The following is a 57,671-nucleotide window of genomic DNA, read 5'->3' on the forward strand; positions in this document are numbered from 1 at the left end:
CTCACGGATTCCGGCCATCCTGGACGCCCTCGAAGTAACTAAAGAAAACGGCCAGAAAGTTATACTGGAATGCCAGCAACACCTGGGTGAAGATCGTGTGCGGGCAATCGCCATGGACTCTACCGAAGGTTTGCGTCGGGGCATGGATGTAATTGACCTTGGTGGCCAGATTAAAATGCCAACAGGCGAAGGCATCAAAGGTCGTCTGTTCAACGTCGTCGGTGAAGCGATTGACGGTATTCCTCAGCCAAAGAGCACAGGGGGTATGTCGATTCACCGTGCGGCTCCTAAATTTGAAGATCTTGCTACGTCAACCGAAGTACTGTTTACCGGTATCAAGGTAATTGACTTGCTCGAACCGTATGCAAAAGGTGGTAAGATTGGTCTGTTCGGTGGTGCCGGTGTGGGTAAAACCGTATTGATTCAGGAGCTGATCAACAATATCGCGAAAGCGTATGCCGGTCTGTCGGTATTTGCCGGTGTGGGTGAGCGTACCCGCGAAGGAAATGACCTGTTGCGCGAGATGATCGAAGCCGGTATCATCAAGTACGGCGAAGAGTTTAAACATTCCATGGAAGAAGGCGGCTGGGACTTGTCGAAAGTAGACATGGGTCAGCTGGAGCAAAGCCAGGCAACGTTTATCTTCGGTCAGATGAACGAACCTCCGGGAGCCCGTGCACGGGTAGCCCTGTCGGGTCTGACCATTGCCGAGCACTTCCGCGATGGCGACGGTACCGGTCAGGGTCGTGATATCCTGTTCTTTATCGACAACATCTTCCGCTTTACACAGGCAGGTTCTGAAGTATCCGCTCTCTTAGGCCGTATGCCATCCGCCGTAGGTTACCAGCCAACACTGGCTACGGAAATGGGTGCCATGCAGGAGCGTATTACATCAACCAAGCGTGGTTCAATCACATCCGTACAGGCCGTTTACGTACCTGCCGATGACTTGACTGACCCTGCGCCGGCAACAACGTTTGCCCACCTTGACGCCACAACCGTATTGAGCCGGAAAATTTCCGAGCTGGGTATCTACCCTGCGGTGGATCCGCTGGACTCAACATCACGGATTCTGACGGCTGAGGTTGTTGGTGATGAGCACTATGACACCGCTCAGCGGGTAAAACTGATTCTGCAGCGCTACAAAGAACTGCAGGATATCATCGCTATCCTTGGTCTGGAAGAATTGTCGGAAGAAGACAAACTGATCGTATCGCGGGCGCGTCGTGTACAGCGCTTCCTGTCGCAGCCGTTCCACGTTGCCGAGCAGTTTACCGGTCTGAAAGGCGTACTGGTACCAATCGAAGATACCATCAAAGGGTTCAACGAAATCATCGACGGTAAGTGGGATCACCTGCCGGAAGCTGCTTTCAACCTTGTTGGTACAATCGAAGACGCCGCTGCTAAAGGTGAGCGTCTGATGAAAGAAGCCGGACAATAATACAAATGGATAATGGGTGTGCAGACACGGTTAATCATCCAGACTACATAGTTCATTATCCATTCCTCATTTATACGATATGACGCTCGAAATCATAACGCCTGACCGGAAAGTATTCTCGGGAGAGGCAACGGCCGTTACCTTTCCGGGTAGCGAAGGTCAGTTTCAGGTACTGAACGACCACGCTCCTCTGGTAAGCACACTGGCCCGCGGACCGGTTACGATTCAGACAGCCTCTGGCCAACAAACATTTACCGTTGATGGTGGTGTGGTTGAAGTATTGCGCAACAAAGTGTTGGTGCTTGCCGAAGCGGTTGTCAGCTAATACCATATAAAAGCGGCCCAAACTGCCGTTTTTCGGAAGGACAAGTCGAAAGGCTTGTCCTTTTTTTATAGCTTCGGGGCTGTAACTGATGAACCTGATCCAATGAAACGCTCCGAAATCCCCTTCATGCCCGAGTTCTTCGACCGCTACATCAACCGCGTGGCCGATATCGAACTCCTGGACGCCCTGTCGGCCTTTGACCGCTTCGAAAAAATTGTCCCTGCCGAAACGCTGACCGCGCTGGGTGACTCGATCTACGCGCCGGGCAAATGGACGATGAAAGACATCGTACAGCACCTGATTGACACGGAACGCATTATGAGCTACCGCGCACTCCGGTTTGCCCGCAATGATCAGACGATACTGCCCGGTTTTGACGAAGATCTGTTCAGTACCTCGGCGCATGCTACGACGCGCCACCTGGAAGACTTGCTCGATGAATTTGCCGTGGTGCGTCAGGCGAGCATCGCTCTCTTCAACAGCTTTGATGAGGAAATGCTGCTGCGGACGGGGATCTGTTTTAACAAAAGCGTCTCGGTGGCAGCGATTGGTTTTATCCTCGCCGGCCATCCGATTCACCACGGACACGTTATTCAGGAGCGTTATCTGCCTCTGCTCAGCGCGACAGGATTGATATGATTATAGGATTAACAGCGATAGGTGTTAACATCCTGTGCATCCTGAAATCCTGTCAGCATAAAAGGAGATTGTTTCGTATTTTCGTCCTTCAAGACCCGATCAACATGCTGAAACAAACCTTTGTGATCGTCGCTCTAACGGTTCAGGTGGCCTATGCGCAAACCAAACAGAAAATCGTGGCGACGGATTTAACCCGCATTAAGCAAGTCGGGGGCATTCAGGTAGCCCCGAACGGTCAGCAGGCGATTTATACGCTGACGACCATCGAACCCAACCCCGACCAGCGGGACGAATACGAATACAAAACCCATCTCTACGTTACAGACCTGAAACCCGGCACGGCCAAAGCACTGACCCGTGGTGCGGAAAGCGTTCGCGGGGCGGTGTGGTCACCCGATGGCAAGTCACTTGCTTTTGCCCGGACTGTCCGGGGCAAGTCTCAGATTTTTGTGATGCCGCTGGATGGCGGCGAAGCCTGGCAGCTGACCAACAGCCAATACGGAGCCTCGAATCCACGGTGGTCGCCCGACGGGTCGAAGATCGTTTTCTCAACGGGCGTGACCTTCGCCCAGATGCTGGCCGACTCGGTCCTGAATCCCGGCAAACGGACACCGGCGTGGTCGCTCGAAAAACCGGGCTTTACCAGCAACGACTACATCAAACCCGATAAAAAAACCAAACCAAATCCCGATGGCTCACTGGCCGAAATCCGTGCGTATCTGAATAAGGACGTTGAGGATAAAAAGGCGAAGGTGATCAACCGGCTGAATTTTCAGGGTGAGTTTACGACCGAGCCCGATATGTCGTTTACGCACCTGTATGTCACGGATGTACGGGATGGCGCACTTGCCAAAGCACTGACCCACGGCTTTTATTCGTTTCAGGGCGCTACCTGGATGCCCGACGGGAAAAACATCCTGGCCGTGACCGACCGCGATACCTTGCAGCATCCGGACCGCGAGAATGCGAATGCCATCATTGCTCTGCCGATCGACGGATCGGGCCGCCGGACGGTGTTGCTCGAAGAAAAAGGACGCAGTTATTCGGCGCCCGAACTCTCGCCCGACGGCCGCTTGCTGGCGTTCCTGACCAGCCCGTCGGAAGGCGTAAACTTCGGTCAGCTGGGTGTGGCTACGCTGAACGGACTGTCGGTCACCGGTAAGGATCTGGTAACCTTTGACCGCGCAGCCGGTGGCCTGAAATGGGTCAGCGCAACGACAACCAGCGGAAAGAGCAAAAAGGCCACAACGCTGCTGCTGTACTTCACGGCTCCGTCGAACGGCGGGGTGCCGCTGTACCGCCTTGATCCGGCGACGAAACAAATCAGCCAGCTGACGGATTTTGAGAGCGGGGTTACCGGCTTCGACGCATCGGGCGAAAAGGTGGTGTTTGCTAAAACGGAAGTAGCCAACCCGTCGGAATTATTTGTAGCCGATGCCGTCGCTAAGAACGCACAGAAGCTGACTACCCACAATGATTGGGTAGACGGAAAACTACTGAGCAAACCCGAAAAACGGATTTATAAAAACTCGCTGGGGCAATCGGTTGAGTACTGGATCATGAAACCGGCGGCGCTGGCGGGTGGTCAGGCGGCGGGTGAGCAGAAATATCCGTTGTTGTTGCAGATGCACGGCGGCCCGACGGCCATGTGGGGGCCGGGTGAGGCATCGATGTGGCACGAGCTGCAATATTTCTGTGCGCAGGGCTATGGCGTTGTCTACGCTAATCCGCGCGGATCGGGTGGCTATGGTATTGCATTCCAGCGTGCCAACATTAAGGATTGGGGCACTGGCCCCGCCGAAGATGTGCTGGCTGCCGCGACCGATGCGGCGAAGGAAAACTGGGTTGATACCAGCCGTCAGGTGATCACCGGCGGATCGTATGCGGGTTATCTGACGGCCTGGATTGTTGGGCACGATAACCGGTTTAAGGCTGCTTTTGCGCAGCGGGGCGTATATGAACTGACGACGTTTATGGGCGAGGCCAACGCCTGGCGGCTGGTGCCAAACTACTTCGCGTATCCGTGGGTAGCCGGTGCACAGGCTATTCTGGATGCCAACTCGCCGTATACCTTCGTAGATAAGATCAAAACGCCGCTGCTGATCAAACACGGCGAAAATGACCTGCGGACGGGCGTTTCGCAAAGCGAAATGCTGTACAAGAGCCTGAAGATTCTGGGCCGTCCGGTGGAATATGTCCGGATGCCGGGCGCCACGCACGAGCTGAGCCGCACGGGCAACGTACGCCAGCGGATCGACCGGATTCTGCGGATTTATGAATTCTTCGAACGGTATGTCGGCCACGGCGCGACGGGGTTAACGCAAAAATAAACGACAGGTATCCCGATCTATTTACTTTCTTACGGCGCGGAGTAACCCTCCGCGCTACTTTTATGGAAAAACTGGAAGACGCACCAAAGTTCCGTTTCTGGAAGCAGAATGCCGAAGCAAACGGGTTGACGATCAACAAGATCGATGATTTTTATATCCGCCGCCGCCACAACGGCGAAGTCCTGTTTGCAATGCTTGAAATCGACGCCGATACCCCCGAGGGCGATAAAATTCCGCCTGCCTTATTTCTGAAGGGGCATGCGGTATCGGTACTGGTTGCGCTGATCGACAAGGAGACGCGGGAGAAGTTTGTGGTGCTGGTCCGGCAGCGGCGGATCTGCGACGGTTCGCATTCGTATGAGCACCCCGCCGGTATGGTGGATGCCGACGACGATGCGGCCGATGTGGCGGCCCGCGAGCTGGGTGAAGAAATCGGTCTGACGGCCACCGCCGCCGAGCTCACGCGCCTGAACCCGCGGCTGTGGTTCCCAAGCACCGGCACCAGCGACGAGGGCATGCATTTTTACTTTATCGAGAAGGAACTGACGCGGGCGGAGATTATGGCGTTCCATCACCGCGACATGGGCAATCAGTCGGAGTTTGAGCGGATTACGACGGCGGTCGAGACCTTGCCGGCCTCACACAAGCTGATCAACAACGTAAACGGGTTGCTGTTAAACTTCCTGTACCTGCAGCACGTCGGCGATTATGAGACGATGAAATTGTTGTAAATATATTTTTTTTGTATATTTGCACTCCCAAATAGGGAAACTGCTCCCGTAGTTCAATGGATAGAATTATGGTTTCCGGTACCATCGATAGGGGTTCGAATCCCTTCGGGAGCACAATCTTACAATTTAGGCTAATCAGTTTGAGAGCGAAAAATCTCAAAATCAACTGATTAGCCTTTTTTTGTTGCCCCCCTCACAACTCCTGCACCCTTACCTCCACCCGCGACTGTACGTTAATCAGCGTCTGAATGCCATCGGGGCGGACAGCAACGCGCTGGGGCACAAACCGGAAATATGGAATCGTCAAATCGGTTTTCTGGCCGGCGTTTGATTGCTCAAAGGCTTGACTAATCTTGCGCGGCAAAGCCTCAATCTGATCGTGGAGCGGGAAGGTGAGGACGTGTTGCAGGGAGTCGAGCAGGTGGTCATGAATGAGTGTGGCCGCACTGCTCACCAGCGCCTGCTCGGTGTTGACGTCGAAACCGAGTTTTTCGATCCGCAGGGTATTGGTCAGCGTGTCATATACGGGTCGGCCACGGAAGTACAGCGTTCCGCGTACCATGCCGCGCACATCGGCTTTCACAATAATTGCCTGTTGACCACCGTATACCGAGGCTTCTTTAATAGTCAGCATGCCGCTGGCCAGCGAAAATTTTTTCTTATGTAAGGTCTGGGCTAACAGCTGATTGAGGGCTTCGTAACGGACAAAACTCATGAGGTGCAGGTCGGAGCGCTCCGGTACGTCAGGGCGCTTTTGCAGGTTTGGTAAGACCGAATCCGGGACTACTTCGGGGCGTTCACCAAGGGCGGTTCGCGTCCGGAAGGCAATCCGGAGCGGAATGGTAATCGATTCGCTGTCGCCCTGGATAGTCGCCGTTGCTACGCTGATCGGTTTGGGCAATAGCCACAGTCCGTACTCCTTGCTCAGGCGCAGGGGCTTTTGTAAATCCTTCCAGATAGGTTTCACCATTTTGTCGAGCCGGAGTTCCTGATACACCGCTGAGTCGATGGCACTTTCGATGCGGGCCTGCTGGCTTTTCAGTAGATCATCGGCCAATTTGGTCAGTTCAATTTCTTTACCGAATAACTTAATACCTGGTTTTTTGATCCATTGATAATCGGCAAATTTAGCTTTGGTGAGCAACCGCCAGTTTGGTGTTACGGCCAGTGTGCTGTTAAAATTGACGTGCAGCTGGCAAAAGGCTTTTTCGGTCTGCTTTTGTTCGGACTTCAGCGGATTAATCAGCCACACCTGTATCGGGGCCGAAAAGCTCACGCGCTCACCGACATACCTGATCTTTACCGACCCCATGCGTTCGACACGTAACGGCAGCAAACCGCCCTTTTTCCCTTTCTTCGACTCCTGACTGATCAGTACAGGGTCCAGCGATTCATTTATTTTTTTTTCCAGTTCAGACAGGCGAAATGATATTGGCCCGGCCAGATACGAGATCTGATCGGGAATGGCCGGGTCGAAACCTTCTGCCTTCGGGGGCTGCGGTTTCACTTTTTTACAACCAATGGCCAGAAATAGTAGTGTAAAGCAGGTTAATAAACCAAAAATCCGTTGCATTTTCATTGCCTGATAAACAGACAAATGATGTAAAAGTTAGAGAAAATTAGCTACGTAACGACTTTTAGTCATAGGCCGGATTATTCGTACGACAGACCGTATATTTTAGGAAATAAAACTATACCTGTCACGATTTCGTTTTATTTTTGCTTTATAACATACAAAAGCCCACAGACATGGAGTCACAAACTTCGGCAAAAAACTACCCTTGGCTACGCTTTTACCCTGAGGGGGTTCCTTATGAAATCAATCCCGATGCCTATCCATCGCTGATTGGCCTGATCGAAGACGGATGCCAGCGTTTCCGCGATCAGCCTGCATATGCTTGCATGGGCAAAAAAATTACGTTCGGGGAATTAGATACCTTATCGAAAAATTTTGCTTCGTTTCTGCAAAACGACCTTGGCCTGAAAAAAGGTGATCGCCTGGCTATTCAGATGCCGAACCTGCTGCAGTATCCGATTGCCATGTTTGGTGCTTTGCGGGCGGGGCTGGTTGTGGTAAACACAAACCCGCTCTATACGCCCCGCGAGATGCAGCATCAGTTCAAAGACTCGGGCGCAACGGCTATTGTGATCCTGGCCAACTTCGGCAGCAACCTGGAGAAAATTCTGGCTCAGACGGATATTAAACACGTAATTATTACCGAGATCGGTGACCGGCTCGGCTTCCCGAAAAAGCTGATTGTCAATGCGGTGGTGAAATACGTGAAAAAGATGGTGCCCGCTTTTAACCTGCCGGGGGCTGTTTCGTTCAACGACGCGCTCGCCAAAGGCAGCAGCCGGCCCATGAAACCGGTAGCGGTAAATGGCCAGGATCTGGCGTTTATCCAGTACACGGGTGGTACGACCGGGGTGTCGAAAGGCGCGATGCTGACCCACCGGAATATTATTGCCAACGTCGAAGCGCAGGATGCCTGGATGAAACCGGCTACGGTGGCAGGCACGTGTGAGGTACTGGTAGCAGCCTTGCCGCTGTATCACGTCTATGCGTTGACGGTGAATGCCTTAGCGGCGTTGAAGTCGGGGGCGATGAACCTGCTGATTACCAACCCGCGCGACCTGAATGCGTTCATTGATGATCTGAAGAAATACGAAATTACGACCATGACCGGGGTGAATACCCTCTATAACGGGCTGCTGAATCATCCGCGGATCAAGGAGGTTGATTTCAGCCACCTGAAAATCACGTCGGCGGGTGGAATGGCCCTGCAAACGGCGGTGGCTGAACGTTGGGAAGCCCTGACCGGCTGTAAACCGGCAGAGGGTTACGGACTCTCGGAAACGTCGCCGGTCCTGTCATCAAACCCGGTTGATGGGAATGCGCGGATCGGGACAATCGGTATCCCGTGGCCAAGTACGCAACTAAAGCTGGTAAAGGACGACGGCACCGAAGCAGCCCTGGGCGAACCCGGCGAGATCTGGGCCCGTGGTCCGCAGGTATTTAAAGGCTACTATAACCGCCCTGATGAAACGGCAAAGGTCATGGAAGGCGACTGGTTTAAAACCGGTGATATCGGCGTGGTAGATGCCGATGGCTATTTCCGGATCGTGGATCGTAAAAAGGACATGATTCTGGTGTCCGGCTTCAACGTGTACCCGAACGAGATCGAAGATGTGGTCGCTAAGTGCCCGGGTGTGCTGGAAGTTGCCTGTATCGGAGTGCCGGATGCCCGGTCAAATGAGGTGGTGAAGGTGTTCGTCGTGAAAAAAGACGACAGCCTGAACGAAGACCAGATCAAAGCCTATTGCCGCGAAAATCTGACGGCCTATAAAGTGCCGAAACAGATTGAGTTCCGGACCGAATTGCCAAAGTCGAACGTGGGTAAAATCCTGCGCCGGCCGCTACGGGAGGAGGAGCTGGCAAAGCTGAAGAAATAACCATCTTCTGCAGGGTGGGTAACCATAAAAAAGGAGTTTGACAACTGACGGTGGGTGTTCGTTTGCGGAAGTTTCATGAATTTTGAACTTCTGAAACCGGACCGGCTGTTCAAGTTATCAAACTCCTTTTTTGATTATGGCTACACTCTTAGACCTTGTAGGTAATACGCCCCTCGTCGAACTCAACCGCATGGCCGCAGATGCGGGTATCAGTCCCAATGTCAAAATACTGGCAAAACTGGAAGGAAATAATCCCGGCGGTAGTGTGAAAGACCGTGCCGCTTATAGCATGATCCGTGGCGCACTGGATCGTGGTGATCTGAAGCCAGGCATGAAACTGATTGAGGCAACGAGTGGCAATACCGGCATTGCACTGGCCATGATTGCGCGTTTGTTCGGGGTGGATATTGAGCTGGCCATGCCTAAAAACTCAACCCGTGAACGTGTTTTAACGATGGAAGCCTTCGGGGCAACCGTAACCCTCACCGAAACGATTGAAAGTGCGCGCGACTATGCGGAAGAGCAGGTGCAAAAAGGCGGATTTCTGATGCTGAATCAGTTTGCCAACCCTGACAACTACCTGGCACACTACCGGACAACAGGCCCTGAAATCTGGCGGGATACGGCCGGTCAGGTGACGCACTTTGTCTCATCAATGGGAACAACCGGTACAATCATGGGGACGTCGCGTTTCCTGAAAGAGCAAAATCCGGATATTCAGATTGTGGGCTGCCAGCCGACTGATGGTTCGTCGATTCCGGGTATCCGGAAATGGCCGCAGGAATACTTGCCGAAAATCTTTGATCCGCAGCGTGTTGACCGTGTCATTGAGGTGTCGCAGGAAGAGGCTACCCGGACGACCCGGTTACTGGCGAAAGTTGAAGGGGTGTTTGCCGGTATGAGTAGCGGTGGTGCGACATGGGCCGCGCTGCGCCTGGCCAGCGAGCTGGAATCCGGCGTGATTGTCTGCATTATCTGCGACCGCGGCGACCGCTACCTGTCGTCGGAGTTGTTTGGATAGTAAGTGGAGGTACCTTCCCGGAAGCACAAAACTTCCGGGAAGGTACCTCCACTTTACAAAACCCTACTTCGTTGCGATGCGCCAGACCATGGCGGCAAGCCCGGCAAACGATAGCGCTCCCAGCAGCATATAGCCTTGTTCGCCCAGCATGCCGGTAAGTCCGTGTTCCAGCGAGATGCTGGCCAGGGCGTTAAACACAGTGTCATTGACCGAGAGCAGGGCCACAGCCACACCGGCCAGCGCGCCACCGGCTACCAGCCCCGTCGAAAACAGATTACCACGGCTCAGGTCAGCATCTTCTTCGGCCTGCGGGTTGTTTTTGTCTTTGCGTTCCACAATAGCTTTGACCAGCCCACCGGCAAAAATCGGCAGGGTTGTCGATAGCGGCAGGTAGAGCCCTACGGCAAAAGCCAGCGCACTAACGCCACACAGCTCAAATACAAAGGCAAAGAAGGCGCCAACCAGCACAAACTGCCAGTCGAGGTTAAACGACAGTAACCCTTTAATCAGCGTAGCCATCAGGGTACCCTGCGGTGCCGGAAATTTATCGCTGCCGATGGCATGGGTAATGCCCTGGGCCACTAAGTCAGGGGTTGGCGTATCCAGAATCTTTACGGTCGCACCGATCACCAGCGACGAAACAATGACCCCGATAAACAAGGCCATCTGCTGGTATTTTGGGGTAGCACCGACCAGATAACCGGTTTTCAGGTCCTGCGAGGTGGCTCCCGACGTCGCCGCAGCAATGCAGATCATCCCGCCCACAACGAGTACGGCCGGTTCGAATGCTTTGCCGGTCAGGCCGAAGGCGATGAAAATCAGCGCCGTGCCCATGATCGTCGCAATGGTCATCCCCGACACCGGCGACGACGACGAACCAATCAGGCCTACAATCCGGCTGGCAACGGTAACGAAAAAGAAACCGAACACGATTACCAGAATGCCCAGCAGGAGTTTGGTCAGGATGGTATCGCCCGGAATCTGGGGCATAACGACCATCAGTAACACCAGCGCCAGGCTACCGGCCGCCACAACTTTAAACGACAAATCCTGCTCTGTCCGTTTGGCCGAAGAGGCGTCTGCGCCCAGCGAGCGGTTGCCGCCCAGACTTTGCTTAAACGAGGCCACAATGGTCGGAATAGTTTTCAGGAGGGTCATAAAACCGCCCGCTGTCACGGCTCCGGCTCCGATCTGCCGGATGTAGGCGCGGTAAATAGCAGCGGCCGTATCGCCGAACGCATGTGTTTCGGGATTCCAGTTGCCGGGGCCACCGGCCGTGGTCAGGTTGGTCAGGTAGCCGAGCTTCACGAGTTGGGCGGCAATAATATCGCCCGGCACCAGCGTGGCCAGCAGCGGAATGAGGCCCAGCCATGCCAGAATGCCGCCACCTACCAGAACGGCAGAGATGCGGAAACCGATGATGTAGCCCACACCCAGGTACTCCGGTGTAATCTCGCCCGAAACCTGGGCCGACGGAAAATAGCGGTTGGCTTGTTTGGTGGCCCAGACCGGTACTTCAGCAATGACGTGCAACACCTTTTGCAGAAAAGCATAGAGCAGCGCCACTCCCAAACCCTGATAGGCCGTTTTGGCAAAATCACCGCCGCGCTCACCTGCAATCAGTACCGAGCCGCAGGCGGTACCTTCGGGGTAGGGCAGCTTGCCGTGTTCGTCGACGATCAGCGATTTGCGGAGCGGAATCATCATCAGCGTGCCCAGCAAACCGCCCAGAATAGCGAGTGTCAGGATCGTCCAGTAGTTGAAAAAATCAGCACCGATGCTTTGCCCCGCCTCGGTCTGACTCAGAAACAAAAAGCCCGGTAAGGTGAATACCACACCCGAGGCAATACTTTCGCCGGCCGAGCCTGTGGTCTGGATGATGTTGTTTTCGAGAATGGTCGTGCCCAGATAGCGGCGGCCCAGCGAAATGGCCAGTACGGCAATCGGGATGGAAGCCGACACGGAAAGGCCGGCTTTCAGCGACAGGTATACGGTAGCGGCTCCAAACAGAACGCCGAAGAGGGCTCCGGTCAGAATGGCTTTCAGGGTAAATTCTGCCGGAGACTGGTCGGCCGGAATAAAGGGTTTAAACTCAGACATAGGAAAGGATGAAGGGTAGCCGGTGAAAAATAAGCATCAAGTTAGGATTAATCCTGAAAACGTGTGTGGTCCGCGTTTTGGCAGGGCACAAAAAAGCCGGAGCGATCAGGCTCCGGCTCAGGAAAAAAGAAGGCTTGTTGCTTAAAAATCCTCGTCAACCGAAAATTTAGCTGCGTCCCGTTCTTTGGCTCCGGCCATTACACCGGCTTTCTGATATTCGCCCACACGCTTCTCAAAGAAGTTGGTTTTGCCTTGCAGCGAAATCATATCCATGAAATCAAACGGGTTGGTTACGTTATAGAGCTTTTTCAGGCCCAATGACACCAGCAGGTGATCCGCTACGAACTCGATATACTGTTTCATCAGGTCGGCATTCATCCCGATGAGCGATACCGGCAGGGCATCGCTTACAAACTCCTGCTCAATCGCAACGGCATCCTTAATCAGATCATAGATCGATGATTCCGGCAATTTATTGCGGATGTGATCGGTGTAAAGCATACACGCGAAATCACGGTGCAGCCCTTCGTCGCGTGAGATCAGCTCGTTTGAGAACGCCAGACCCGGCATCAGTCCCCGCTTTTTCAGCCAGAAAATCGAGCAGAAGGAACCCGAGAAGAAAATCCCTTCAACGGCCGCGAACGCAATCAGGCGCTCAACAAAAGACCCGTTGTCGATCCAGCGCAGGGCCCATTCGGCTTTTCTCTGCACGCAGGGGATCGTGTCGATCGCGTTCAGCATCCGGTCTTTTTCTACCGGATCCTTGATGTAGGTGTCAATCAGTAACGAATAGGTTTCTGAGTGGATGTTTTCCATCATTACCTGGAAACCATAGAAGCATTTGGCTTCGGCATACTGTACTTCCGACAAAAAGTTAACGGCAAGGTTTTCGTTAACAATCCCATCAGAGGCGGCGAAGAAAGCTAAGACGTGGGAGATAAAATGCCGCTCGCCATCAGTCATCGTTTCCCAGTCTTTCAAATCCTGCGACAGGTCGATTTCTTCAGCGGTCCAGAAAGAAGCCTCGTGCTTTTTGTACATCTGCCAGATGTCATCGTGCTTAATCGGAAAAAGCACAAACCGGCTTTTGTCCTCTTCGAGGATTGGCTCAACCACAGCGTTCTGTATCATGTATCTGTTAATTATTGTGACGGGCTACCCGAACCGGGTAGCGGTAAGAAGCATTCAAATCGCTAACAAAGTTAACCCATTCCGGTGCATTCACAAGGCAAAATGCGGGAATCATATTAACCAGTAAATGATGAAAATTGATAACCTCAACGCTTTCAGCTACTTGCTTAAAAGAGCATTAATTATTTCTTAGAAATATTCTAATTTGATGAATTATCTTTGATAATCAGGATATTGTGAGCCAAATGTCTGTTCTGGTAACAATTGATTGTATCCGTATGGCTACTTATATTTGTTGGATCTAATCTTATCAGGCAAGTTTAAAAGATCCGTAACGTATGTTTATGCATAAAACGACTGCGATCAGTGCAGTTATGATTACCTACAACTCTGAGCGGGTACTGAAAGAGGTGTTGGCGGCACTTTCATGGTGTGATGAAATTGTGGTCGTTGATTCAGGCAGTACAGATCGGACAATTGCCATCGCCGAATCATTTGGCTGCCGGGTAATGCACCGCGATTTTGATGGCTTCGGTACCCAAAAAGGATTTGCCGTACGGCAGGCACACAACGACTGGGTTTTTGTCGTGGACTGTGATGAAGTAGTAACCCCGGAATTGCGTGACGAGATTCTGGCGCGGGTCGGCAACGAACCGGGCATTGCCGGTTACCGGGTTCCGATTTCGCTTGTCTTTCTGAACCAGCTGATGCGGTATGGCGGTGAATACAAAATGCGCCATCTGCGCTTGTTTAACCGGCGGCAGGGCACCTACAATGTTAGCCGGGTACACGAAGATGTGTTGCTGAACGGACAGGTCGCTACTCTGAAACACCATTGCCTGCATTATAGCTACGCGTCGATTCATGACTATTTTGAGAAGTTTAACCGCTATACAACGGCTGGTGCTCAGGATCTGGCAGCGCGTGGAAAACAAGTCTCCGTCGCCAAAATAGCGTTCCGGATGCCGTTTTCGTTTGTACGGGAATATATTGTAAAACGGAACGTGCTGAACGGCTATCCCGGGTTTGTGTGGTCGCTTTTTTCGGCGATGTACCCGGTGGTTAAATACGCCAAACTTCGGGAAATGAACAGGCCGGCACCGGTCCTGAGCAAGCTGCCCAGGGTGTCAGAAGTAGAGACATGTTCCTGATTCGTATAAATAACAGCGTTACCCGGCCCGCGCGACATCGTGCGGGCATTTATTTGCCGTGGCATACCGGAATATCATCCGCAGCTCCGAACGGATGGCTGAACGAAACATGCTGAAACCCGCGGGTCAGCAGAATCATGGATACCAGCAACAGGCCGATTGGGGCCCACTGCCGGATACGGGCCGAAAACAACCGCTCAATCTGCGGACGGATGACCTGCATCAGCAGCAGGGCCGGTAATGTTCCGGCACCGAATAACGCCATAAACAGGGCCCCGTCCTGAGCCGTTCCGGTGGCACTCGCACCGGCCAGGGCACCATATACCAGGCCACAGGGCAGCAGCCCGTTAAGCGCTCCGACGGCCAGACGGGCCAGCGGATGCTGCTTACCCGCAAAAAGACGGTGTCCTTTATGCAGCCAGCTGCTCATTCGTGACGACGCGATATGCGGCAACCGCCCGACAGCACCCAGCAGCATCAGCATACCGGCAAAAATGGCCAGGTAGCTTTGCCAGCCCGCCCAGCTGACCAGATGGCCGAGGCTTCCGGCAGCCACTCCTAACAGGCTGTAAACACCGATGCGGCCAATGTGATAGGCGGTTACTGATGGCCACGTCCGGGAACCGAACCGCCCTCCCTGAGCGGTGAGGGCCCAAACGAGGGGCCCACACATACCCAGACAGTGGAGGCTGTTCAGTAAACCAAGGGTGAAACCAAGGTAAATCATAGCGGTTGGTTGTTAGTGCCTGTTTACGACGCCCTCATTCCAGTATTCCTGCTCACCGGCTTTCCAGCTGATCTGGAGTTTGTAATGTCCTTTGGGCACGTTTTCCAGGTCAACAATCTGATGGTGGTCTGTGATGGTTATGGTCCGGTCGTTTTTGCTGTTGGCAGGGCAGTAAAAATGAATAGTACCGGTGGGTTTGCCTAATCCGCCGGGAAAATCGACGAGCAGCTTCCTGTTGATCAGATGCCACTGTGCGGGTGTTTTCAGGGCCCGTGTGCGGTTTATGCGGTCTATTTTCTGTTGGTACTGAATTTCCTCGTCGTAGTACTTTTCGGTTACCAGATCAATTTTTTGGTTTATACTCAGGCTAACCAATACGCCGATCATGGCCACGAATCCGCCATACAACAATCCGATTCCCCAACCCCAATGCAGTTTCATGATGTTATCAGCTATATGAAGAATATATAATGCATAATGTGTAATGGGTAATGGTATTCTGACGATGAAAAATGCTGATTGGTGGCATAAGGAGCCGTACATTATTCATTGTTCATTTTCCATTATTCATTTCTACTGCTCCGGTGCTATAAATGTTGTTGTCACCGTTTCCGGTTTGGTACCGGCAGTGGAAACGGTTAACGTAAGTTCTGTTTTCCGTTTATGCAGGGCGCTGGCCGGCAGGATAATGAAAACCGAGCCTTCGCATGACTGGCCTTTCGGAACCGCAGCCGGTGGATTACCGATAAACTGGAGTTTACCGTTCACCCCTTCCAGCCGGATTTCGGGCTGGAGCACCTCATTGGTACGGTTGAAAATTTTGTAGGTATACAAGTTCTGAACCGTACCGTTGGGCAGTTCCTGATAGGGAGAACCGGGTGCCCGCAGGATATTCGTGCGGGTATCCGTGCGGGTGACGAGGGCAAAGCCAAGGACACCCCACAAAATGGCCAGAATTGCACTGTAGCCGATTGCCCGCATCGGGAAACGCTGCGGCTTCCCGGTCTGGATCGACTCTTCGGTGGTGTACCGGATCAGGCCGGTTGGCATGTTCACCGTTTCCATGATCGAGTCGCAGGCGTCGATGCAGGCGGTACATTGTACACATTCCAGCTGAGTGCCGTTCCGGATGTCGATGCCGGTCGGGCAGACAAAGACGCATTGTTTGCAGTCGATGCAGTCGCCGATTTGCCGGTCGGTATTTTTGCGCAGCTTGCCTCGTGGTTCGCCCCGGCGGTAATCATAAGCGACAGTCAGCGATTTCTTATCGGTCAGCACGCTTTGCAGGCGTCCATAGGGACATACGATGGTGCAGGCCTGTTCGCGCAGCCACGTAAACGAAAAGAAAAACAGGGCTGTGAAAACCAGAATGGCGATAAACAGGCTCCAGTTATGGGCTGGCGTATCGGTAATGACCTTCAATAGATCATCAGTACCGATCAGGTACGACAGCATCAGGTTGGCCACAAAAAACGAGATGGCCAGAAAAACTGTGTATTTCAGCACCCGCTTCGCCAGTTTCTGACCTGTCCAGGGAGCGGCGGCCAGCGCTTTTTGTTTCGCTCCGTCACCGTCGATGATGTATTCGATCCGGCGGAAGACCATTTCCATGAATAACGTTTGCGGACAGGCCCAGCCACACCACAAACGACCATATACACTGGAGAATAGCGCCACAAAAACCACGAACGATACCATCGCCAGACCGAACATCCAGAAGTCGGGAGGCCAGAAGGTAATGCCGAAGACAATGAACCGGCGTTCGAAGAAGTTAAAAAGAACGAGCGGCTCGCCGTTGATCCGCAGGAATGGTACCACGACCAGCACCGCCAACAGTACGGCAGTAAAAACGGAGCGGTAGCGGTACCATTTTCCCTTTGGTTTCTTTGGGTGGAGCCAAATCCGGTGGCCTGCCTCATCAACGATCGAAATGTGATCGCGGAAGGAATCCTCTGGCTGAGTACCTCCGGGCAGGTTATTAGTTGATGGTTCGGCAATCATGGAAGATCCTCGTTACTGCCATCGTCGGGTGGCAGTGTGATTGGCAAACCGGCAGACACACGAGGCTGTGGGGTGTGCCTGCCGGCCGCAGAATTATTTAAGCGCTACCTCTTTGGCAGCTCCTTCTTTATAGGCTTCTCCTTGCGGAGCTTTCGCATTCGGCGGGTTTGTGCCTTTAATGGTCAGTACATAGCTGGCAATCTTCTGAATATCCAGCGGCGTCATTTGGTTCTGCCACGCGATCATTCCTTTGTCCGGCACACCATACTTGATGGTTTTGAAGACGTTATGGATTCCTCCGCCATGCAGCCAGTACTCGTCAGTCAGGTTGGGACCAACACCACCCTGGCCCTGTGCGCCGTGGCAGGCCGCACATTTCTGTTCGAACAAGGTTTTGGCTTCGGCCAGCTGCCCTTTGTCGGTCACGGGGGTTACCGTGTTTTCGTTTATTTTGGCGGCTACCTTTTTCAGGTATTCCTCTTTTTCGGCGCTGGCTACCTGCATCGTTTTGTCCAGCTCGGCGAGTTGCAGATCACCGGTTTGGGCAATGTGGTAATGAACCAGGTAAATCAGGGCAAATATGATGGTGGTCGAGAACAGAAACTGCAGCCATGGCGGCATCCGGTTGTCGAGCTCCATGATGCCGTCATATTCGTGATCCTGCATCATCAGCTTATGCTCTTCCGAGATGGCATAGTTGACACCTCCGAAGCGTTTCCACCAGCGGCTCAGACCATTGCCTTCCGGTTCGGCAAACGCAGTGGCTGTATCGGCCGTAGGCTCGTTTACGCCGATGATTTTACGCATCAGGGCGACAATCGCCACCAGCAGGCCGATGACAAACAAGGCTACGATCAGCAACAGCGCCAGCAACATATACTGCACAAACTCTTCGGTGCCGGGGGCTTCTGCGGTTAAGAGCAGCAACGGCAGCAGGTTGGCCTGGAACGGAATGTTTTTCATCCCGTTTACTTCCCGGCGCGTCATCCGGAAAACCATCCACAACAGGATCATGAAGAAGGCAACGAACAGCAGGAGCGAGAACATCGGGTACACACTCACGCCGGTAATCGTTTCTAGATAGTGACGGAATTTCATAATCGGGTCAATGTTTATTTCGTCTCAGGATTCTCTGGGTTTGCTTTGATATCAGTACCCAACCGTTGCAGGTAAGCAATCAGGGCAATGATTTCTTTGTTTGGATTGGCCTTAATGCCCGCCCCTTTCAGGTTCGCTACAATTTTGTCTGCCTGTTTTTTCAGGTCATCGTTGGCGTATTTTTCGTAGCCGTCGTAGTAAGGGACTCCCAGCGTACGCATGGCCTTGATTTTATCCCCTGTGTTCGAAATGTCCAGATCGTTGTCGAGCAACCAGCCGTATGTTGGCATGATCGAGCCCGGCGACATACTGGTTGGGTCTTCCATGTGGTTGTAGTGCCATGAATCAGGGTACTTACCACCCACACGGTGCAAATCCGGACCGGTCCGTTTAGAGCCCCACTGGAACGGGTGATCATACACAAACTCACCGGCTTTTGAGTATTCACCGTAGCGTTCCAGTTCATCGCGGAACGGCCGGACCATCTGCGAGTGGCAGGTATAACAGCCTTCGCGGATGTACAGGTCTCGACCATGTAACTCAAGCGGCGTGTACGGCTGTACGCTGGCAATCGTCGGTACGTTTGATTCTACCATAAACGTCGGGATGATTTCGACCAGACCACCGATCAGGACAATCACCAGCGACAGCACCATGAACTGAATCGGACGGCGTTCGAGGGCACGGTGCCAGAACTCCCCTTTTTCGTGAGTGGCGTGGAACAGACGGGCTGCCTGTGTTGACTCTTCAGGAATCAGTTTACCCGAAAGGGCTGTTTTGGCCAGGTTATAGCAACCAACCACGAAGCCACCCAGGTAGAGTACCCCGCCAATGCCGCGGAGGGCATACAGTGGTTTCAGAGCCGTTACGGTCTCCAGGAAGTTAGGGTATTTCAGGAAGCCTTCATCCGTAAAGGCTTTCCACATCGAGCTCTGCATGAAACCGGCCCAATACATCGGAACGGCATAGAACAGGATACCCAGTGTGCCGGCCCAGAAGTGGAAATTGGCCATTTTAGTCGAAAACAGCGGTTTCCCGTACAGGCGGGGGAACAGCCAGTAAAGCATACCAAAGGTCAGAAAGCCGTTCCAGCCGAGAGCGCCTACGTGTACGTGGGCGACGGTCCAGTCGGTAAAGTGGCTGATGGCGTTTACGTTTTTCAGCGACAGCATCGGGCCTTCGAACGTGGCCATCCCGTAAGCCGTTACCGCGACTACCATGAATTTCAGTACGACATCATCGCGGACTTTGTCCCAGGCACCACGCAGGGTCATCAGACCGTTTACCATACCACCCCATGATGGCGCAATCAGCATGATCGAGAACACAACCCCCAGCGACTGTGCCCAGTCGGGCAGCGACGTATACAGTAAGTGGTGCGGGCCGGCCCAGATATAGAGGAAGATCAGCGACCAGAAGTGAACGATAGACAGGCGGTATGAGTACACCGGCCGGCCGGCTGCTTTGGGCAGGAAGTAGTACATCAGGCCCAGATACGGCGTGGTCAGGAAGAAGGCCACCGCATTGTGGCCATACCACCACTGCACCAGCGCATCCTGTACACCGGCATACCAGGAGTAGCTTTTTGTGAGGCTGATCGGCAGCTCAACAGAGTTAACGATGTGCAGCACGGCAACCGTTACAAGGGTAGCAATGTAGAACCAGATCCCAACGTAGATGTGTTCAATCCGGCGTTTGATGATGGTACCGAACATGTTGATACCGAATACCACCCAGATCAGGGTAATGGCAATGTCAATTGGCCATTCCAGTTCGGCATATTCCTTACCGGTTGTCAGACCCAGCGGCAGCGACAGCGCAGCCGCCAGAATAATCAGTTGCCAGCCCCAGAAGTGAATCTTGCTGAGGGTATCGCTGAACATCCGCGCTTTCAGCAGGCGTTGCATGGAATAATACACACCGGTAAAAATACCGTTACCGACGAAGGCAAAAATGACGGCATTGGTGTGCAGCGGCCGGATCCGGCCGAAGGTTGTGTACGGAATACCGAAGTTCAGGCTTGGGTACGCCAGCTGGAAAGCGGCCAGGACCCCTACCAGCATACCGATAAAGCCAAAGATCAGGGTAGCAACAGCGAAGTTCCGGACAATGGTGTTATCGTAGGAAAATTGCTCCAGATCCACCGGGCGTGCGTGCGCCGGATCCCGGTGGCCGGGTGCCGGTGGCAGGTCTGTTGCAACACCCCCGCCGGCGGTTTCTTTCAACAAGTCTTTTTGAATCATGGCACTGAGTAATTATAGGACGGAAGAAGGATTTTCGTTATCGTCGAACAGGATCCGGACCGAAGGCGTATAGTCGTCGTCGAATTGCCCCCGCCGGACCGACCAGACGAAAGCACCCAGGAATCCCCCGGCTACAATCAGACTAAAGGTGATAAGTACATAGATAGCAGCCATAGCTTTGTCATTTTGGATACACAAAGCTACCGCCTGCCCATCTGCGGGTACATGATGGGTATCAGCGGCGAAATATGATATTAATCAGATAAGTAAGCGCCGTAGGGCGATTAGGTTACGCGAGGTTATTCTGGTTGTATTTGCTGACCCAGAAACTGCCGGTCGCGAAGAGGCAGAGCAGGATGTAAAGAATCTGGTTGGTTTTCCAGTAAAAGTCGAAGCGTTCGGCTTCGTGTTCGGTGAAGGCGTACTGGCTGAAGAGGTAAATAAAAAACGTGCCTGTGCTGTAGAGCAGCAGACCGGCACTGAGCCAGAAGAGGGGATAGACCAGCAGATTGCGGACCCTGAGCTGAGTCATCCACCAGGAGAAGGTAATGAGGATAATCACAATGATCATCAGCCGGAAAATGGCGTGGCCGAAGGCGGAAAATTCATTGGCTTTCAGGTCAATCCAGAAGCTGACCGCGACAGATGCAAAGGCAAGACCTGTCAGCAGGCGAATCCAGAAGCGCTGGGTCGGGAATGAAGCCGCCTGATCATAAATACCACCCAGCAGCAGGATGTCGATCAGGATAGAGCCATTGTAGATGTGGAGGTTATGCCAGCCGTTAAGCGCATACCAGATCGTCAGGTTGATCTTCAGGAAAGACAATAAAAAATAGATTACTGCCAGCCGGATTGCCTTTTCTTCGTGTTGCCAACGATAAAAGCCAATCACGACCGGCAGTAATACCAGTAAATCTTCAATGTAATCGAGGGGATATTTTTGGGCACTCTCTAAAATTGTATCCCACATAAACGCATGTTTATTGACCTCCTGAACAATGTGTCGGGCATGGCATACCATCGCCGTAAGTACCGGAATCATCATCGCCCGGCATATCCTTTAATCCGTCGGGTACACGGTGGATGTCGTTTCCGTGTTTATCGATGCCTACCAGAATCAGACTTGGTTTACCTTCATTACGGCCGTAATAGATACGGATACCCCTACAGCTTTCATTGCTGAAAATCTGATCGAATACCTCCTTACTGAAGGCTTCGGCGTTGATACGGGTGGCACGGTCCGGAAACTCTTTCTGGTATTGGTCAATGCGGGGACGCACTTCGCTTATCTTGAATTGCCGGCCGGCACGATCGAACGGGAATGGCTCATTTATGTCTTTCACTGTTTGAAGGAATTTAGTCGTAACTTCTTTCAAATATGTAGCATAAAAGTGCCATATGGGCCATTATATGAATAAATGCCGTAATTTTCCCGAGCGGAATGCGTAGTTTTACGCAGTCTGCCTACCCGAAAAATACCGGAATTTATAATTGCGTAGTTATGCGCTAAAACATGGCCTTTGCTGGCATTACTTTTGCAAAGAACTTACAGAAAAGACTATAAACTATAATTTCTCATCTCATAGGTTAGGTGAAAAGAGCCGGAGCATTGCACCGGCTTTTTTTTATCGTTTCACCTGAACCGGCAGGTCTTCCAGCTGCGCATAACTCAGCTTCCAGGTGTTATCATCTCCCTTTTTCCAGAGCAGGATAAAATTACCTTCGCCAATGCCGTGAGGCTGGTCAGGGGTTTCGGGTAAGACATCAACCGAGAAAGTACCGGCTTCGTAAGCCGTTTTCTCGTCAACTGTTGAACTGATGACGTTTGTTTTCAGGTCATTAAGGGTCGGTAAGGTCTCCCGTACCCATTTGCTGCCTACTTCGGATTTTCCTTTATAGTGAGCGTTACCCTGCACAAACTGAACGTCTTCGGCCAGAAAGCCAATGATTTTATCCGGCTCCTTGTTGTTCCAGGCCGAAATAAACTGCTGATTCAGATCCTGTATGTTGACGGAGTCGCCCGATTTTGAACAGGCGGTTAAGAAGGCTGTTGCGAAAACAAGCCAAAGAAATGATTTCATGATGTTGAGCTTTTTGTGAATGATGAAAAGCGGCATCCGGCCCCTCGCCGGATGCCGGATGAATTACCAGCTTTTCCGCCGGAATTCCGACGACGCGTAAGGTGCCGACTGATCGCCGACCGAGTTGTTGGGCAGATAAACCGCCGTATTGACATAGGCAGCCGGGCTGGCTACGGCACTGTAAACCGGTGCCTGAGCCGCTGCATTGACCGCCGCGTTAGCCGGGGTTACCGGCAACGGTTTTTTTGCTGCCTCAGCGCGGGCAAGGGCGGCCCGCTCAGCGGCAGCGCGCTCTGCGGCGGCGCGGGCGCGGGCTTTGTTCTTATTATCCTGATGTTTACCGATGGCGTAACCGGCTGCACCGCCTACTACACCGCCGATAACACCGCCTACCACGCGGTTCCGTTTATTGATAATGGCACCGGCTGCCCCACCGGCAGCTGCTCCGATCACTGTACCACGAGCCTGCGGACTCCATTTACGGCGCTGTGCAAAGCTCGACACGTCGAATGTTAACACAAGGGCCAGTGTAAGTATGAATAAATTGCGGATCGTTTTCATTGTTTTGTCGTTTAAAATGCTGACTTGCTTACGGTTTTTGTTCAAACTGAAGGACTTATATGAAGGTTTCGGATTTTTATTTTCCTGCCCTCCGTTTAGTAGCTCCCGGCTTTTCAGTAGCTGAACAAGATGTTAGACAGCCGGAAGGCCGTTGTTGTTTAAACAGCCATTCCGGAAAATCGATGAAATCCGGTATCCGGTCGACAGATCCGGCCTCCGGATGGATGAGGGGTGCGGTTGCCGGCCCATGAAAAAAATCAGCATCAGTGGCCCCATCCGGTAACCTTCCGGAGCAACTGGATCAGCAGCACGGGGAGCAAACCCGCTGCCAGAATCAGTTCCAGAGGGGCGGCGGTCAGTTCCTGAATTGAGAGGACGCTCCGCAGGAACGGCACAAAATAGGTGAGCAACAGGATGCCCGTACAGAGCAGAATGGCCCACCAGATATATTTATTCCGCGTGATCTCATTTTTAAATAACCGGCCGAACGTGACATCACCGGAGTACAGATTAAACACGTGAAAGAGTTGGGCCACCGACAGGCTGTAAAACGTCACCGTGTTGGCTTCAGCCTGTGTAAAACCCAGTTCATGGATACCGATCCAGAAAATACCCAGCACCGAAAGGGTCATGGCCAGCGCATAGGCAACCACCAGCCGCCAGTCAGCGGCGATCAGGATGGGTTGCTTCGGGTCGCGGGGCGGTTCGTGCATCAGTTGCCGGTTTTCGCGCCCGACGCCCAGTGCCAGCGCCGGAAATACGTCGGTGACGATGTTGATGAACAAAATCTGGAGCGGCAGCAGCGGATTGCCGACATTCAGAAAACCGGCAAACGTGACGACAAAGATCTCGCTGAGGTTACACGACAACAGAAAAAGGACAAATTTGCGGATGTTCTCAAAAATAACCCGTCCCTGCCCGATGGCTTTCACAATCGAGGCAAAGGAGTCGTCTTTCAGGACCATATCGGCAGTTTCGGCGGCTACCTGAGTTCCCCGAAGCCCCATCGCAATCCCAATATCCGACTTCTTGAGCGCCGGCGCATCATTGACACCGTCGCCAGTCATCCCGACAATGTCGCCGTGCTGCTGGTACAGGTCAATCATGTCGAGTTTCTGGGCCGGATTCACCCGCGCAAACACGCGGCTTTCCATAATGCGGGCCTTTTCGGCATCCGATAGCTCGCCAATGGGTTTCAGGTCTTTGCCGGTAAGCACCAGCGTTTCATCCTCATCCACCAGTTTCACCTGTCTGGCAATGGTCAGGGCGGTGGCCGGATGGTCGCCGGTAACCATGATGACCTTAATACCGGCTTTGCGGCATTCTTCCAGCGCCGGTGTTACTTCTGTGCGTGGCGGGTCGAGAAAACCGATCAGGCCCAGATAGGTCAGGTCGCTGCCGGCAAAGTCATCGCCGGGTCTGGTATCTGTGGTGCGACAGGCAAACCCCAGTGTCCGTAGCCCGTCGGCGGCCATTTGCTCCGACACGTCCTGTTGCGCCTGGCGGGTTTTCTCATCAAGGCCGGTACACCGCTCCATGACTTCCTCAATCGCCCCTTTCACCGCAACGAAGTATTTCCCGCCGGGGGCGGGCATCTCGGCCAGCTGCCCGGCGTTTACCTCGTGCAGCGTTCCCATGATACGGGTGTCGGAACTGAACGCCTTTTCCGCCTGCCGTGGCCACTGACTTTTAAGCGTGTCAATATCCTTGCCGGTGCTGTAGGCCCATTTCAGCAGAGCTACCTCAACCGGATCGCCGATTTCTTTGTGGGGTTCCTGATCCGTGTCATAGTCCGCATTATTACACAGGATACCGGTCAGCATCAGCAACTGGCTGTTGTCTGTTGCCGGTAAAGCCTGATCCCCTGCCGAAACGCGCTGTGTTTTTGCAGCGGCATCAATTTGAAGCTCAGCATAGCCCTCCGGTGTCTGGATGGCGTGTACTTCAATCCGGTTCTGGGTGAGGGTGCCGGTCTTGTCGGTGAAAATAACGTTGGTACTGCCCAGGGTTTCCACCGCCGATAACCGTTTTACGATTACCTTTTTACGGGCCAGCCGCAGCATGCCATACGCCAGGGCGATGGTCGAAACGACTGACATACCCTCAGGGATAGCGGCAATAGCCAGCGCAACCGACGTTTTGATGAGCGATTCCGGCTCTTCGCCCCGGAGCAGGCCCACGCCCAGAAACAGGATGGCCAGCCCGAGCGTCACCCAGATCAGGACCCTGGCCAGCGAGTCGAGCTTTTCTTCGAGCGGCGTAGCGGTCCGTTCGGCTTCTTCGACCATAGTGGCAATTTTGCCCAGTTCGGTCTCCTGTCCGATGCCGGTGACGACGGCCTTACCGTTGCCGGCCGTCACGGCTGTACCTTTAAACAGGCGGTTATACTGGTCGCCCAGCGGCGCATCGGCTTCGGGCGTGTCAGTCTGCTTGGCAACGGGCAACGACTCGCCGGTCAGCGACGACTCGTTGACTTCGAGCTGATTGACGTCGAACAGGTTGGCATCAGCTGCCACCACATCACCGGCTTCGACGATCAGCACGTCGCCGATGGTCAGTTCTTCCGATGATATTTCGTGGACGCGGCCGTTGCGCAGCACGCGGGCGGGAGCCGTATCCATTTGCCGGAGCGCATCCATCGACTGTTGAGCGTTCCATTCCAGCACAAATCCGGTTATGGCGTTGATCAGTACAACAGCAATGATGGCCCAGCCCTCAACCGTATCCTCCAGGACAAAGGAAATGACAGCGGCGGCGGCCAGAATCCAGACAATGATGCTGTTAAACTGTCGGACTGCTATCTGAAAAGCTGATTCCCGTTTGGCTTCCTGAAGTGCATTCGGACCATGCTCGTCAAAACGCTGTTTTGCCTCAGCGTCAGTCAATCCGCGTTGCAGATCGACCTTGAATTGGTCGGGTAATCCGGCTACCGGAATTTGATGCGGTAGCATAGGGGGATTCGAAGCCTTGGTTGTCATAACGCGTGTATAGAAGTAGTACTAAGCTAACGGGATTCGGTATATGAAAGTTAGTAATGTGTCTTTAAATATACTTTTGTCACTCGTTGCTACTATATAGTGCATATCGTGTTAAGTTTTAGTAGTTTTATTCGTTCATGTAATTCCTCAATCCGACAATACCCATTATGAACCCTGCAATACCTTTCTCCATGCATACCGATGGAAGCAGGCCTGCTGAAGCCATCATTCCTACCTATGTCTATGCCGTCGTTTTTTCGTCGCTCTGCATCGTCTGGGGGTTACTCTGGGACATTATGTGGCACACCAGCATTGGCCGCGACGGCCTGCTATCGCCCCCGCACCTGCTGATCTATGTCGGTGCGATTGTCTCCGGTCTCTTTTCGGGCTACAAAATCCTGGACCTTACCTTCCGGCGGAACCATCCGGAGCGGGCAGGAGCGGTGCGTTTCTGGGGAATTTTCTACGGATCGCTGGGAGCGTTGTACTGCGTTTGGGGAGCCATTGCCATGCTGACGTCGGCACCGTTCGACGACTGGTGGCACAACACCTACGGGCTGGATGTCCAGATTCTGACTCCGCCGCATACGGTGCTGGTGCTGGGGATGATGTTTGTTCAGTTCGGGGCCATGATTGGTGTCTTGGCCATTCAGAACAAATTCCGCGACCGTGCGCCGGAAACCGATGATCAGCAAAGGCAGGCACAACGCCTGAAACTGCTGTTCGGCATTTCGGCCGGTCTGCTGCTGGCGGTGTGGTTTACGCTGCTGTCGGAGCAGATGGGGCGTTACGATGCCCACAGCTCCTCGTATTACCAAACGGCGGCTATTTTCTTCCCGATTTACCTGCTGGCGGTCAGCCGTGCGTCGCTGCTGCGTTATCCGCTTACGACGATTACGGCCGTTTACATGCTGGCCATGCTGATTCCGAGCTGGATTCTGCCTTTTTTCCCGGCAACCCCGAAGCTGGGGCCGGTCCTCAATCCGATTACGCACTATCAGGCGTTTGTGTTTCCGCAGTTGCTCATCATTCCCGGTTTCCTGCTCGATAAACTGATGCATCGTTATAACGGTAAGCTGAATGACTGGCTGCTGGCACTCATCGCCGGTATTTTGTTCGTCGCGGTATTATCAGTGGTGCAGTGGCACATGGGAACGTTTCTGCTGGAATCGCCGCTGTCGCGCAACCGCCTTTTTCTGTCAACGTCCTGGTATTACGGCAGTGACCCGACCTGGGAGTACCGGTATAAGTTCTACCCGAATAACGAAGACACATTGCCGGTATTTCTCAAGGGCATTGCCATGGCCATGGTTTATGCCGTCGCGTCGGCCCGTATCGGTTTGTGGTGGGGCAACTGGATGAAGCGGGTTCAGCGTTGATCTGTTGTTTCTTTTTTGTCATGCTGAGCTTGCCATCTCATTGGCTTCCGTTTGCAAAAGATCAAAGATGCTTCCTGCGTCAGCATGACAAATTCATTAACAAAAGCATGTACATCAAATGAAGCGATACATAAAACTATTCCTCTTCCTGATTTGCCTGATGCCGGTTGCGGTATGGGGGCATGTCGGCAGTTCTGGTGTGATTGTTCAGAAGCAGGCCGGTAAATACCAGCTGCTGATTAGCGTAAATCCGCCGGATGTAGTACCGGGAACCGCTAAAGTTACCGTCATCGTCGAGAGCGGCAACGTCCAGTCGATCATGGCGCGGCCGGTCTACTTCTGGTCGGGAGATGAAGGCGCTCCGTCGCACGACGAACTGACGCCGGTAAAAGGTATGCCCGGTCGTTTTGAAGGCGTGGTCTGGCTGATGGACTCCGGATCATCGAGCATCCAGCTTGAGTTGCTGGGTCCTGATGGTAAGGAAATGGTCGTTGCGCCGGTTGTATCGATGGCAACGGCGCAGCGCGATATGCCTGCGGGAACTGGTGTGGTGCTGGCTATTCTGGGGGTCTTGCTGGTGATTCTGATGGTGACCATCATTGGCGCCAGTAGCGCCGATAGCGTCATTAAGCCAGGGGTAGCCGCACCGGCCCGGTTGGGGCGTAAGCGGCTGATCGGCATGGGTATCGGCGGGCTGGTGCTGGTCCTGATGCTGACCGGTGGCCGTTTCTGGTGGAATAGCTGGGCCGCAAACTACCAGAACCATCAGCTCTATAAACGCACGAAAATAAAGACAACCGTTGCCGTAAAAGAGGCACAACCGGTGCTGACGGTGCAGATTGACTCCAGCGAATTCAGTAAGCGGGGCCGTCGCCGGATGGTGAGCTTTATCCTGCCTGACCACGGTAAGCTGATGCACGTTTTTCTGGTCCGGACACCCGGCCTCGATGCCTTTGCGCACCTGCACCCCGACCGGCGCGATACGCTGAACTACGAAAGCAAACTGCCGAACCTGCCGGGCGGAAAATACCTGGTCTATGCCGATGTGGTCTACCGCAGCGGGTTTGCCGAAACCATGGTCGATACGGTAGAGGTGCCGTCGGTAAAAGTATCGGCGGCACAGGCGGCAGCCCGCACCCAAACCGACCCCGACGACAGCTGGCTGGTGACCGAACCGATGGGTGTTAAATCAAATGCAATCGGTAAGCTGCATCTTGATGACGATATGGTTGCCTGCGGCAAGCCGTCGGCCAGTGTGAAGCTCGACGATGGTTCGACGATGTTCTGGAACGATAAGCCGGGGCCCGTCCTGGAAGCCAATCAGTTGTATACACTCCGGTTTGCCGTTGCCGATGAAGCCGGCAAACCAGCGAAGCTGGAGCCGTATCTCGGTATGCAGGGACATGCCGCCATTGTGCGTTCGGACGGGACGGTCTATATTCACCTGCACCCCGTTGGTACGTATTCGATGGCGGCAGAAGAAACGCTGTTAAGCCGCATTGCCGACACTACCCGTTCGTTTAAATACCCCAATGCAAAACAATTCCGGGATAGCATTGATGCCTATGTCGCGAAAGTGAAAACACTGCCCGAAGCCGAAAAAAACAAACTGCTGATGAGCAGTATGCCGGCTATGAACCACACAATGAAGACCAATAACATGGTTGAATTCCCGTATGCGTTCCCACGGGCAGGACATTACCGCATCTGGGTGCAGGTGAAGCGTAACGGTAAGGTGCTGACGGGCGTGTTTGATACCCAGGTGAAAGAGACCCTGATGTAAAAAATCCGGTTTGGCCTGAACCGTTTCGGGCTAAACCGGATTTTTTATGCATATGAAATATGGTTTAGTTCTCTGCCTGTCGCTGCTGAGCCTGACGGTTTCGGGACAGGTGCTGCGGAAGCGGACAGTAAAGCTGATGGGCAGCCGCTTCGACATTACCATTGTCGACCGTGATTCGCTCACTGCCGAAAAACGCATTGATGAGGTGATCGCGGAGGTGACCCGCATCGAATACCTGATTTCGGACTGGAAAGCCGAAACGCAGGTTTCGGAAGTAAACCGGCAGGCGGGGATCAGGCCGGTGCGGGTAGACGCTGAAGTCTTTGCGCTTGCCGAACGGGCCATTGCGCTGTCGGAACTGACAAACGGCGCGTTCGATATCAGCTTCGCAGCCATGGACCGTATCTGGAAATTTGATGGCTCAATGACCGCCATGCCGACGCCGGCAGCTATCCGGAAATCAGTCGAAAAAGTGGGCTACCGAAAAATTGTGCTGGACAAAAAGGCCTCGACTATCTTCCTGACCCAGAAAGGGATGAAGATTGGTTTCGGGGCCCTCGGCGAAGGCTATGCCACCGACCGGTGCCGGGATATGATGCTGGCGAAAGGCGTTCAGGCGGGTATTGTCAACGGCTCGGGCGATATGAGTACGTGGGGCAAACAGCCGGACGGCTCCGACTGGCAGATCGGCATCACCAACCCTTTTCGGCAGGATACCCTGTTTGCCGTTATTCCGCTGAAAGAAGGATCGGTCGTGACGTCGGGGAGTTATGAAAAGTATGTGGTGTTCAACGGCAGGCGCTACGCCCATATCATCAATCCGGCAACGGGTTATCCGGCCACCGGTCTGTGCAGTGTTACGGTATTGGGCCCGAGTGCCGAACGCGCAAACGGTTTCAGTACGTCGCTGATGGTCCTAGGCAGGGAAGCGGGCCTCCGGCTGATTAACCGCTATCCTGCTTATCGCTGCATCATGATCACCGACGATGGCCGCGTCTTCACCTCCCGGAATCTGAAGTTGTAATGCGACCCGGTCCGTGATACAGAGCTTGTGATACAGGTTTAATAACAATCCGTCCGGATTTGATTCCGTGACTGGTAATAGCTGACTGCCTGGCCGGTCCGTGCCTGGCTGATGGTGTCGAGAATCGCCAGGACATCCTTCTGCATCGCCAGCGAGCCGCAGAGCATCAACACACCGCCTTCGGCTAACACCCGGCCAATTAGGGTATGGTCTCTCGTAATCAGATCACTGACATACTGTTTTTCTCCTTCACGCGAGAGCGCAACCGAAAGCGTATCCAGACGCTGTGTAGCGAGCTGCTGGTCCAGAAACGGCTGGTAGAGGTCAAGTGATGCCTGATTCCGGAAACCACAATACAGGTAACAAGGCGTCTGGGCTATATTCTGGCTGATCATGCCGAGAAACGGCGCAATCCCCGTACCGTTCGAAATCATGACAACGGCCGGTGTGTTGACCGGAAAATGAAAATGCGGATTGCTCACAATGCGGGCGCGGATGGTTTCGCCGGTCGTTAACCGGTGCAGGAACCCTGACCCCAGCCCTCCCGGATGCAACCGGACACTGAGCTGTATCGCATCGCCCAGGACGCCAATCGAATACAGGCGCTCCCGATGGTCGCCGGCGGGGTAAATAGCCAGTAAATCGCCCGAGGTAACAGGAACCGCCGATGTGGTCTTCAGCCGGATCAGGAAGGTATCGTCGTTGGCGTCTGCCGCAGAATGGGCCGTTACCTGTAGGGTGTCGAGGGTGGCAGGATCAAGCGTCAATGTTTCGGTGGCTACCTCAATCGGGATGCCTGCCTGCTGTGCCCACGCTTTGGTCCACAGACTGAACTCCGCCAGTGATTTGTCATTAACGGTATGTACGTCGACCAGCGGAGTGGCCCGGGGCTGTTGTTCCAGCCGGTTGTGTATGTCGAACGCAAATTTACAGAAGTCCGGATAGGCCGTTGACCCGAAACCAACGACCGAGTACCGCAGTGGATTCGGTTGGGAAACCGTAGCAAGCAGCGACTCAAATTTAGCGGCATTAGTCGGGGCATCGCCCAGCCCGTAGGTCGACGTCAGTATGATCAGGTGCTCCGCTTTGGGGTAGGTGCGGTAGCTGTTAAGCTCAGCAAGCCAGGCTTTTTCGCCCCGTTGCACCAGTTGCTGATGCACGAGCTGAGCAAACCGGTAGGTGCTGCCGTTTTCCGACCCCACCAGAATAATAAACCGGCTTTCATCGGCGGTATACTGGTTTTTCACACGTTTGCCCCGGCGTTTCAGCGTAATGGCGAAGCCGGAGTAGATGAAAAACAGGATGTTGGCCGAGGCAATGGCCAGTATCAGTGCCCAGACGGTATTGGTCCGGCCGGTGTGCAGATTGAGGCTTAACTGGCTTACAACCAGAGCGGTCGGATAAAGCGATTCGGTCAGAATATCGCCGGTTACCTGGTTAACGGTAATCTCCCGGTCGTTTAGTTTAAGGGTGTAATAGTCTTCCGCATCTTCGGAGAACGGGAAGGCAATGGTTTGTACGTCGGCGAGGCGGGTGTTTTTGAAGACCGGCAGGTCGGATAGCGAAAGAGCCGGTTTGGTTCGGATGGCGTCCGGGTCGACGTCCGGCGACAGCACCTTTGTTGGCAGCAACTCAAAGCGTATGACCGAAAGATACGTACCGGTCAGCGCAATGATCAGGATAATAATCAGGGATAGACGCCCGAGCGTAACGTGGTAATACTGTGCCGAATTCTCCTTAACGATGCGGGTAAAAAAGCGTTTGAGACCGCGTTGCCGCTGGATAATCAGAATGGTTCCGGATACCGCAATCAGAAACAGCAGAAAGGCCGTTAACCCCATCAGAAAACGACCGGCCTCGTGGTAGAACAGGGAGCGGTGCAGGGTAGTAACGGTCTGGAAAAACTCGCTCTGGCCCGATGGCTTACCCAGCACGTTACCGGTTTTCGGATCAATATAGGCTGTCAGGTTTTTGCCCTCCTCATCACTGGCCTTAGTGACAACAAACTGGTTATGGTCGACGGAAAGCTCACTGATGTCGGGAAAGCTTTTTTTCAGCACCGGCAAGGCGTCTGCCAGGGTAATCTGTTCGAAGTCAGCAGGACGGTAGGGCTGCTGTTTTTCCAGAACGGGCTCAAATGCCAGGATGATGCCGGTGACAGAAGCCAGTACCAGCAATAACGAAGAAGATACAGCCAGTAGTAAATGGCTGTATCTCCAGATTGAAATAGTCATTGAGTAAATCAGTTGTTTGCACTAAAGCGCACGTAGCGGATATAGCCCGTTCCTTCGCTTTTGGCCGCGAGGCTTTCGGTCGTCAGCGGAATTTCCAGATCGTTTACGTAGTACTTCTTATCCTCCACGGCGCTTTCGAACCGCAGCTTATACCCCGCATTTACTTTCGCATTATCAATGTCGATAATGCTGACGGTGCGGTCGCCGCCCGCTACCGACGCACCGGTAATGGCGCTGATGTTAGCTGGCTTTTTGGCAAAGGCCTTGTGCCACTCCTTTATGTCCGGATACCATTTTTTGTCGGAGCCCAGCACGTAGAGCGTCTTGTCGTATTTACCTTTCGGATCAATGATCGAGATGACCATATAGGCCCCTTCGCCCATGTAGTTCGTCATCTGAATCATGCACTTATACTTTGTCGTTTGCGCCGATGACGTCGCGGGTTTTACGAGCAGTAAACCCAGCATGAGCACAAAAATGCGGCAGATCGCAGCCATATAGTTATTTCAGGAAGTTAACGGATACTTTGTTTTTTGTCAGCGATTCGTTTTCGCTGGCCAGGTCGAAGGCGGTTTCGTTGAAGCTGGTCTGTGCTTCTTTTTTGGCACCGATCGACAGCAGATACTTCAGCATGTTATCGTCCTGCGACACCATGGCGGCTTTGTGCAGGGCGGTCAAGCCTTCTTTATTTTTAGCGTTGATATCAATCTGAAGGGCTTCCAGTTTTTTCAGCAGCTTAATGTCGTTTTTCGTAACGGCTAAATGATAAAGCGTGTTGCCGTTTTTCTGCGGTGCCGCCAGCGAAACGCCTTTGTCCTGCAACAGTTTCAGCTTCGCGTCGAAATCGGCAGCCTGCCGCGGGGTATATGACTGAATCAGGTGCGCCGCCAGATTGTCGCCGCTCTGATCAACTACCGCCACCGAGGCACCCTTACGGATCAGGTACTGCACCACCTCCGGCGAGTTGCTGCGTACTGCCATGGTCAGGGCCGTAAGTCCCTTCTGATTGGCCTGATTGATGTTTTTCACCTGCGGCAGCAACAGGGCGATGGTGGCTGTATCGCGGTTTGTTGCCGCTGCGTTCATGAATGCCGTATTCCCCTCGGCATCTGCTTTGTTTACGTCAACGCCTTTGCCGATAAAATAGGTAATAATCTCTTGCTGACCCGGACGGCGGACAATGGCATGCAGAACCGTTTCACCTTCCTTGCCGGTTGCCGTTGGCTTGAGGCCGAGGCTTTCCAGATATTGATATACCTCCAGATTGGCTGAGCTGCCGCGTCCGCCCTGACTGGCCATCAGCAGCGCATCGTTGGTGGCCGGTACGCCACGTTGCAGCAAGGTTTTGAGCACCGTGATGTTGCCGCCACGGGCCGCATAGGCGAAGGCATTGCGGCCGGCCGCATCTTTGCTTTTAATATCCAGCCCTTTAGCCGTGAAATAGTCCGTTAGTTTGAGCTCCTTGTCGTTGGCAACGGCTACCAGCAAGGCATTGGCACCGTCGTGGTTCAGGTCTTTTTTGAGATCGGCCCCTGCTTTCAGGCAAAGGTCATAAACAGCGGTATTTTGCTGGCCACCGGCGGCGGCAAAGTTCAGGGGCGTCATGCCGTGGCTGTCACCAACATTGGCTTTTGCTCCTTTGGCAATCAGAACCTCCATGATCGCGGTGTTCCCCCGGCTTGCGGCCCAGTGCAGGTACGTCCGGCTGTCGTGCGTGATCTTGTCAACGGCGTTGCCGGGCTGTTCGAGAAGGTATTTGATGGTTTCGTCGGGAGCGCCTGCATTGATGGCCATCACGACCGGATCAAACGAGGACGGGTTCAGCTGCGATGGGCTGTTGCCTTTTTCCACCTCGGCTTTCACCTGACCGACATCCGGTTTGTTGCGCCAGAATGCCTGATCCAGTAATGTATTGGTCTGAGCCTGTGCCGATAAGGTAAAGATCGCTGCAATCGCAACAAGTAGCTTTTTCATGATCGTAAGCCGGTGAAATGCCCGTTTATATATGCTTGTTATTTAGACTAATTATAATGTGTTGCAAATATAGGGGCTCCGGCTGAGAAAAAAAGCAAATACTGACAGAAATCAGGGAAAAGGGGAGGAATGAATGGTGGCGTGCGGGCGCTGTTTGCTGACAGAGCCCGCTAAAATGAATAGACCACAAAAACGAATGCACCACATAGGCACATAGAAAACAAAGATTTATGAAACGCTTATGTGCTCTATGTGCCTGTGTGGTATGATACCATGTAATGCCTGCTGAGGGCTTTCCGTAAGATTATAAAATGGTGGTAGCTGACAGGAAGATATCGCTTCCCGTATGTTCAGCACCCTTACTGCCGCCCGGGCTCGATGATGCGTTTGGCGCGGAGGAAGCGCTTTAGCTCATACTCATCAAAATTCGGGGCCGACGGGCTCATGCTGCTGATCCGGACTTTGCCCGACGCATGGATAAACTCGTTGTTACCGATCCACATACCTACGTGTACGACACGCTCCGGTTTTGCCTGAGTGGCCTGTTCACCGAAAAACAGCAGATCGCCGGGGCGCATTTGCGAAAAGTCGCCGTTTGGCGTCTCAACGGGTGCGCCCTCGTGTACCTGCTGCGAAGCGTCGCGCGAGAGTTCAAGGCCGTTGAGGCGGTAAATAGTTTTGGTAAAGCCGCTGCAATCCATGCCTTTAACCGACGTGCCGCCCCACAGATACGGAATGCCCATCAGCGTCTTTGCGGTTTTCACCACCGACGTTTCCGTTGGTTTAGCGGCGGCCAGCCATGTTTTCAGCGGCTGGGCGTCGGTTTTAACGATATAGCCGGTGCGGCCGTCGGGATAACGCACCTGATAGAATTTCTTGTCTTCTTTTTCAACTACCAGCTGATCGCCCGCTACCAGATCCGACACCGTCTGCGACTCGCGGTCGGGCTGGCTGTAGCAAAAACCGAAAGGCTGGGTATAGATCACTTTGTCGGCCTGTTGCCAGCGGTCGAACTCCGCTTTGGTCATACGCTGAAAACCACCGAAATCCACCCAGGCAATGTATTTGTCCTGCATTTGGGCGAGATACCAGCCCCGTTCCTTGTCCCAGATCCGCAGCGGCATACCAAGCAGTGCCTGGGTGGCCAGTTCAGCAGCGTCGCGGGGCTGCGAGCGGAGGTTGGCGACCGACACGTTAACCACACCATACACCTGCTCGCCAAGGACAGGCGCAGGCAGTTCCTGAATCTGATCAGCCACGGTAGCGCCTTGCTGCCGGAGTTTAGTCAGGAGGGTTTGGTGAGCCTCGGGCAGGTTGGTTTTGCCTTTGAGCGTCCCTGCCGAATCAACCTCAATCTGGAAAATAGCGACCCGCTTGTCCGGGGCATATTGTTGCCGGACGGCATCAATCGTCTGGGGTACCGTTTGGGCCAGTGCCGCTCCTGACAGGCAAAGGGCTAGAAAAAGGGCTTTTAGTCGGGTCATTGCTGCTTATCGTACGTCACCATAAACTTCCGAAGGTCGGGCCGTTCGGGGCGTTTGCGTTTGACATCATAGTCGTACACAACGCGGCCCAGGTTGGCCAGAAACGGATAGCCGATGGTATTGTAGTCGTATTTATCGTCATTAAAGATACCATCTGAGTTACAATAAATAACTGCCGACAGCATAAATTCAACGCCTTTGTCAAAATCGACGATGTAGGCATTGTCGAGCAGGTAACCGTATGCCCCGCCGATTTTATTGAAAATCCGGATATTCTGCGGAATCTTTCCCTTGTTATCGCCGAACATAAAAAACTTGCCCGAGCTGTCGTGCAGGCTGGTATCCGCCCCGTAATTCGGGTAAGTGGTTTCGCGCGGTAACTGCGACATATACTGGTACAGAAACCGGTAGTCGTCGGTTGTCAGGTTGAACCGGCGTTTGGCCGGCACAGCTTCAGGAAACATAACTGCCCGGAGCATTTCCTGCTGATCGCCGAGGGCGAAGGCGTTTTTTTCGGTAAAATCAAAGGGCTGCCGGATCAGCGAGTCATTCCGCATAAACCCGGCGCCCCGCCGGATGCTGCTGTCAGGTGTAAACGATTCGGCGCAAACCTGTGCCGGTTGGGCGTAGATGGTCTGCCCGTTTTCCACAAACCGGACCGGGTTGGTATGCCGGTTCTGATCAGCCGTCATCGACACCGACAACCGGTGCAGCATGCGCGTATCGCGGTACCCTTTCTGTTGCAGCCGGTTATTGAAGTCGCATTGTCCGATAAACTCATAGAGCCGGTTGAAGGCCTCGTTACTGCTGACCAGAAAGATCTTTTTGGCGTAGTGTGCTACCGACGGCAGCCCGCTGGCCGAAGACGGGTCCTTGTCCGCAGCTGTCTGGCGGGCATAGGCTGAGTCGGTCAACATGGGTGTGTTTGGCGTCAGCGCGGGGTATTTAGCCTTCAGCTCGTTAATTTTTTCCAGCGATAACAGGACGGCGGGAAATTTTACGGTGCTGGCCGGATAAAAATAACGCTTACGGTCATAGCGGTAGTAGTAGCTGCGGAAAACAGGCCGGTTCTGCGGATCGCGGTTAATCTGGGTATAGATGATCTGCACGTCGTATTTGGCGGGGTCCTGCAGGATCGGGCCGAACAGTTCCGGATTTTTGCGTAACAGATCGCTCAGCAGCTTATCGGTCTTCTGCGCCGCCGCTACAATCGGAAAAAGACCGGCGAATAAGATAGCGGAAAGAACTTTTATGAATGATTGCATAGGATCCGTTACTTTTTGGTAAAAAACATAGTCGTACAGAATAGAACGTTTATACTACCTGTCTGACGCTTTCTATTCATGTTGACATCGACCTGCTTAGCCGCTTCGTTTACCGTTATTCAACGCAGTGACCTGTACATACACCTTATGTCCCGGTCTTATCCGCTCAAACTGATCATCAGCCGGAACCTGAACCGGAAGCCCTGCGAATGCGGATTTTATATCAGCTCAGCCTTTCTGCATGGAAAACGAATTCAGACCCGGATAAATTTGTTCCGCCACCCTGATGAGCCCAATGTTTTTGAGTTTGCGTACGAGCATGCCTATTACACGCTGACGCTTCAGGATCTGTCGGCAACTATTTCGGAAATCACCTGCTCTGTGGGTAATTCCGCGCGGTAACGCCGGACGGCTTCGCCTAACCGGTCAATGTCTTCGGGCTCATGAAACGCGCTGATAACAATGCGCGTGTTGGCTTTATCGGCAGCGGTCGGATACGCAAACGAGTAAATACAAATTCCCTGTTTCAGTAAAAACGGATACAGTGCATCATCGTCTGTGTAGAAAACAGGGTAGTCCGGTGCTTGTTTAAACAAACCGGTCGGCAACAACCAGGTTTCGGCCAGCTGAATCAGCCGGCCTAGTTTGTCGTGTGCCTGTTGGTAGAGCGTACCAGCTTCGACATAGGCATTCAGGTAAGCGGGCGGAATGGGGGAGCAGCCGCCGAAAAACGCCGTGTGCCGGAGTGACGCAACAGGCTCCGCGCCGGCCAGGACAACACCGCCGGGCAATCCCATCGCTTTGGCCAGCGACGCCGTGACCACTACCCGTACGCCCGCCGGTTTCGGCAGGTGCTGCCAGATACCCCGCCGCTCGTGGCCCAGTACCCCCAGTCCGTGCGAGTCGTCGACTACTACCGTAATCGGCCGGTTTGTCGGCAGGCTAGCCATCCAGTCAAAGAAATAAGCTTCTGACCGGACGGCATCCAGGGAGTTAACCAGAATCACCACCGGTCCGTCGCCCTGCGCCAGTAATGCGGGCAGCCCCGCCACCCAGTCGCTGAACGGACAGCCGGGTAACGAAACTGTTGGCTCGTGCCAGAGCGCGGGGTGCGTATGCGGGGCGTATATAAACGTAACCGGACTGTTCACGCCCGCCCATGCCGAGGGGAGTTTCAGCCAGTTAATCACAGCCTGCCCCGCCATCATGCCCGATGAAAGCGTCAGCGCTGCCGGGGCACCGGCGAAGGCCGCCAGTTGCGCCTCGGCAGGTTCGTAAATGGCCAGCCGCAGGTTGCCGTTCCGCGAACTGCCGAAAACTGTCCCGTAGCGGGCCATTGCTTCCGTCATTAGTTGCCGGAACGACGGATGTTGGGGAAGGCCCAGATAAGCCGTACCGCTGAAAAAAAGATAGGGCTGCCCGTCGAGCGTTATGAAGCGGTCGGGCAGGTGGTCGATGGTATGAAAGGCCTGTTCCATCCGTTATACCGAAAGCAGTTGAGCACCCGTACCGTTTTCGGCGGCATAGATTACCCGGCCATAATCAAACGTTACCCCCGACGCCGGATCGTTGGTAATCAGCAGGGTACCGTCCATGTCAACATAATCGAGCAGGGGCAGCAGCTGACCGATGGCCGAAATCCCGACGCTGGTTTCGTTCATACAACCCACCATCACGCGCAGGTTATTGGCCCGCGCATTTTCAATCATCCGGCGGGCCGGTGTCAGACCACCGCATTTGGTGAGCTTGATGTTGATACCGTGGAAGTAGTTTATACACTTATCCACATCGTTTTCCACAATGCAGCTTTCATCGGCAATAACCGGCAGCACACTATGGGCAAACACCTGTTGCTGGCCCTCCCAATCACCGGCTTTCAGGGGTTGTTCGATAAACTCAACGCCGAGCTGCTGCAATTCAGGGGCGTAGGCAATGGTTTGCGCGGCCGTCCAGGCGCAGTTGGCATCAACGCGGAACGTGGCATCGGTATGCCGGCGCAGTTCGCGGACAATGGCCAGATCGTCGCTGGTGCCGAGCTTGATTTTATACAGCGGCCACGGCAATTCCTGCATCTTAGCCACCATTTTCTCCACCGTGTCGATACCAATGGTATAGTTCGTCAGCGGAATATTGGATGCATCCAGCCCCCAATAGGCGTAAAGCGGTTGCCCGGCCCGTTTCGCCATCAGATCGTGGGCGGCTTCATCCAGCGCACACTGGGCAAACGGGTTCTGTTGCAGCTGGGGGTGCGCCAGCGCCCACAGTTCTTCGGCGCTCTGCCATTGTCCTGACTCAATCAGGGGCCGGATCGCCGACAGGTCAGCAATCATGCTGTCGAGCGTAATGCCGTAGTATTTATTAGACGTTGCCTCACCGAAGCCACGGATCACCCGCCCGTCGGGCAGGGTATACGCCAGCTCAACAATCAGCGACGGCTGCACATCGCGGCTGTCGTGCGCAATGGTGAATGTATGCTTTAACCGGAGATCGTAACGGTGGAAACTAAGTTTTATCATATCGGGTGTCAATGGTTTCTGACGATTGATTAACAAAGATGTTAATTGTCGAAGAAATCGTTGGCACTTATGCTGAATAATTACGTTGCCGGTTTTGCCTTTGCGTCGTAAACCGGATATTTGCGCGGGACTTTTTACGATCTGCATGACCAACCTAATCTTATTTGACGATCCGACGATCCGCACCGCCTTACTGCCTTTCACGTTTACCCGTCCGGTAGCCAAATGCCGTGTGGGTATTCTGACCATCGCGGAGAAATGGGAAAAACGGCTCGGAACAGTGCCGTCTTATCTGACGCAGGATTATCTGCGGGTGACTTTTCCACAGATTGCCGGAACGGATAACCTGTATGTCAACGGGGCGCTGCTGGCGACTGATGCGCTGGCTGAAGCCGTACAGCAACTGGCTGTGGGTCAGTCACTGGTAAGCGCCGACGGGCAGTTGCTGGCGATCCGGACAACGGAGGTTTTCCGTGAGCAGCCGGTGGCCGGTGACGATACGGTAGTAGCAGCCGGCACGGTTGAGATGATGACGGGACTGCCCTCGTTTCTGGAGCATAACGGCCGTCAGATCCGTGCCGATTTTGCGTTCCTGACCGCTGGCCGGCAATCACAGCCCATTACCGATCCGTTTACGCACTGCTACGGCACCGAAAATATCTTTATCGAAGAAGGAGCAGTCATACGGGCTTCCATCCTGAATGCCGAAAACGGTCCGATTTATATTGGCCGTGACGCCCGGATCAACGAAGGGTCGGTTGTGATCGGGCCATTTGCACTGGGCGAAAATTCGATTGTGCAGTGGACGTCAAAAATGCGGGCTAATACGTCGGTCGGGCCTAACTGTAAAGTTGGTGGTGAGGTAGGTAACACCATCTTATTTGCCTACAGCGCCAAGCAGCACGATGGCTATCTGGGGGATTCGGTTATCGGAGAATGGTGCAACTTAGGCGCTGATACCAATAACTCGAACCTGAAGAATGATTACGGCAACGTAAAACTATATAGTTACGCGACGGGGAAACTCGAAGATAGCGGCCGGATGTTCTGTGGACTGATGATGGGCGATTTTACCCGCGCCGGCATCAGCACCATGTTTAACACCGGCACCGTGGTTGGCGTGAGTGTCAACGTGTTCGGGGGCGGATTTCAGCCCAAACATATCCCGTCTTTTTCGTGGGGCGGTGCCGCTGATGGGATTGTCGGGTACCGCCTGGAGAAGGCGCTGCACGTAGCCGGTGAGGCATTCAAGCGCCGGAATCTGGTATTTGGAGAGGTGGAAGAACAGGTGTTGCGGGCAATTTTTGACAAAACCAGAACGGACATTGCGCCGTCTTGATTATGCTTTTTTCTGACATTATCGGTCATGATGAGACCAAACAAACGTTGCTGCGGGCCGTACAGAGTAATCATCTGGCCCACGCACTCTTGTTTGACGGGCAGGCGGGGAGCGCCAATCTGGCCCTGGCCCTGGCGCTGGCAACCTACGTAAACTGCGAAGACCAGCAGCCGGATGATGCCTGCGGGCGGTGTGCCTCCTGCATCAAAATGAATAAGCTGGTACATCCTGACCTGCATTTTGTGTTTCCGGTCGCTAATCTGGCAGGCAAAGGCAAAACCAGTGAAGCCTTCCTGGCCGACTGGCGTAAGTTCCTGCTGAACTCACCTTACCAGATCCTGCCAGACTGGCTCGATTCGCTCGGGGCCGACAACAAACAGGGGAATATCTCGGTCGAGGAAGCACGGAACATACTGCAGAAACTCTCGCTGAAGTCGTATGAAGGCCGCTATAAGATTATGGTGATCTGGCTGCCGGAGTACATGAATGCGGCTTCGGCCAATGCGTTGCTGAAGGTGCTCGAAGAGCCACCGGAGCAGACGCTTTTTCTGCTGGCAACCAACCAGTCGGATAAGCTGCTGATTACGATCCTGTCGCGGACGCAGCGGGTGTCTATCCGCGCCTTTACCGATGAGGAGGTGGCTATGTATTTGCGTCAGCAGCTGAATCTGGCCGAGGGACGTGCCCGTCAGCTGGCGTTCCTGGCCGATGGCAACATGGCCGACGCCCTTACGCTGGCCCGCACCGAAGCGCAGGAGGGCGAGCAGGCCAATGACCGGCATGTCTGGTTTGCCGACTGGATGCGCACCTGCTACCGGCAGGATCTGATTGCGCTTGTCAAACACGCCGATCAGTTCGATGGCTACAGCAAGGAAAAACAAAAGGGGCTGCTGGAATACGGCCTGCGCCTGTGCCGTGATCTGTTCCTCTGGAAACAGGGAGCCGAAGCCTTGCTGCGTCTGCCGGAAGAAGAAAAGGTGTTTGTAAAAAACTTCTCCAAAGTGCTTTCTATCGCACATATCGAACGCATTATTGCCGACATCAACGAAGCGCTTTATCATCTCGAACGGAATGCCCGCGCTAAAATGGTTGTGCTGGATATGTCGCTGACCTTTACGCGGTTAATCCGGACCTGAGGTGTCCCATTCCAATCCTTTCCCTGAGGGCAGGGGAAGGATTTTGCTACGCCCTTTCTCTTGTTTTCGTGATGGGTAATGTCATTTCAAATTTTCCATCAGACGCATTGCGTTCACACCCCTCTCCTGAAATCAGGGCAGGGCAGGGGGTGGGGTAAACAGCGCTGTTAATCCGTTGCTTTAGCTTGTCTTTACGAAAAAATAACAGAAAATTAACAGACAAAAAGACGGTAAGCGGTATGTGTGCGTTTCTTTTGAAACATGAATAATTATCCGCCTGCTGAAAATACGCTGGCTGTCCATCGGGTCGCGGAGCGGGCGAGTTGTCTGCCGTAACGGATCGCAGGACCGGACCATCGGATATCGGAGTGCCGCAAAAGAATGAAAGCGTCGAAGCTGAAAGAAAAGCAGCTGATCGGGACAACGGATCTTGTCGATTTTCCCGATCTGGGTTTGTGTGATGTACCCGCCAAAGTAGATACCGGAGCGTTTACCTCAGCCTTGCATTGCAAGGACGTAGAGGTTATTCAGGAAGGAGCGAAAACGCGGCTTAGTTTTTATATCATTGATCCGAGTCATCCGTTGCCGAAACGCATTTATTCGGATAACTTTACTAAGAAAATGGTCCGCAACTCCTTCGGCCACGCCGAAATGCGGTATGTAATCAAAACAAAAATCATTTTGTTTGGTCGTATCATAAAGACCGAATTCACACTGGCCGATCGGGAGCGGATGCGCAATCCGGTACTGTTGGGCCGCAAACTTCTGCGCAACCGTTTCATCGTTGACGTTTCTCTAAAAAATCTATCGTTTCAAGCCAGACGCAAACAGGCGTAATGCAGACCAGCCGTTTTTTATATCAGGGCGGGGTGCATCACTTCTTTACTCAACAAAGCTCCGGAACTCATGCGAATCGCTATATTATCGTCTAACCCTGCGCTGTATTCAACCCGGCGTCTGGTCGAGGCTGCACACCAGCATGGTCACGAAACCGAGGTCATCAATTACCTCAAATGCCAGATCGTTATCGAAAACGACCGGCCGGCCCTGTTATACGGTGGCAAAATTCTGAACGAAATCGATGCCATTGTCCCGCGGATCGGGGCGTCGGTAACGGACTATGGCTGTGCCATTGTACGGCAGTTCGAGATGATGAAAGTATTTACCACGGCCAAATCACAAGCCATCAGCCGGTCACGCAACAAGCTGCGGAGCCTGCAGGTGCTTTCCCGGGCAGGCGTTGGCTTGCCGAAAACTGTGCTGGCCAATCACCCGAAAGACGTTGCCCAGCTGATTGAACTGGTGGGTGGCCCGCCGGTCGTTATTAAGTTGCTGGAAGGAACACAAGGCATTGGCGTAGTGCTTGCCGAAACGATCAAAACGGCCAAATCCACCATTGAGGCCTTTACCGGTCTGAAGCAAAATGTGCTGGTGCAGGAGTTTATCGGCGAATCGAAAGGGTCAGACATCCGCGCGTTTGTAGTCGGCACGCAGGTGGTCGGGGTCATGCAGCGGCAGGGTGTCGAAGGTGAGTTCCGGTCAAATCTGCACCGTGGCGGCAAGGCCCGGGCTATTGAACTGACGCCGGAAATTGAGTGGACAGCCATCAACGCCGCTAAAGCCCTTGGCCTCAAAGTAGCCGGTGTAGACATGCTGATGTCGGACCGTGGTCCGCTGGTGATGGAAGTCAATTCGTCGCCGGGCCTTGAGGGGATCGAAAAAGCAACGGGCAACGATGTGGCCAGTCAGATTATGACGTTTATCGAGGAAAAAATCCGGGCGGATGAAAGCGATACAGTAGGCGTATAAATGACTGCCTGAACGTTCACTAAAGGGCTGAAACATTCGGTGGGGGAAACGGCTTATGGTCTGTATGAAAACTGCAATCATAACCGGAGGAGCACAGGGAATCGGCCGTATTACGGCACTCAGACTGCTGGAAAAAGGATACGCGGTCGCTGTGTGGGACACCGACCCTGAAGCACTTGCTGACATAAACAAACAACTATCTGCCAAAAATGCCTTTTTTGTTTCCTGCGACGTGTCGTCGGAAGCAGCCGTGAAAGAGGCCGTTCAGAAAACACTGACACGCTTCGGACGTATCGATGTCCTGATCAACAATGCCGGTGTCGGGGTCGAAAAGCCGCTGGCAGACTTCACACTGGACGACTGGAACAAGGTAATCGGCGTGAACCTGACCGGTGCTTTTCTGTGCGCCAAATACACGGCCGAACACATTGCCAGCCGTGATGGCAGTATCATCAATATGGCGTCGACACGGGCGTTTCAGTCAGAGGCAGATACGTTTGCCTATTCGGCCTCGAAAGGCGGCATTGTCGCCCTGACCCATTCGCTGGCCGTCAGCCTTGGCCCCGCGATCCGCGTAAACTGCATCAGTCCGGGCTGGATTGATGTGTCGGCCGTGAAAAAGCCGGGCAAAGCAAATCAGGAGGCGCTGCGCCCCGAAGACCATAGCCAGCATCCGGCCGGCCGCGTCGGTACCGCCGATGATATTGCCCGCATGGTGCTTTTCCTCATCGACGACGAAAACGATTTCATTACCGGTCAGAATTTCATCGTCGATGGCGGAATGACGCGGAAAATGATTTATGTGTGAGGTTGTTTGTAAGTTTGTGTATCAAACTACATTCTCATACTGATCAGATTGCATGGATGCTGACCTGAAAAAAGCCATTGTCCGGATGCCTCAGGGCGAAAAAGATAAACTACTGCTCCGGCTGGTTGCCAAAGACGATATTCTGGTGGAGCGGCTGATGTATGAGCTTGTCGAGCACAAGGAAACACTGGATGTCCGTCGGGAGGTTATTAAATCGGCCATTAACCGGCTGTCAAAATCAGCCTATGACTGGCCGGGCTGGGCGATGATGGATATGCGGTCGCTGAGCGGCGATATTACGCGGCATGTGAAGGTAACGAAGGATGCATATGGTGAAGTTGACCTTCAACTGCATATGCTCAACTCCTATTTTGACGAGCAGACCGACTTGCTGCGGTTTTACAATTCGCGGTCGGACAAAACGGCTGAATACATCGCCAAACGCACCGAGCAACTGCTCAAGAAGCTGAACAAGCTCAATCCTGACTACTATATTGACTTTGAACGATCGGTAAACCGGCTGCTGGAGCGGGTGCATGCCTTTTGTCCGGCGCCCTATGCCCGCCAGCTGTTGCTGCCGCACGAGTGGGTGTATTGAAAAAAGTAGTGGCACGACTCTGACAGCAACGGCTGCCGGTCGTGCCACCACTGGATAGATAGCACTGATTAAAACTTCGGACACGACAGCTGCCGGGCGCTCTGGCGGGTGCGACGGGCCCGCTTCTCAATGGGGTCGAAGGTGTATGAAATCGAAATTTCGTGTGAGCCGCCGCTGGCAAAGCCCAGTGTTGAGACCGTCGCATCGTAGCTGTAGCCAATCGAAAACTTATCGGCGCGATACCCGATCAGGAACGCCAGGGCATCGTGGTTATTAAGCGACTGATTGTACCGCTTGAACGGCAGGCCACGGTAATAAACCCCCACCGTCATCGGCGAGTAAGTCAGGTAGGCACCCAGATCAAGCTGGTCGTATTTGCCCTGAAATTTATAGAGAATCACCGGCGAAAAACTGATTTCGCGGTCCATCTCATCACCCCGGCCGGTAAAGCCTAAAAGCGGAATCCGCAAACCGGCATGGATATTGCCTTTTATTGGCAAGCGGGTGTTATCACCGACAAAAAAGCCCTGCGCAGGCCGGTTAATGTGGCTGGCGGTTGCGCCGATCCACGCCCAGTCAGAATAATAAAGCCCGCCGACGGTAAAATCGACGTAACTGTTTTTTGGCGATGGTTGCAGTACAATCGGATCGGAAGTCGGGTTGCCTGTGTACCCACGATTCGTAAACTGATCACCGAAAGTTAACCCGAAATAGTTTAGATTGCGGTTTACGTAGGATGCCTGCAGGCCTAAACGCAGGTTTGCTGCTTCGCTTAGCCGGAGCTGGTAAGAATACTGGCCGGCAATTTCCGTCGACCGGATCTGGCCCTGTCCCTGGTTATCGTTCAATACATAGAAGCCGACGCCGCTGTTGATGCCTGGCATAAAGTGGTCAAAACCAGCAGATGAAGTGACGTAGCTCGTGATGGATGGCCACTGATTGCGGTAGTTCACCGTCAGGCGCGGCGCCAGCGCAGAACCCGCAAACGCCGGATTCAGATAAAGCGGAGCGGCATACCACTGTGTGAACTGCGGATCCTGTGCAAACGCTAGCCGAACCAGCAAGAGTAGCGTACCAGTCAAAATGTATTTTTTACCCATAATAAATGCTTCAGCACAAAGAGTTTGCCAAATCAGGGAAATAACGAAGAATCTGCAACGAATTGCATATGATTTGACGTAAAATAATTCGCTAAATGTAAAGGTTTGGTTTCAGTTAAACACCCGCCCGAACATAAAATTTTGCGTCTTTCATTTCGTTAACAATAACGTAGTGCCCCCTTTAACTGTTATGTGATTTGTGTAATTTAGGCCAATTGGGAGCGGTAAACAGTTTATGTCAACAAAGACTACACTCAACTATATTCTTGGACTGATCATTTGGTTGGGCATACTCCCGGGGATCAACGGGGCACTTGCACAGCTTACCGGTCCTCCTCAGAACGTCACCGTTTTACAATCGTTCAGTATCACGGCACAGGGAAGCTTATGCTCACCGACCGCCAATACGGCGTGTGGCAGCGGAGCCGTGACGTTTACGGATTCGCGGACCGACGTAACGGCCTGGAGCTGGCAGTTCGGCCCCTCGACGCCCGGCAGCGGGACAACAACACCCGGCAGCGGAACCGGCGTAACGGCTACCACCCGCACGGTAACGCATCAGTTCAGCAACCCCGGCACGCAGACAATTCTCCTGACCAGAACCTTAGCCAACGGGACAACACTGAACAGTACGATTCCGATTACGGTCGGCCAATCCCCGCAGTCATTTACCAAATGGCGGACCGATACGACGATTTGTAAGGGTGAAACCTTGACCCTTGATCCGTACCAGGGAGCTTCGCAGCCGAACTATACTTATAAATGGGCACCAAAAGGGCAGACGACCCAGACGCTGAGTGTTACGGAATCCGGTTGTTATTCGGTTGAGGTAAAATCGGATGGCTGTCCATACGAAGACTTAATTCACGTAGATGTTTGTTTTGAACCACCCGGCTCGCCATCGGCTAAGTGGTATTTCGGCAGCAATGCCGGTCTGGACTTTGCCGGCGGTTCGCCGCAACCGCTGACCGACGGGAAACTGAAAACCCTGGAAGGCGCTTCGTCGATCTCCAACAGCAAAGGGCAGCTTCAGTTTTATACGGATGGTATCTACATCTACGACGCCGACGGCAATATCATGGCAACCGCTCCCGGAACGGCTTCTGCCTTGCTGGGGGGCGACCAGAAATCGACCCAATCGGCGCTGATTGTGCCGAAACCTACCTGTCGCGGGTGCGAATACCTGTATTACGTCTATACAACGGCCGAAGTAAATGGTACCAAACAGCTGACCTACAGCATTGTCGATATGCGGGAGAATGGGGGCAAAGGCGCCATAACGGCCGTTAACCTGCCCGTTTCCAGCGATCCGACCCAACTCAGCACCGAACGCTCGGCCGCCGTGCAGAACGAAGCCGATACAACCTACTGGGTCGTGACCCATGATTTTGGCAGCGATGTATTCCGGATTACGCACCTGACCCGCAGCGGCACGCCGACCCAAACGACAGTTTCGGCCGGTATGTCACAAACCAATGTGGCGCAGGCACAGGGGTATATGAAGTTCGGCCCGGCTATCAGTGCCTCGGCAACGAGCGGTACGGCCTCACCGGGAACGTCGAATACGGCCATTAAGCAACTGGCTGTGGTGGTGCCGGGCGTCGTGCCGGGGCCACCGAACAACATGGTTGAGCTCTATGAGTTTGACACCCAGACCGGGGATCTGACGTATAAACGAACCATTGATCTGGGGCCTGCGCCCCCTGATGCCTATGGCGTGGAGTTCTCACCGGACGGCACCAAACTGTTTGTGACGTTACTGGGTAACCCATCCAGTGCGACCAATGCGTCCTCCTACCTCGTTCAATACGATCTAAAGCAAACCGACCCGGATGCACTGACGGCGTCGCGTACGGAGATCGCTACCAGTACCACGCAGCAGTTCGGTGCGTTGCAGGTGGCAACCGACGGAAAAATTTACGTCTCTGTGCCGGGTTCAACCTCGCTGGGCGTGATCGAAAACCCGAACGCCACGTTTCTGGACAGCCTCCGGTTCAACATCAACGGGCAGGATCTGGGTGGTCGTCAGGCACAGCTGGGTCTGCCGAACCAGGTCATGAACTTTACCCAGCCGCCGAGCAGCAGCCCCGGGCTGTCGCATGAAGGCGAGTGTGTGGGCGATACGATTCAGTTCACCATCGGGCCATTCTGCCAGAAGCTGAAGGAGACCTATACCCTGAACTTCGGGGATGGTACTGTGCCCAAATCGTTTACATCAGCCCAAGTACAGAAGCACATCTACAAAACGCCCGGCTCCTATACCGCAACGCTGACGATACGAACCGAAAACGCCACCGGCGGGCTTTGTAATTTCACGACGGTAAGTGATATTGTTAATGTAGTTGCGGTACCTAAATCATTTGAACTTGGACCTGACAGGGTACTTTGTCAAACTTCTTTGGATTTAACAATCGAGAGTGACGCGTCTAATTATGCATGGGTCAGAAATGGAAGAATAATAAGTAGAAATAAAACGTATGCCGTAACACAGACAGGAACTTATGTAGCTTTTGCTTATAATAGTACGCAATGCCCTCAATCAGATACGATTTATGTCGTGCTGACACGACCACCTTCTCCAAGGGTAACGCCGAGTTCTACTGTCTGTGCCGGTACATCAACAACAGTTGGAGTAGGGACCCCGATTTATGAGCAGTTTAAGTGGAATACCGGCGAAGGCAGCAAAGTTATTACGGTTAGTCAAAGCGGTGTTTACTCTGTAACAGCTACATATACAAATGCAACCGGCGGCGTTTGTACTGCTATAGAAAGCACTACACTGACCGCTTTGCCCAAACCACGGCTGACGGCTGCGCTGACAGCGCCGACCGGCTGTACAACCCTCGACGGGGCCATTACCCTGACGCCGGCACCGGCAGGTACCTATACCTACGTCTGGACGCGCGCCGACGGGGCGGTCCTGCCTTCGACAACAAACCTGCTTTCGGCCGTATCTGAAGGAACCTATAAAGTCAAAGCGACCAATCAGGCGCAATGCACCGTTGACAGTTCATTTGCCCTGGTTTCGCCGGCCAACCCGCTGAAAGCGACGCCAACGTCGATGTCAGCCCTGTGTAGTGTTCCCAACAGCGGCAGCGCTAACCTGACCATTACGGGTGGAACTCCGGTAATTTTTGTCTGGCGCGATGCCACCGGTGCTATTGTCAGCCAGACGCAGCCGTTTACCGGTGCAGCGGCAGGGCGGTACAACGTCGAGATCAGCGATGCGGGCGGTTGCCGGTTAAATATTCCGGTTGTAGACATCGGGCTCGATACGCGCGGCTTTGCAGACCTTCCGCCACTTTCGCAGGCCTGTATCGGCGAAGCGTTGTCGTTGACACCGGCCGGAGCCAATGTGCCGGGCAATACGTTTACCTGGAGTACGGGCGAAACGACACCAACCATTTCAGTGAGTGCGCCGGGCTCGTATTCCATTACCATCCGTAATACGCTGAACGGATGTATCGGCAGTGATTTCACCAACGTAACCTTTAGTCCGAAACCAACGGTATCGGCAGGGCCGGCCTTATCGGTGTGTGTGGGTGTGCAGCCGGTGCAGCTCACGGGCAATTCACCGACGGGCGGGGTCTGGTCCGGAACGGGGGTAACGCCGGCGGGGAGCTTTACGCCAGCTGCTGCCTACGTTTCGACGATTATAACCGTGACCTATTCCGTCACGCAGAACGGCTGCGCCAACGCGGCGACCAGGGCGGTCAGCGTGTTACCGCCACCACAGGTGAATGCCGGACCAGATGTAGAATTCTGTGCGAATCAACCGCAATCGCTTTCGGCAACGGGATCCACCGGAGCCAGCTTCCAGTGGTCGAACGGAACGGCCGGGGCCATCCTGCGGCCGGTATCGTCGGGAACCTATGTGGTCACGGCCTCGCAGAATGGCTGCTCCGTCACCGACGACGTAGTGGTGCGGGTAAAACCGATTCCACAGTTCTCTTTTACCAAAGACGCTGCCATATGCGTAGGCGATGGCCAGTCGACTACCCTGCTGGTGCGGGGTACGCCGGACCTGACTTACTCGTGGCCCGATGTCGGCTCCAGCCTGTCAGCGATTACCGTGAACCGGTCAGGTAGTTATTCGCTGATTGTGACAAATGCCGAGAAGTGTACTGTCCGTGATTTTGCCAATGTCAGGGATTTATGTGAGGCAAGGGTTTTCATTCCGGAAGCTTTTACGCCAAACGGCGACAGCCAGAATGATGTTTTACAGGTATTCAGTGCCTATACGACCGACTTTGAGCTGAAAATCTTTAACCGTTGGGGAGAAATCGTCTTTATGACCACGAATCCCGCCGAGCCCTGGGACGGACTGTACAAAGGCGTTTCGTATCCGCCACAGGTATATGCGTATGTTGTTACCTACGGCAGCCAGTATTTCCCTGAGCGACCGAGGGTAACGAAGCGAGGATCGGTCTCGTTAATCCGGTGAAAAAAGCCCCTTTCTACTACGGCAGAGAGGGGCTTTTTTATGGGAAAAACCGCCGTTTTTTTGTATATTTGAATAGGTAAGCGCGCGTAGAAAGACCTTTTACAAGGACGCTTTTATACCACAGGAAACATGCGAAAAGATATTTTAAAGGGTACCAGCGACGCTATGTCGGCTTCGGAAAAAGAAATCGAACGGGCGCTCCGGCCGCTTTCGTTTGATGACTTTACAGGGCAGCCCAGAGTGCTGGATAACCTTCAGGTATTTGTGACGGCGGCCCGGCAGCGCGGCGATGCCCTCGACCACGTGCTGCTGCACGGCCCTCCGGGATTGGGGAAGACCACGTTGTCGCACATCATTGCTAATGAACTGGAGGCAAACATTAAAATGACCTCGGGCCCCGTGCTCGACAAACCCAGTGATCTGGCCGGTTTGCTAACCAATCTTCAGCCGAACGACGTTTTGTTTATCGATGAGATTCACCGGCTTAATCCGATTGTGGAAGAGTATTTGTATTCGGCCATGGAAGATTACAAAATCGACATTATGCTCGATTCGGGTCCGAATGCCCGTACGGTCCAGATCAAGCTGAACCCGTTTACACTCATTGGAGCAACCACACGGGCGGGGATGCTGACCTCACCGCTGCGGGCGCGTTTCGGAATCAGCTGCCGGCTGGAGTACTATGACGCTAATATCCTGACCGGCATCGTACAGCGGTCATGCGCTATTCTGGGGACGCCTATTGATGAAACAGGCGCTTTTGAAATTGCCCGTCGTAGTCGCGGTACACCGCGTATTGCCAATAACCTGCTGCGTCGTACCCGCGACTTTGCTCAGGTAAAGGGAAATGGCTATATCACAGTCGGCATTGCCGAAATGGCGCTGACCGCACTCGATGTCGACCAGAATGGCCTTGATGAAATGGATAACCGTATTTTATCGACTATTATCGATAAATTCAAGGGCGGGCCGGTTGGTTTGTCAACAATTGCCACAGCCTGTGGCGAAGAAGCGGAGACGATTGAAGAAGTATACGAGCCGTTCCTGATTCAGGAAGGGTATCTGAAGCGGACTTCCAGAGGCCGGGAGGCAACGGAGAAAGCCTATCATCACCTCGGCGTTTTGCCCACCTACCGGACAGGCGAACTGTTTAATTCATGATCGTACCAGGAGCAAACAACCTGAGTGCTGTTTGCTCCTGTAAGATCCAACGTTACTAAGCTAAAACCTTGCTCCGGTAAATGCAGTCAATTACTTCTGACATTGCATTGTCGACCAGGAAATAATAAATATTTTTCCCGCTCCGACGGATTTCCAGAATGCCTTTGTCACGCATGTTGATCAGGTGATGAGAGATCAAAGACTGCTCTGCGTTTAGATTTTTATAAATCGTAGACACATTGAGTTCTTTGTTTTCCTTCAGCATCTGAATGATCTTGATGCGTAGGGGATGTGCCACGGCCTTCAGCACGTAAGCGGCACGTTCAATACGTTTGTCGTCGTCCATCATTTTTTCCATTACCATATCCGTAGAACATTAAGGTGCGTGCGCGAATGAAAGATACTACTTATTCTCATACAACTGTTTTTTGATGTCTCATGTAATTAAAAACCTTATTTAATGGGACAATCAGTTAATTTGTTGATAAAAGTAATAAATTAATATGACCGACTGTTTTTAAGTTGTCTATCATCTATACGGAATAACGAATAGTTTGGATTTTAAATTTTACATTTTTTTTCCTTTCCACCCGATTAAGGATACACCAGCTAAAACAAAAGCCGTTCCCAGTAACTGTAAAGCTGTGATTTTTTCACCTAAAAGCCCCGATGCAAGTACAATCGTAAAGACAGGACCAATGCTGGCTACCAGCGAGGCATTGGCCGATCCGATCCGTTTGATTCCTTCTGCAATCATAAAGGTCGGTACAACTGTTACAAAAACAGCCATAATTGTCGTCAGACCATAAACCGGAGCCGGATAATTCAGTAAGGCAAACCCGTTCCGGATGAGGTAGTGTATAAAAACCGGAATGGTTGCGGCAATGAGGGCATAGCAGGTAAACCGCTGTGACCCTACACGGGCGATCATTGAATCGCTGCCTACCAGGTAAACGGCATACACCAGCCCGCTCAGGATTACCCAAAAGGCACCCAGCAGTACATTATGCTGATTCCCGAACTGAATGTGCGGCGCGAAAGCAATCAGAATGCCAAGGTATGTCAGCGCCAATGCCCCCCATTGCAATCGGCTGATGCCTCGCTTCCTGGAGACGGCATTCATCATCAGTACAAAGGTAGGGTAGGTAAACAAAAGAATTCGCTCCAGACTGGCCGAAATGTAGACCAAACCAATAAAATTGAAATAGCTGGCCAGGTAATAGCCCGTAATACCCAGAAAGAAAAGCCACAGCCACTCTCTGAGGGTGAGCGGAGCAACCGGTTCACGCTTTCGCTGATAAACAGCGATACCGATGTAAAACGGCAAGGCAAACAGGAGCCGTAGCGTCAGTAGTGACAAGGCATCAATCTGGTATTGATAGGCTAGTTTGATCAGCACGCCTTTGAGCGCGAAACAAAACGCGGCCAGAAAAACCAGCAACACGCCCAGCCAGTAGCGGATTCGGGAAACCTCCATAAAAAAAGCAGCCGATGGTTCCGGAACGGACGGCCATCGGCTACAACTAAGGTGATAACTGGATTATTTCTGCCGGAAAAAGAGCGTTATCGGAACACCGTCGAAGCCGAAATGTGCCCGGAGCTTATTTTCAAGGAAGCGCTCGTACGATTCCTTGATGTACTGCGGCAGGTTACAGAAAAACACGAATGTCGGCGATGGCGTCGGCAATTGCAGCATGTATTTGATCTTAATCTGCTTACCCTTGGTCGATGGGGGCGGGTAGGCTTCGATTTCAGGCTGCATGGCTTCGTTCAGCTTCGAGGTGGTGATTTTCTTGTGTTTGTTTTCATACACCTCCATGGCTTTTTCAATCACCTGAAAAATCCGCTGCTTTTCGTGCACCGACGCAAACATGATCGGCAGGTAGTCGATCGGCATCATGCGCTGAATCATTTCCTTGCGCCAGTGATCGGCCGTTTTATGGTCTTTTTCTACGGCGTCCCATTTGTTAATCATAACCACAACGCCCTTCTTGGCGCGTATGGCCTGACCAATGATGTTGAAGTCCTGTGATTCGAAACCACGGGTAGCGTCCAGCATCACAATACAGACGTCCGATTCTTCCATGGCTTTCAGTGACCGGAGAATCGAGTAAAATTCGATGTTGTCCTTAATTTTCGATTTCCGGCGGATACCAGCCGTGTCGGTCAGAATAAAGTCCTGTCCATAGGCCCGGTAGCGTGTATTGATGGCGTCGCGGGTTGTCCCGGCAATGTCTGTAACGATATTCCGTTCCTGGCCTAACAGGACGTTGACAAACGATGATTTACCGACGTTGGGGCGGCCCAGGATCGAAATCCGAGGAATGCCGCCATTGGGGTTTTCGACGCCATCGGACTGAAAATGCGTAATGACCTTATCGAGCAGGTCGCCGGTACCGCCGCCGTCCTGGGCTGAAACCGGATACGGGTCGCCGAGGCCAAGCGCGTAGAATTCAGCGGCAGCCTGCCGGCGTTCGGCTGTTTCGGATTTATTCGCGACTACATAAACCGGTTTGTTTGAGCGGCGGAGTACGTTGGCGAAATCTTCGTCGAGGCCCGTCATGCCCGTCATGGTATCGACCACAAACAGGACCACAGTCGCTTCATCGAGCGCAATTTCAACCTGTTCGCGGATGGCGCCTTCGAAGACATCTTCAGAGCCTACCACGTATCCGCCTGTATCAATGACTGTGAAGTGTTTGTCTGTCCATTCCGCAAAACCGTAGTGCCGGTCACGCGTTACGCCCGATTGGTTGTCCATGATGGCCTGCCGCTGTTCGGTCAGGCGGTTAAATAGGGTGGACTTCCCGACGTTGGGGCGGCCCACGATTGCAACAATATTTGCCATAATGTCAAAGGAGGTGATCAGCGAAGGCGGGCAGCCGGTTTGGTTAAAGCGGCCCTGAAACCTTCCTCACGCTATTCTTCATAACCCAACCGTTTCAGCATACGTTCTTTGCTGCGCCAGTCGGGTTCAACTTTTACAAATGTTTCGAGATATACTTTCTTCCCAAAGAACCGTTCGAGCTCCTCACGGGCCATGATACCGGTCTTTTTAATCATTTTACCGCCTTCACCGAGCAGGATCGAGCGTTGCGTCGGCCGTTCGACCAGGATTTCGGCCTGTACCACAATCATGTCTTCCTTATCCTTAAAGGAGGTGATGATTACTTCCGAGCTATATGGCACCTCTTTCTTATAGTTAAGGAAGATTTTTTCCCGGATAATTTCAGAGGCAAAGAAGCGTTCGGGCTTATCGGTCATTTCATCCGCCGGGAAGTAAGGCGGGTGATACGGCAGGCGCGTGATGATTTCGTGAAACAAAGGCTCCAGATTAACACCATTCAGGGCTGAAATCGGAAGAATTAACTCTGCCGGGACGTTTTCTTTCCAGTAAGCCACCTTTTCGTCAATCTGTTCCTGCGTTGCCTGGTCAATTTTATTGATCAGCAGGAGAACCGGAGCATCAGCATGCTTCAGGCGTTTGAGCACATCGTTCTCGTCGTGTTTTTCGAAAATATCCGTCACGAACAGGACCACGTCGGCATCTTCGAGTGACCCGCGTACAAAGCTCATCATGGATTCATGGAGTTTGTACTGAGGCTGAATGATACCGGGCGTATCCGAATAAACCAGCTGAAAATCTTCGCCGTTATGGGTGCCATTCAGGATCCCCATAATCCGGTGGCGGGTGGTTTGGGCCTTCGATGTAATGATCGAAAGGCGTTCACCAACCAGCTGATTCATCAGCGTCGACTTCCCGACATTGGGTTTTCCGATGATACTGACAAAGCCGGCGCGTCCCGGGTATGGTTCTTCCTGTCGTGATACCGGTTCAATTGAAAAATTTTCTTCTGATTCCATTCTCTTGATAACCAATGATTACCGAAAAAAATCCCTCCCGCACAAAACATTTTTGGGGGAGGGCTGTTATTTTTTTTACAAAGGTAGCTTGTTTTTTCAAATATAACTACTACCTTTGCAGTCCAATCAGTTAGATGATTGACGCGAAAACCGCGGGATGGAGCAGTTGGTAGCTCGTTGGGCTCATAACCCAAAGGTCGCTGGTTCGAGTCCAGCTCCCGCTACTAAGTAAAAAGGCCACTAAAAGTGGCCTTTTTTATTTTATCCGTCACAAGCAAAAAAACGCTGTGCTGACAAAACAGAAAGGTGATATTGCTGAGCAGGCAGTAATCTTACAGGCTCTGAAATCAGAATGGTGTGTGTGTAAACCAATCGGAGACCGGTTTCCCTACGATATTATTCTTGATATTGACCGTACTCTCTACCGCATTCAGGTGAAATATGCCTGGTTCGACGAAAAAACGGCGAACTAGGTTGTTGATACGCGGCGGACAAAAACGAACCGGCGGCGTATGCTCCGCGAAAACTATAGGTTGCAGGACTTCGACTTCGCCATCATTTATCTTGAACCGCTTCGCATTTTCTATATCTTTCCGGTCAGTGTATTCATTGCCTACAGCTCATCAATTCATCTGGTTGAAGCAGAAAAGCGACAGCGGCGGCCTGAATCGGCTGATTTCCGTGAAGCCTGGCATTTGCTGAAGCCCGGTTCTTGAGGCACCCCCAAAAAAAGCGGGGCTGATTGCTCAGCCCCGCCGGGTATGTGATGACGCTGTCGTCAATTATTTGCCTGTCGAGAGCAGGTTGAAGAACTGATCCAGTTTCGGCGTCAGGATGATTTCTGTACGACGGTTAGCTTTACGGCCGTCCGGCGTTGTGTTGTCTGACTTAGGTACGAACTCGCCACGGCCACCGGCAGTCAGACGCTCAGGCGCAACACCGAATTTGCCTTGCAGCATACGAACAACAGAAGTTGCACGCAGTACGCTCAGATCCCAGTTGTCTTTCAGATTGTCAGACGAGAACGGAACCGGATCCGTGTGGCCTTCAACCAGGATGTCCAGTTCTTTGTGGTCATTTACAACAGACGCAACTTTGCCCAGAACATCTTCAGCAGGCTTGTTGATTTCCCACTTGCCTGAAGGGAAGAGCAGTTTGTCGGAGATAGACACGTAAACCACACCTTTCTTCACTTCAACCTGTACGTCCTGATCGTTGATATCGGCCAGTGAGCGTTTCAGGTTCATAACCAGCGCCAGGTTCAGCGAATCTTTCCGCTGCATTGACTGGTTCAGGTTGTTTACATATTTTGTCTGCTCGTTCAGCGTCTCAAGTGATTTCTTGATGCTTTCGGCGCCTTGCTTGCTAACGATCGACAAGTCAGCCATCCGGTCAAGCAGGTTGTTGTTGTTTTTCTTCAGGTCGTCGATTTGCGACTGTAATTCCTGAATACGGGTGTTGCGGCTTTGAATTTCGCCGTCTTTCGTACGTAACTGAGTGTTCAGATCGGCTGATTTTTTGTCGCAGTCAGCCAGATCAGCTACCGCTTTGCTGCGAGCCGATTCGAGCTCGTTGTAGCGGTTCTGTAGATCAGTCAGTTTTTTCTTGCCCACACATGATGAGAGCATTGACAAAGCAACCAGTACAAAAAGGGTCTGTCTCATAAGTTTAGTAAGTATTCGTAGCAGGTGAAGGTTAAAACTGTCACACAATGAATTAGAGCGCAATTTACGACAGTTTTG

At 53.1% G+C, this 57,671-nt stretch carries 47 protein-coding genes, 2 tRNA genes and 1 pseudogene (1 of these 50 only partly in view); 23 read left to right on the forward strand and 27 right to left on the reverse strand.

Features of this window, described 5'->3' with window-relative positions:
* From atpD to BLX24_RS04450, 6 genes are all read left to right on the forward strand, one after another.
* Positions 1-1,441: the 3' portion of a F0F1 ATP synthase subunit beta gene (gene atpD / locus BLX24_RS04425; protein WP_071501894.1), read on the forward strand. The gene continues 83 nt to the left of window position 1, outside the view; the window shows 1,441 of its 1,524 coding nt (coding positions 84-1,524); its start codon lies off the left edge, out of view; its stop codon occupies positions 1,439-1,441.
* Between the two features lie 79 nt (positions 1,442-1,520).
* Entirely contained in the window at positions 1,521-1,766 is a 246-nt protein-coding gene (gene atpC / locus BLX24_RS04430) for an ATP synthase F1 subunit epsilon (protein WP_071501895.1), read from the forward strand.
* A 102-nt stretch (positions 1,767-1,868) separates the two neighbouring features.
* Positions 1,869-2,405, forward strand: a complete 537-nt coding sequence (locus BLX24_RS04435; RefSeq protein ID WP_071501896.1) for a DinB family protein — start codon at positions 1,869-1,871, stop codon at positions 2,403-2,405.
* A 104-nt stretch (positions 2,406-2,509) separates the two neighbouring features.
* A complete protein-coding gene (locus BLX24_RS04440) occupies positions 2,510-4,735 on the forward strand; it encodes a S9 family peptidase (RefSeq protein ID WP_071502299.1) in 2,226 nt (741 codons plus the stop codon).
* Between the two features lie 62 nt (positions 4,736-4,797).
* The gene (locus BLX24_RS04445) at positions 4,798-5,466 is read left to right on the forward strand and encodes an NUDIX domain-containing protein (protein WP_071501897.1); all 669 of its coding nucleotides are present in this window, start codon (positions 4,798-4,800) and stop codon (positions 5,464-5,466) included.
* Between the two features lie 42 nt (positions 5,467-5,508).
* A tRNA-Arg gene (locus tag BLX24_RS04450) sits at positions 5,509-5,580 on the forward strand.
* A gap of 79 nt (positions 5,581-5,659) precedes the next feature.
* On the opposite strand, the gene BLX24_RS04455 is transcribed toward BLX24_RS04450, so the two are convergent.
* Complete coding sequence (locus BLX24_RS04455) at positions 5,660-7,039, reverse strand: DUF4403 family protein (protein WP_083421834.1); 1,380 nt, start codon at positions 7,037-7,039, stop codon at positions 5,660-5,662.
* 176 nt (positions 7,040-7,215) lie between these two features.
* Between BLX24_RS04455 and BLX24_RS04460 the strand changes: the two genes are divergently transcribed.
* Both BLX24_RS04460 and cysM read left to right on the forward strand, forming a co-directional pair.
* Complete coding sequence (locus BLX24_RS04460; RefSeq protein WP_071501899.1) at positions 7,216-8,919, forward strand: AMP-binding protein; 1,704 nt, start codon at positions 7,216-7,218, stop codon at positions 8,917-8,919.
* A gap of 136 nt (positions 8,920-9,055) precedes the next feature.
* Complete coding sequence (gene cysM / locus BLX24_RS04465; protein ID WP_071501900.1) at positions 9,056-9,940, forward strand: cysteine synthase CysM; 885 nt, start codon at positions 9,056-9,058, stop codon at positions 9,938-9,940.
* Between the two features lie 63 nt (positions 9,941-10,003).
* Here the strand turns inward: cysM and BLX24_RS04470 are convergent, their stop codons facing one another.
* On the reverse strand, positions 10,004-12,040 hold the full coding sequence (locus BLX24_RS04470; RefSeq protein ID WP_071501901.1) for an OPT family oligopeptide transporter: 2,037 nt from the start codon (positions 12,038-12,040) through the stop codon (positions 10,004-10,006).
* A 141-nt stretch (positions 12,041-12,181) separates the two neighbouring features.
* Positions 12,182-13,171 (reverse strand): ribonucleoside-diphosphate reductase small subunit, encoded by a 990-nt coding sequence (locus tag BLX24_RS04475; RefSeq protein WP_071501902.1) that lies wholly within the window; start codon positions 13,169-13,171, stop codon positions 12,182-12,184.
* A 344-nt stretch (positions 13,172-13,515) separates the two neighbouring features.
* On the opposite strand from BLX24_RS04475, the gene BLX24_RS04480 reads away from it, so the two are divergent.
* Positions 13,516-14,322: a glycosyltransferase family 2 protein gene (locus BLX24_RS04480; protein ID WP_071502300.1), complete on the forward strand. Its 807-nt coding sequence runs from the start codon at positions 13,516-13,518 to the stop codon at positions 14,320-14,322.
* Positions 14,323-14,371: 49 nt separating this feature from the next.
* Here BLX24_RS04480 and BLX24_RS04485 read toward each other — a convergent pair whose 3' ends face one another.
* From BLX24_RS04485 to BLX24_RS04535, 11 genes are all read right to left on the reverse strand, one after another.
* Positions 14,372-15,049: a sulfite exporter TauE/SafE family protein gene (locus BLX24_RS04485; protein WP_071501903.1), complete on the reverse strand. Its 678-nt coding sequence runs from the start codon at positions 15,047-15,049 to the stop codon at positions 14,372-14,374.
* 12 nt (positions 15,050-15,061) lie between these two features.
* Complete coding sequence (locus BLX24_RS04490; protein ID WP_071501904.1) at positions 15,062-15,490, reverse strand: FixH family protein; 429 nt, start codon at positions 15,488-15,490, stop codon at positions 15,062-15,064.
* Positions 15,491-15,622: 132 nt separating this feature from the next.
* Entirely contained in the window at positions 15,623-17,050 is a 1,428-nt protein-coding gene (gene ccoG, locus BLX24_RS04495) for a cytochrome c oxidase accessory protein CcoG (RefSeq protein ID WP_071501905.1), read from the reverse strand.
* A gap of 93 nt (positions 17,051-17,143) precedes the next feature.
* On the reverse strand, positions 17,144-18,148 hold the full coding sequence (locus tag BLX24_RS04500; RefSeq protein WP_071501906.1) for a cbb3-type cytochrome c oxidase N-terminal domain-containing protein: 1,005 nt from the start codon (positions 18,146-18,148) through the stop codon (positions 17,144-17,146).
* 14 nt (positions 18,149-18,162) lie between these two features.
* Positions 18,163-20,391 (reverse strand): cytochrome-c oxidase, cbb3-type subunit I, encoded by a 2,229-nt coding sequence (gene ccoN / locus BLX24_RS04505; RefSeq protein ID WP_083421801.1) that lies wholly within the window; start codon positions 20,389-20,391, stop codon positions 18,163-18,165.
* 12 nt (positions 20,392-20,403) lie between these two features.
* On the reverse strand, positions 20,404-20,565 hold the full coding sequence (gene ccoS, locus BLX24_RS04510; protein ID WP_071501907.1) for a cbb3-type cytochrome oxidase assembly protein CcoS: 162 nt from the start codon (positions 20,563-20,565) through the stop codon (positions 20,404-20,406).
* A 115-nt stretch (positions 20,566-20,680) separates the two neighbouring features.
* Complete coding sequence (locus BLX24_RS04515) at positions 20,681-21,361, reverse strand: hypothetical protein (protein ID WP_071501908.1); 681 nt, start codon at positions 21,359-21,361, stop codon at positions 20,681-20,683.
* Positions 21,362-21,371: 10 nt separating this feature from the next.
* Entirely contained in the window at positions 21,372-21,734 is a 363-nt protein-coding gene (locus BLX24_RS04520) for a hypothetical protein (RefSeq protein WP_071501909.1), read from the reverse strand.
* Positions 21,735-22,016: 282 nt separating this feature from the next.
* Complete coding sequence (locus BLX24_RS04525; protein WP_071502302.1) at positions 22,017-22,472, reverse strand: YybH family protein; 456 nt, start codon at positions 22,470-22,472, stop codon at positions 22,017-22,019.
* A 63-nt stretch (positions 22,473-22,535) separates the two neighbouring features.
* Entirely contained in the window at positions 22,536-23,033 is a 498-nt protein-coding gene (locus BLX24_RS04530) for a YMGG-like glycine zipper-containing protein (RefSeq protein WP_071502303.1), read from the reverse strand.
* A gap of 263 nt (positions 23,034-23,296) precedes the next feature.
* The gene (locus BLX24_RS04535) at positions 23,297-25,984 is read right to left on the reverse strand and encodes a cation-translocating P-type ATPase (RefSeq protein ID WP_229201699.1); all 2,688 of its coding nucleotides are present in this window, start codon (positions 25,982-25,984) and stop codon (positions 23,297-23,299) included.
* A gap of 194 nt (positions 25,985-26,178) precedes the next feature.
* On the opposite strand from BLX24_RS04535, the gene BLX24_RS04540 reads away from it, so the two are divergent.
* The 3 genes from BLX24_RS04540 (at position 26,179) to BLX24_RS04550 (ending at position 30,197) form a co-directional block, all read left to right on the forward strand.
* The gene (locus BLX24_RS04540; protein ID WP_177225778.1) at positions 26,179-27,390 is read left to right on the forward strand and encodes a hypothetical protein; all 1,212 of its coding nucleotides are present in this window, start codon (positions 26,179-26,181) and stop codon (positions 27,388-27,390) included.
* A gap of 118 nt (positions 27,391-27,508) precedes the next feature.
* On the forward strand, positions 27,509-29,173 hold the full coding sequence (locus BLX24_RS04545; RefSeq protein ID WP_071501912.1) for a DUF8832 domain-containing protein: 1,665 nt from the start codon (positions 27,509-27,511) through the stop codon (positions 29,171-29,173).
* Between the two features lie 52 nt (positions 29,174-29,225).
* Positions 29,226-30,197, forward strand: a complete 972-nt coding sequence (locus BLX24_RS04550) for an FAD:protein FMN transferase (RefSeq protein ID WP_229201700.1) — start codon at positions 29,226-29,228, stop codon at positions 30,195-30,197.
* A gap of 38 nt (positions 30,198-30,235) precedes the next feature.
* On the opposite strand, the gene BLX24_RS04555 is transcribed toward BLX24_RS04550, so the two are convergent.
* From BLX24_RS04555 to BLX24_RS04575, 5 genes are all read right to left on the reverse strand, one after another.
* Positions 30,236-32,431, reverse strand: a complete 2,196-nt coding sequence (locus BLX24_RS04555; RefSeq protein WP_071501914.1) for a PepSY domain-containing protein — start codon at positions 32,429-32,431, stop codon at positions 30,236-30,238.
* 8 nt (positions 32,432-32,439) lie between these two features.
* Positions 32,440-32,928, reverse strand: coding sequence for a DUF2271 domain-containing protein (locus tag BLX24_RS04560; protein ID WP_071501915.1), 489 nt, complete (start codon positions 32,926-32,928; stop codon positions 32,440-32,442).
* A 4-nt stretch (positions 32,929-32,932) separates the two neighbouring features.
* The gene (locus BLX24_RS04565; RefSeq protein ID WP_071501916.1) at positions 32,933-34,405 is read right to left on the reverse strand and encodes an ankyrin repeat domain-containing protein; all 1,473 of its coding nucleotides are present in this window, start codon (positions 34,403-34,405) and stop codon (positions 32,933-32,935) included.
* 359 nt (positions 34,406-34,764) lie between these two features.
* Complete coding sequence (locus BLX24_RS04570; protein WP_071501917.1) at positions 34,765-35,889, reverse strand: C40 family peptidase; 1,125 nt, start codon at positions 35,887-35,889, stop codon at positions 34,765-34,767.
* On the reverse strand, positions 35,886-37,154 hold the full coding sequence (locus BLX24_RS04575; protein ID WP_071501918.1) for a serine hydrolase: 1,269 nt from the start codon (positions 37,152-37,154) through the stop codon (positions 35,886-35,888). The genes BLX24_RS04570 and BLX24_RS04575 overlap by 4 nt, the downstream gene beginning before the upstream one ends.
* Positions 37,155-37,232: 78 nt before the next feature.
* Here BLX24_RS04575 and BLX24_RS04580 point away from each other — a divergent pair, with 78 nt between their 5' ends.
* A complete protein-coding gene (locus BLX24_RS04580; RefSeq protein WP_071501919.1) occupies positions 37,233-37,556 on the forward strand; it encodes a hypothetical protein in 324 nt (107 codons plus the stop codon).
* Here BLX24_RS04580 and BLX24_RS04585 read toward each other — a convergent pair.
* Positions 37,496-38,632, reverse strand: coding sequence for an aminotransferase class I/II-fold pyridoxal phosphate-dependent enzyme (locus BLX24_RS04585; RefSeq protein ID WP_071501920.1), 1,137 nt, complete (start codon positions 38,630-38,632; stop codon positions 37,496-37,498). The genes BLX24_RS04580 and BLX24_RS04585 overlap by 61 nt on opposite strands.
* A gap of 3 nt (positions 38,633-38,635) precedes the next feature.
* Positions 38,636-39,667 carry a dipeptide epimerase gene (locus BLX24_RS04590; RefSeq protein ID WP_071502304.1) on the reverse strand — a complete coding sequence of 344 codons (1,032 nt, stop codon included), beginning with the start codon at positions 39,665-39,667 and terminating at the stop codon, positions 38,636-38,638.
* A gap of 148 nt (positions 39,668-39,815) precedes the next feature.
* On the opposite strand from BLX24_RS04590, the gene BLX24_RS04595 reads away from it, so the two are divergent.
* The 6 genes from BLX24_RS04595 to BLX24_RS04620 all read left to right on the forward strand — a co-directional run bounded on the left by BLX24_RS04595 (position 39,816) and on the right by BLX24_RS04620 (position 45,360).
* Positions 39,816-41,009, forward strand: coding sequence for a putative sugar nucleotidyl transferase (locus BLX24_RS04595; RefSeq protein WP_071501921.1), 1,194 nt, complete (start codon positions 39,816-39,818; stop codon positions 41,007-41,009).
* A 2-nt stretch (positions 41,010-41,011) separates the two neighbouring features.
* The gene (holB, locus tag BLX24_RS04600; RefSeq protein ID WP_071501922.1) at positions 41,012-42,145 is read left to right on the forward strand and encodes a DNA polymerase III subunit delta'; all 1,134 of its coding nucleotides are present in this window, start codon (positions 41,012-41,014) and stop codon (positions 42,143-42,145) included.
* A gap of 381 nt (positions 42,146-42,526) precedes the next feature.
* Positions 42,527-42,982: an ATP-dependent zinc protease family protein gene (locus BLX24_RS04605; RefSeq protein WP_071501923.1), complete on the forward strand. Its 456-nt coding sequence runs from the start codon at positions 42,527-42,529 to the stop codon at positions 42,980-42,982.
* A gap of 69 nt (positions 42,983-43,051) precedes the next feature.
* Positions 43,052-43,954: a 30S ribosomal protein S6--L-glutamate ligase gene (gene rimK, locus BLX24_RS04610; protein WP_071501924.1), complete on the forward strand. Its 903-nt coding sequence runs from the start codon at positions 43,052-43,054 to the stop codon at positions 43,952-43,954.
* A gap of 64 nt (positions 43,955-44,018) precedes the next feature.
* On the forward strand, positions 44,019-44,762 hold the full coding sequence (locus BLX24_RS04615; RefSeq protein ID WP_071501925.1) for a glucose 1-dehydrogenase: 744 nt from the start codon (positions 44,019-44,021) through the stop codon (positions 44,760-44,762).
* Between the two features lie 52 nt (positions 44,763-44,814).
* On the forward strand, positions 44,815-45,360 hold the full coding sequence (locus BLX24_RS04620) for a hypothetical protein (protein ID WP_071501926.1): 546 nt from the start codon (positions 44,815-44,817) through the stop codon (positions 45,358-45,360).
* Between the two features lie 68 nt (positions 45,361-45,428).
* Here the strand turns inward: BLX24_RS04620 and BLX24_RS04625 are convergent, their stop codons facing one another.
* Positions 45,429-46,460, reverse strand: a complete 1,032-nt coding sequence (locus tag BLX24_RS04625) for a PorP/SprF family type IX secretion system membrane protein (protein WP_071501927.1) — start codon at positions 46,458-46,460, stop codon at positions 45,429-45,431.
* A 235-nt stretch (positions 46,461-46,695) separates the two neighbouring features.
* Between BLX24_RS04625 and BLX24_RS04630 the strand changes: the two genes are divergently transcribed.
* Together BLX24_RS04630 and ruvB are read left to right on the forward strand one after the other, a co-directional pair.
* Positions 46,696-50,904 (forward strand): T9SS type B sorting domain-containing protein, encoded by a 4,209-nt coding sequence (locus tag BLX24_RS04630; RefSeq protein WP_071501928.1) that lies wholly within the window; start codon positions 46,696-46,698, stop codon positions 50,902-50,904.
* Positions 50,905-51,033: 129 nt separating this feature from the next.
* Entirely contained in the window at positions 51,034-52,065 is a 1,032-nt protein-coding gene (ruvB, locus tag BLX24_RS04635; protein ID WP_071501929.1) for a Holliday junction branch migration DNA helicase RuvB, read from the forward strand.
* Positions 52,066-52,120: 55 nt separating this feature from the next.
* Here the strand turns inward: ruvB and BLX24_RS04640 are convergent, their stop codons facing one another.
* The 4 genes from BLX24_RS04640 to era all read right to left on the reverse strand — a co-directional run bounded on the left by BLX24_RS04640 (position 52,121) and on the right by era (position 55,929).
* Positions 52,121-52,429, reverse strand: coding sequence for an ArsR/SmtB family transcription factor (locus BLX24_RS04640; protein WP_071501930.1), 309 nt, complete (start codon positions 52,427-52,429; stop codon positions 52,121-52,123).
* Positions 52,430-52,633: 204 nt separating this feature from the next.
* A complete protein-coding gene (locus BLX24_RS04645) occupies positions 52,634-53,542 on the reverse strand; it encodes a DMT family transporter (protein WP_071501931.1) in 909 nt (302 codons plus the stop codon).
* 63 nt (positions 53,543-53,605) lie between these two features.
* Positions 53,606-54,913 (reverse strand): ribosome biogenesis GTPase Der, encoded by a 1,308-nt coding sequence (gene der / locus BLX24_RS04650; RefSeq protein ID WP_071501932.1) that lies wholly within the window; start codon positions 54,911-54,913, stop codon positions 53,606-53,608.
* Between the two features lie 71 nt (positions 54,914-54,984).
* Positions 54,985-55,929 (reverse strand): GTPase Era, encoded by a 945-nt coding sequence (gene era, locus BLX24_RS04655; protein ID WP_083421802.1) that lies wholly within the window; start codon positions 55,927-55,929, stop codon positions 54,985-54,987.
* 151 nt (positions 55,930-56,080) lie between these two features.
* Here era and BLX24_RS04660 point away from each other — a divergent pair.
* A tRNA-Met gene (locus BLX24_RS04660) sits at positions 56,081-56,153 on the forward strand.
* A gap of 63 nt (positions 56,154-56,216) precedes the next feature.
* Positions 56,217-56,645 (forward strand): annotated as a pseudogene (locus BLX24_RS33590) (group I intron-associated PD-(D/E)XK endonuclease).
* 66 nt (positions 56,646-56,711) lie between these two features.
* Here BLX24_RS33590 and BLX24_RS04670 read toward each other — a convergent pair.
* Positions 56,712-57,593 carry an OmpA family protein gene (locus BLX24_RS04670; RefSeq protein ID WP_071501933.1) on the reverse strand — a complete coding sequence of 294 codons (882 nt, stop codon included), beginning with the start codon at positions 57,591-57,593 and terminating at the stop codon, positions 56,712-56,714.
* Positions 57,594-57,671: the final 78 nt, after the last annotated feature.

Origin of the sequence: Arsenicibacter rosenii (genome assembly GCF_001870735.1) — a bacterium.
GTDB classification, from domain to species: domain Bacteria; phylum Bacteroidota; class Bacteroidia; order Cytophagales; family Spirosomataceae; genus Arsenicibacter; species Arsenicibacter rosenii.

Excerpts from the sequence above, each read along its gene's own strand:
- atpC (WP_071501895.1), top strand. The coding sequence starts at position 1,521 with ATGACGCTCGAAATCATAACGCCTGACCGGAAAGTATTCTCGGGAGAG.
- BLX24_RS04435 (WP_071501896.1), top strand. The coding sequence starts at position 1,869 with ATGAAACGCTCCGAAATCCCCTTCATGCCCGAGTTCTTCGACCGCTAC.
- BLX24_RS04440 (WP_071502299.1), top strand. The coding sequence starts at position 2,510 with ATGCTGAAACAAACCTTTGTGATCGTCGCTCTAACGGTTCAGGTGGCC.
- BLX24_RS04445 (WP_071501897.1), top strand. The coding sequence starts at position 4,798 with ATGGAAAAACTGGAAGACGCACCAAAGTTCCGTTTCTGGAAGCAGAAT.
- BLX24_RS04455 (WP_083421834.1), bottom strand. The coding sequence starts at position 7,039 with ATGCAACGGATTTTTGGTTTATTAACCTGCTTTACACTACTATTTCTG.
- BLX24_RS04460 (WP_071501899.1), top strand. The coding sequence starts at position 7,216 with ATGGAGTCACAAACTTCGGCAAAAAACTACCCTTGGCTACGCTTTTAC.
- cysM (WP_071501900.1), top strand. The coding sequence starts at position 9,056 with ATGGCTACACTCTTAGACCTTGTAGGTAATACGCCCCTCGTCGAACTC.
- BLX24_RS04470 (WP_071501901.1), bottom strand. The coding sequence starts at position 12,040 with ATGTCTGAGTTTAAACCCTTTATTCCGGCCGACCAGTCTCCGGCAGAA.
- BLX24_RS04475 (WP_071501902.1), bottom strand. The coding sequence starts at position 13,171 with ATGATACAGAACGCTGTGGTTGAGCCAATCCTCGAAGAGGACAAAAGC.
- BLX24_RS04480 (WP_071502300.1), top strand. The coding sequence starts at position 13,516 with ATGCATAAAACGACTGCGATCAGTGCAGTTATGATTACCTACAACTCT.
- BLX24_RS04485 (WP_071501903.1), bottom strand. The coding sequence starts at position 15,049 with ATGATTTACCTTGGTTTCACCCTTGGTTTACTGAACAGCCTCCACTGT.
- BLX24_RS04490 (WP_071501904.1), bottom strand. The coding sequence starts at position 15,490 with ATGAAACTGCATTGGGGTTGGGGAATCGGATTGTTGTATGGCGGATTC.
- ccoG (WP_071501905.1), bottom strand. The coding sequence starts at position 17,050 with ATGATTGCCGAACCATCAACTAATAACCTGCCCGGAGGTACTCAGCCA.
- BLX24_RS04500 (WP_071501906.1), bottom strand. The coding sequence starts at position 18,148 with ATGAAATTCCGTCACTATCTAGAAACGATTACCGGCGTGAGTGTGTAC.
- ccoN (WP_083421801.1), bottom strand. The coding sequence starts at position 20,391 with ATGATTCAAAAAGACTTGTTGAAAGAAACCGCCGGCGGGGGTGTTGCA.
- ccoS (WP_071501907.1), bottom strand. The coding sequence starts at position 20,565 with ATGGCTGCTATCTATGTACTTATCACCTTTAGTCTGATTGTAGCCGGG.
- BLX24_RS04515 (WP_071501908.1), bottom strand. The coding sequence starts at position 21,361 with ATGTGGGATACAATTTTAGAGAGTGCCCAAAAATATCCCCTCGATTAC.
- BLX24_RS04525 (WP_071502302.1), bottom strand. The coding sequence starts at position 22,472 with ATGAAATCATTTCTTTGGCTTGTTTTCGCAACAGCCTTCTTAACCGCC.
- BLX24_RS04530 (WP_071502303.1), bottom strand. The coding sequence starts at position 23,033 with ATGAAAACGATCCGCAATTTATTCATACTTACACTGGCCCTTGTGTTA.
- BLX24_RS04535 (WP_229201699.1), bottom strand. The coding sequence starts at position 25,984 with ATGCTACCGCATCAAATTCCGGTAGCCGGATTACCCGACCAATTCAAG.
- BLX24_RS04540 (WP_177225778.1), top strand. The coding sequence starts at position 26,179 with ATGAACCCTGCAATACCTTTCTCCATGCATACCGATGGAAGCAGGCCT.
- BLX24_RS04545 (WP_071501912.1), top strand. The coding sequence starts at position 27,509 with ATGAAGCGATACATAAAACTATTCCTCTTCCTGATTTGCCTGATGCCG.
- BLX24_RS04550 (WP_229201700.1), top strand. The coding sequence starts at position 29,226 with ATGAAATATGGTTTAGTTCTCTGCCTGTCGCTGCTGAGCCTGACGGTT.
- BLX24_RS04555 (WP_071501914.1), bottom strand. The coding sequence starts at position 32,431 with ATGACTATTTCAATCTGGAGATACAGCCATTTACTACTGGCTGTATCT.
- BLX24_RS04560 (WP_071501915.1), bottom strand. The coding sequence starts at position 32,928 with ATGGCTGCGATCTGCCGCATTTTTGTGCTCATGCTGGGTTTACTGCTC.
- BLX24_RS04565 (WP_071501916.1), bottom strand. The coding sequence starts at position 34,405 with ATGAAAAAGCTACTTGTTGCGATTGCAGCGATCTTTACCTTATCGGCA.
- BLX24_RS04570 (WP_071501917.1), bottom strand. The coding sequence starts at position 35,889 with ATGACCCGACTAAAAGCCCTTTTTCTAGCCCTTTGCCTGTCAGGAGCG.
- BLX24_RS04575 (WP_071501918.1), bottom strand. The coding sequence starts at position 37,154 with ATGCAATCATTCATAAAAGTTCTTTCCGCTATCTTATTCGCCGGTCTT.
- BLX24_RS04580 (WP_071501919.1), top strand. The coding sequence starts at position 37,233 with ATGTTGACATCGACCTGCTTAGCCGCTTCGTTTACCGTTATTCAACGC.
- BLX24_RS04585 (WP_071501920.1), bottom strand. The coding sequence starts at position 38,632 with ATGGAACAGGCCTTTCATACCATCGACCACCTGCCCGACCGCTTCATA.
- BLX24_RS04595 (WP_071501921.1), top strand. The coding sequence starts at position 39,816 with ATGACCAACCTAATCTTATTTGACGATCCGACGATCCGCACCGCCTTA.
- holB (WP_071501922.1), top strand. The coding sequence starts at position 41,012 with ATGCTTTTTTCTGACATTATCGGTCATGATGAGACCAAACAAACGTTG.
- BLX24_RS04605 (WP_071501923.1), top strand. The coding sequence starts at position 42,527 with ATGAAAGCGTCGAAGCTGAAAGAAAAGCAGCTGATCGGGACAACGGAT.
- rimK (WP_071501924.1), top strand. The coding sequence starts at position 43,052 with ATGCGAATCGCTATATTATCGTCTAACCCTGCGCTGTATTCAACCCGG.
- BLX24_RS04615 (WP_071501925.1), top strand. The coding sequence starts at position 44,019 with ATGAAAACTGCAATCATAACCGGAGGAGCACAGGGAATCGGCCGTATT.
- BLX24_RS04620 (WP_071501926.1), top strand. The coding sequence starts at position 44,815 with ATGGATGCTGACCTGAAAAAAGCCATTGTCCGGATGCCTCAGGGCGAA.
- BLX24_RS04625 (WP_071501927.1), bottom strand. The coding sequence starts at position 46,460 with ATGGGTAAAAAATACATTTTGACTGGTACGCTACTCTTGCTGGTTCGG.
- BLX24_RS04630 (WP_071501928.1), top strand. The coding sequence starts at position 46,696 with ATGTCAACAAAGACTACACTCAACTATATTCTTGGACTGATCATTTGG.
- ruvB (WP_071501929.1), top strand. The coding sequence starts at position 51,034 with ATGCGAAAAGATATTTTAAAGGGTACCAGCGACGCTATGTCGGCTTCG.
- BLX24_RS04640 (WP_071501930.1), bottom strand. The coding sequence starts at position 52,429 with ATGGTAATGGAAAAAATGATGGACGACGACAAACGTATTGAACGTGCC.
- BLX24_RS04645 (WP_071501931.1), bottom strand. The coding sequence starts at position 53,542 with ATGGAGGTTTCCCGAATCCGCTACTGGCTGGGCGTGTTGCTGGTTTTT.
- der (WP_071501932.1), bottom strand. The coding sequence starts at position 54,913 with ATGGCAAATATTGTTGCAATCGTGGGCCGCCCCAACGTCGGGAAGTCC.
- era (WP_083421802.1), bottom strand. The coding sequence starts at position 55,929 with ATGGAATCAGAAGAAAATTTTTCAATTGAACCGGTATCACGACAGGAA.
- BLX24_RS04670 (WP_071501933.1), bottom strand. The coding sequence starts at position 57,593 with ATGAGACAGACCCTTTTTGTACTGGTTGCTTTGTCAATGCTCTCATCA.